This window comes from Burkholderia sp. GW821-FHT14F03, from assembly GCF_058803765.1.
Genome location: NZ_JBXAPG010000010.1, coordinates 1 through 57,671 on the forward strand (window position 1 = coordinate 1; position 57,671 = coordinate 57,671).

Sequence of the window (57,671 nt, forward strand, 5' to 3'; positions counted from 1 at the left end):
CGCTGCTGCTCGCGCCAGTACGACAGCTGCTGTTCCAGCCGCGCGCCGCTGAGCCACTCGCGCTGCCACTGCGCGTAGTCCGCGTACTGCACCGGCAACGCCGGCAGCCCGCTGTCGCGCCCCGCTCGCGCAGCCTCGTAGTGCGCCGCCAGCTCGTCGACCAGCACCGACATCGACCAGCCGTCCGCGATCGCGTGATGCAGCGTCATGATCAGCACCGCGTGGGCATCGTCGCACTGGATCACGCAGGTTCGCCACAACGGTCCCTTCGCAAGATCGAAGCCTCGACCCGACTCCTGTCCGGCCAGCTCCCGCCAGCGCTGCCCGGCAGCCGCTTCGCCGCGCGAACGCCAGTCCTCGAAGGTCCACGGCAGCGGCTGCGCGCCGCGCGCCAGCACGTCCTGCCAGACGCCGGATTCATCCTGTTCGCCGCCGATCAGCACGGTCCGCAGGATCTCGTGCCGGTCCTGCAGCCGCTGCAACCCTTCCCGCAGCGCCCCGCTGTCCAGCTCGCCATGCAGGTGCACCGTCACGCTGATGTTGTAGAACGCGCTGCCCGGCTCCAGCCGGTCCAGGAACCACAACCGCTGCTGACCCCACGACGCCTCCCAGCGGCCCGCCTCCCCGCCCCGCCGGCGCAGCGCAGGCGCATCCGCCCGCCCAGCCGCTCCCGCCACGCACTCGGCCAGCGCGTCCAGCCGCGGATGCTCGAACAGCGTCTTGAGCGCCATCTCCACGCCCAGCCGCTCCCGCAGCCGCGCCAGCACCTGAGTCGCCAGCAGCGAATGACCGCCCAGTTCGAAGAAATCGTCCGTCGCGCCGATCTCCGCCCGGCCCAGCACCTCGCTCCAGATCTGCGCCACCGCATGCTGATGACGCCCGCGCAACGGCCGCCGATCCTCACCGCCCGCCTGCCATGCCTGCCCGCCCAGATCCTGCAACCGCCCCCGATCGACCTTGCCGTTCGCGTTCAGCGGCAGGCGCTCCAGCATCAGGTAACGCGCCGGCACCATGTAGCCCGGCAATCGTTCCGCCAGATGGCGTTGCAGCCGCACGCGCAGCGCCTCCGGCTCAACCGCCGTGCGCGGCGCGCAGCACGCAACCAGCCCCTGCGCGCCTCCCGAACCCGACGCCAGCACCACCGCCGCCGCCTGGAGTTCCGGGTGCGCCGCCAGCACGCTCTCGATCTCACCCAGCTCGATCCGGTGCCCGCGCAACTTGATCTGCCGATCCGCCCGCCCGATGTACTCCAGCTGCCCATCCCAACGGCTGCGCACCAGGTCGCCCGTTCGATACAGCCGCTGCCCCGCCTCGAACGGATCCGGCACGAACCGTTCCGCCGTCAGCCCCGCCTTCCCCAGATATCCTCGCGCCACGCCCCGGCCGCCCAGGTACAGCTCCCCCACCACCCCCTTCGACACCGGCTCCAGCCGCTCGTCCAGCACATGTGCCACCGTGCCCGGCAGCGGCCGGCCGATGCTCGGCTCCCCGGACGTGCCCTGGCCGACCTCGAACTCCGTCGAGAACGTCGTGTCCTCGGACGGACCATACAAATTGAATAGACGTGCGCGCGGCACACGCCCATGCGCCTCGTCGACAACGGCCCGCGTCAGCACCTCGCCCGCGACGTTCACGACGAGCAACGACGCCGGCAAGACATCGTCGCGCGCCAACGCCGCCAGCGCCGACGGCACCACCGTCATCATCGTAAGCCGGTTCCGCTGCGGTACGTTCACGAGGTCGAGCGCGTCCTGTGCGACCAACACCGTACCGCCGCCGGTGAGCGGCGCGAAGATCTCGAATACCGACAGATCGAAGCAGATCGACGTGCTCGCCAGCGCGAACGAGAACGCCTCCCGGCCATACCTGCGGTGCGCCCATTTGAGGAAGACGTCCAGACTACGATGCCGGATCGCCACGCCTTTCGGCCGTCCTGTCGATCCCGACGTGTAAATGACGTAGGCAGCGCCCTCCGGATGCGGCCCGCCGGGCATCCGCGCGGCCTCGCGGGCAAGCTCGTCCGGACAAAACGATGCCGCCTCCTCGTCGCAAGCCCAATACGCGTCGCCCAGGCAGATCGTCTGCGCCTCGACGTCGGGCAGACCAGCGCGCAGGTCTGCACTCGCGATCACGACGCCGACCCGGGTGTCTTCGAGAATGAACCGGGTGCGCTCGGCAGGATAGGCCGGATCGAGAGGGACGTACGCGCCGCCCGCACGCATCACGGCGAGCAGCGCGACGACGAGATCGACGCCGCGGTCGAGACACACGCCGACAAGCTGTTCCTGCCCGACGCCGAGATCGCTCAAGTGACGCGCCAAGCGCACCACGCGCCGCCAGAGCTGTGCATAGCTGAGCGTTTGCGAACCGGCGCACACCGCGATGCGGTCCGGAACGCTCGCAACAACCCGTTCGAACATCGCCATCGCACCTTCGAATGGCGCCTGCTCGACGACGGAATCGGTCACGCGCAACGCAAGGCTCGATGGATCGACGGAAAGAACACGCAGTTCTCCCACGCATGCGCGCGGATGCGCCAGCGCATCGTCGAGCAACGTGATGTATGCGCGCGCCATTTGATCGATGCTCCGGGAATCGAAAAGCCCGGTGTCATACTCGATGGCTCCGTGCAACCGTCCGGACTGCTCGACGAGGCCGAACAGCAGATCGTATTTGGCGCCAGCCATCGTGGCGACGGGCACCGGCTCCACGGTCGCCCGCGGAAAATCCAGCACGCCGTGGGGCGTGTTCTGCAGCGAGAATACAATTTGGAACAACGGCGCATGGCTCAGGCTGCGTTCGGGATTGAGCGCTTGAACGACCTTCGCGAACGGCACCGCCTGATACTCGAGCGCCTGGGTCGACAACCGGGCAACGTGATCCAGCAATGCGGCGAAAGTCATCTCCGGCGTCAATCGGCAACGCATCGTCACCATGTTCACGAAGAAGCCGATCAGCGGCTCGACGGCGCTCGCGCCGCGGTTGGCGACAGGCGTCCCGACGCACAGATCGCGGTCGTGGCTGAAACGGTGCAGCAACGCGAAAAAGGCGGCCAACAGCACCGAGAACGGCGCCGTGGCATGCTCCCGGGCCGTCGCCTGCACGCGTTCGTAGAGCGAAGGAGCGATCTCGAATGGGTGAACCCCGCCGCGCTCGCCTCGCGACGCGCGCCGCGGCCGGTCGGTCGGCAGATTGCATACGGGCGGCGCCCCCTTCAACACCTCCCGCCAATGGTCGAGCGCACGCGATTCGAACGCGCTCCCATCCTGATCCCGCTGCCATTCGGCATAGTCGGCATACTGAATCGCCAGCGGCTGCGGCGCGGGCATCTGCGCACCGCACTCGCGGCCATACTGATCGGTCGCCTCGCGTGCGAACACGCCGATCGACCAGCCGTCGGCCACGATGTGATGAACATTGATGATCAGCACATGTTCGCTGGCCGACTTGCGCAGCACCCGCCCATGCAGCAACGGACCGGTGGACAGGTCGAAGCGTCGCGTACTCTCGGCGCGCAGTGCGTCGTCGAGTGCGTCGTCGGGCCGGTCGAGTTCGCCGAGATCGACAAATTCGGCGGAAAACGAGCCCGCCGACGCGACCTGATACGGTCGCCCGTCGATCGACATGAAATGCGTACGTAGAATCGCATGGCGCGCGACGACGGTCGTGATCGCACGATCCCACGCATGACGATCGAAGTCCCCACAAATACGGACTGCGAAAATCAGGTTGTATTCCCCGCGCTCTTCGAGTTGGCTGAGAAACCAGAGCCGTTCCTGCGCCCACGACAGACGGCGCGGCCGGGTCGTCTCCCCCGCGACGATGCCGGCCTCGATCTGCGCCACGCGCCGGCGACGCAACTCGGCCAGGACCTCCTGACGGGCAGCGTCGCTCATGCCCCGGGCACCTCGTTCAGCGCACGACCGGACGCCGTCGGCAACCCGTCCGCCATGCCGACGGCCGCACCCAGCGCCGTCAAGACCTCCGGTGCCGCGCCGTCGAGCAGCCGGCGCTCGATCATGTTCGCGCAGCCGGCAATGCTGCCGCTTGCGAAAAACTCCGACAGGCTCACGTTGGTGCCGAACGATTCGTAGATCTTGACGATCATGCGCGCGGCTTGCAGCGAGTTGCCGCCCAGATCGAGGAAGTCTTCGTCCATGCCGATCGACTGATGGCCCAGCACCTCGCGCCAGATGCCGAGCAGATCGCGCTCGAATTCCGTGCGCGGTTCATTCACGGCGCTCCGCTCGGATCCATACGTCGCGAGGGCCGCGCGGTCGATCTTGCCATTGGCATCGGTCGGGAGTCGCGCGATGCTCACGATACGGCTCGGCAGCATGTATTCAGGCAAGGTCGCGCGCAACTGCTGCCGGACCGCGGCAAGATCGAGCGGCGCATCGCTCTCGACGAACGCATCGAGGACCGCCTGCCCGGCCCGGCCCGTACGCGCCACCAGCGCGGCGCCGCACACGCCGGGCAGTCGGGAAAGCGCCTGCTCGATCTCGGCGGGATCGATGCGCGCGCCGCCAACCTTGATCTCGCGATTGAGGCGACCGAGCAATTCGATCTCCCCTTCCAGATTGCGCAAGCCTCTGTCTCCGGAGCGGAACCGGCGCCGCCCAGGCCGGCTGCTGTCCGGAACGAAAGCTTGGGCGGTCAAGCCCGGCTGCCCGAGGTAGCCGCGCGCAACCCCCGCCCCGCCAATATAGATTTCCCCGGCCACCCCCGGCGGACACTCGATCGACGCGTCGTCGAGCAGCACCCGCGCCTGAACGCCGTCGAGCGGCTTGCCGACTGTCGCCGGCGCTCCTTCGACCGCCGCCCATGCGCACGCGTCGACCGTGGTCTCCGTCGGCCCATAGTGATTGTGAAGCGCGTAGCCTTTCCGCAGCAGCGTGTCCTGAAGCGCCGGCGGCAACCGGTCGCCGCCTGTGATGACCGTGCGCAGACTGTGCACCCGCGGCGCCTCGGCCAACAGCGACCAGAGCAACTGCGGCGTCGCGTTGAGTAGATTGATGTCGCGCTCGACGAGGAATCCGTGAGCATCGGCCCGGAGGTCCTCGACGTTCGCGAGGTACAGGCAGCCGCCGTGCAGCAGCGTCGCGAACACCTGCTCCACGCTGGGATCAAAACCCAGCTCCGTCAACTGGAGCACGTTCGGATGAAGCGCGGACGGATAGCGGCGATTGAACCAATCGCACAAATTGAGCACCCCTGCGTGCGTGCAGGCCACCCCCTTGGGCTGGCCGGTCGAGCCGGAGGTGTAAGCAACATACGCAAGTGCCTCGCCGCCCGCCGGCTCGCGCCCGAGGTCGGTTCCGGCGTGCTTGCGCGCCAGATAGTCGATGTCCTCGAACAGGATCACGAGTCTCGAACCTCGGGCTGCATCGTCCGACAGGGCGTCGTAACCCACCGTCTCGACCAGCGAGGACGGGGCGATCACCGCCCGGGCGTCGCTGTGCGCGAGAATTTCCTGCAGGCGCTGCGCAGGAATGCGCGCATTCAGGCTCACGTAAGCTCCCCCCGCCTTCAGCACGCCGAGCATCGCGACGATCGACCAGACCTGCTTCTCGCCGCCGATCACGACGCGCCCCTCCGGCCCCAGGCCATTCGCGCGGAGGTAGACGGCCAGGCCGTCGGAGAGGCGGTCGACTTCCGCGTAGCTCAGCCGCTTCGTCTGGTCCACGACGGCCGGCGCATCCGGAGAAAGCGCCGCTTGCTCGCGAAATGCCGCGGCCAAATGACGATGCCGAGGCGCGGGAAAATCGGAACCGGGCACCGCATCCGCGTCCGCGTCGCCGCACGCGATCTCCACCTCGCGCAACGCGGCGCCAGGCGCATCGAGCACCGCCTCGATCGTCGCGCGCCAGAATTCGAGGAATGCCTGTTGATAAGGCTCGGCGTCCGACAGGCACGGCGACGACAGCGTCAGTCGCAACGCATCCCCATGCAGTTCGAGGCCGAACGCGTAGCGGGCGCCCATCGACATGCCGACGACGCCGCCTGTCGTATCGACGGTGAGCGCCGCGTCCATTGCCGCCAGTGAATCCTGCGGATCCGTGACGGCGCGCATGCCCCGGACCAGCTGCCGCCGGGTTTGCGCGAAGAGCTCGCGCAGGCTCGCCGTCCCGACGATGTCCAGCCGCACGGGCAGGCCCCGCAGACCCGCCGAGTCGGCAACGAAGGCGCCCAGCGACAGGTCCGCGCAAACGGCATAGCGCATCAACGCCGTCCCCAGCGTGCAGAGACCCAGCGTCAACCCTGCCGCGCCGGCGTCGCCGGACAGCGCGGCCCGGAATCGTTGCGCGGTCGCGGGGGAACAGGCGAGTCCGACGGTGGACGCGCCTGGCGCATCATGCGTCCGGGCGTCGAAGAGCCGGCTCGGCAGGAGATTGAGCGCCGGCGCCTCGGATGCCTGGCGGGATACCACGTCAGCGTTGGAATGGTCGGTCATTTTCGTCTCCTGCTTTCCGGATCGTTGAATCTGCCATTTAGATCGAGCGGGGCGTACGCGTCGCCATCGCGACGAGGATCCGCCGCATGCCGGAGAACGGCTTCCGGCCGTGAGCGGCAAGCAGGTTGTCGACCAGCATCACATCTCCCTGCCGCCACGCAAAGCGCACTTCGCATTCGCTCATGACGAGGCGCACCGCGTCGAGGAAAGCGTCGGGAATCGGTTCTCCATTCCCGAACAGCGTGTCGTAGGGCAGATTGCTCACCTGCTCCGCATTACCGGCCAGCACCGCGCGAAGCGGCGCGGGCATATTGGAGCTGTGAAAGATGTGCGCCTGGTTGAACCACACCTTCTCGCCCGTCAGCGGATGCCGCTCAACGGCATCGCGACGGCGAGTGGTCACCAGCCGGCCGTCGTCCAGCCACCGGGACTCGATGCCGGCGGAGCGGCAATACTCGTCCACCTCGGCCGGCGTCTGCGCATTGAAGACGGTCCGCCAGTCGAGCAGGTCGCCTCGCGTGTTGAATACGCGCCGGTACAGGAGCCCGAGGGACTCGAACGCATCCCGGACCGGCGACGGCAGTTGCCGATAGATCCGCCGGCTGTCTCCAATCGGCGTCTCGCCGCCCTGCTCCGCCGCCTGGGCGCAGTAGAACCACACGTAATCGGGCCAGCTCGCGCAGTGCGACATCTCGTTATGCAACGCGATCGTCTCGTCCGGCGGGAATTCGGTCGACGTAAAGACGCTGGGAGCGATCTTGCGGCGCGGCGTCGGCGCTTCGTATGCCTCCAGCAGATCGGGCGTCAGGTGCTCCACCGTCTCGCGAAAACGCGCCACGCAATCGACGCCCATGCCGCGCAACAGGATTGCGCCATGCTGGCGCAGCCTGGCGGCCAACCGTTCGCGGTGACGCGCAAGCCAATCGTTCAAGCAGGCGACCGGTTCGTCCGCTTCGAAAACATACGGCGATTCAGCGCCGGGCAGCACGTATTCGCGCATGCCTTGTTCCAAGACATCAGACATCGAGTTCCTCGTCGGTCAACAGTGCAAGATCGCTCAGGCTCATCTGCTCGGCTTCATCCTGAACAGTCACCTGAACCGGAAAGTCGATCGGGCGGCCGCGCGCCGCGTCGACGAGCGAGGCGATGTCGGCAAGACGCGGCGCCTCGAACACGCTGCGCATCGGCAGCGCCACCTCGAACACGACCTTTGCCTTCGCGAGCGCCTGCGCCGCGAGCAGCGAATGGCCGCCCAGATCGAAAAACGAGTCCCACCGGCCGACCCGCTCGATGCCGAGCACCTCGCGCCAGATCGCCGCCAGCCGCTCCTCGGTCGGGCCGCTCGGCGCATCGAAGCGCGTCGCGAGCGGCCCGGCCACCGGCAGCGCGAGCCGGTCGACCTTGCCGTTGGCCGTCATCGGCAAACGGTCGATGAACACGATGTGCGAAGGCATCATGTACATCGGCAGCACCCGCCGCAGACGCTCCTTGAGCGCCGCCGATGCGTCGTTCTCGCGGTCTTCCCCGTCGTTTTCCCAACCCTCTTCCCCACACGCCGGCCCCGAGCCGGCAACGTATGCCACGAGGCGCCGATCGCCCGGCTGATCTTCCCGCACGATCGCCACCACGCGCGCGCCCGGCAATTCGGCCCGGATCGCAACTTCGACTTCGCCCAGCTCGATGCGGAATCCGCGCAGCTTGACCTGGTGGTCGCGCCGGCCGAGGAACTCGATGCCGCCGTCGGCCAGGCGGCGCCCCATGTCCCCGGAGCGGAACATACGCGCCCCGGCGATTCCCGAGAACGGGTCGGGCACGAAGCGCTCGGCGGTATGCGCAGGCCGGTTCAGGTAGGCTCTCGCCACGGCCCGGCCAGCAATGCAGATCTCGCCTTGCGCGCCGACCGGCGCCGGCTGCAGCGCTTCTCCCAGCACGTACAGCCGGGTGTTGTCGATTGCCGGTCCGAGCGGCATGGCGCCGCGCTCGACGTCGGCCTCGGTACAGGCATGCGCGCTGGCGTCGCCGACCTCGGACGACCCGTAGCAGTCGATCAGGTCGACCTGCGGCAAGCGCCTGAGAACCTGTCGCGCCAGGTCGGCCGGCATCGCCTCGCCGCTGCTGATGATCGCCTTCAATGTCTTGAGCCGGTGCGGCGCGTCCTCGGGTCGCAACATTTCTCTCAGCAACGACGGAACCAGAACGATGCCGTCGATCCGCTCGCGCGCCATGAAATCCGCCAACGCGAGCGGATCGACGGCCGTTGCGTCCGGCGCGATGCACAGCGTGGCGCCGCACGACAGCGGGCTCAGCATCTCGGTGATCGAGTCGATGAAGCTGATTACCGTCTTCTGCACGAAGCGCATCTGCTCGAACGCCGGATACGCGCCTGCCATCCATGCCAGCCGGTTCGCGAGATTCTGTTGATCGATCACGACGCCCTTGGGCCGCCCCGTCGATCCCGACGTGTAGACGATCACGGCCGCCTGGACCGGATCCGGCCGGGGCAATTCGCCGACGGCCGGCTGCGCATCGTTCCACGCGGCGCGATCCACATCCCATACCGGGCAACCGAGCGGCGGCAGCCGCGTCAGCAGCCGGTGCGACGCGAGCACCAGCGCGGGCCGCGCCTCGTCGACGATGAACCGCAGGCGCGCATCCGGATGATTCGGGTCCAGCGGCAGATAAGCCGCGCCCGCCTTGAGGATCGCCAGCAGGGACACGACGAGCGGTCCGGCCAGTTCCTGGCACACCGCGACGACACATTCCGCGCCGACACCGCGATCGCGCAACGCGTGTGCGAGCCGGGTCGCCTCGTCGTCCAGCGCGCGGTACGTGTAGCGGCGCCCGTCATGTTCGAGCGCGATGCGATCGGGCGCACGCCGCGCCCACGCTTCGAACAGTGCCTGCGCAGTCCGCGCACCGTGCGCCGCCGCGCGGGTGATCGGCCGGCCTGCTTCGAGCGTCAGCGCGCGCTCGTCGGGCGGAACGAAATCCAGCGAGGCGACGGCGGCCTGCGGTCGGTCGACCATGCTTCGCAGCACGAGCCGGAAGTGCTCGACCATCCGCTCGATCGTCGCCGGATCGAACAAACCCAGGTCGTATTCAAACCAGCCGTCGAGCCGCCCGTCGACTTCCGTCAACTCGAGCGTCAGATCGAATTTCGCTGTGCCGTGCTCGACCATCAGCGGCTTGAAATGCAGCCCCGTGGTCCGCATGGTGCCCATCGGCGCGTGGTGCAGAACGAAAAACACCTGGAAGATCGGTGAATGCGCAAGGCTGCGAACCGGATTGATCTGCTCGACGACCCGCTCGAACGGCACATCCTGATTCGCATAGGCCTCGAATGCGAAATCGCGGACGCGGCGGATCGTGTCGGATGCCGACTCGGCCGGATCGACCTGGGTGCGAATGACGAGGTTGTTGACGAAGAAGCCGATCAGGTCCCGCACCTGGGTCCAGCTGCGATTGGCGACAGGCGTGCCGATGCAGATATCCCGCTGCCCGCTGTAGGCATGAAGAAGCAGATTGAGCGCGCTGATCAGCACGACGAACACCGTGGTGTTCGATTCGCGCCCGATCTGATGCAGCGCGGCGGCGAGCTCCGCATCGATGCTGAAATGCGCCCGTGCGCCGCGATGGGCCTGCACCGGCGGGCGGGGTCGATCCGTCGGCAGCGCGAGCAGCGCCGGCGCGCCCGTGAGCGCGCGCGTCCAGAATTCCAGTTGCGGCCGCACCACGTCATCGCCGAGCCAGCGCTGCTGATGCTCCGCGTAGTCGGCGTATTGGATTGGCAACGGCGGAAGCGAAGGTTCGCGCTCCGCTACGAAATCGGCATAGAGCGCTTCCATTTCCCTCGAGAACACGCCGATCGACCAGCCGTCCGACGCGATGTGATGCATCGTCACGAGCGCGACGTGCAGGCGCGGCGACAGCCGCAACAGACGCGCCCTGAAAAGCGGCCCTTGCGTCAGGTCGAACGGAACGCGGGTTTCGCGTTCGGCCTGCCGGAGGGCTTCGCGCTGAGCGTCGTGGAGCGGCAGATGCGACAGGTCCTGCACCGACATGAGCGACGCCGGCGCAGCCAGCACTTCCTGCGCCGGCTCCCCGTCGATTTCCACGAAGCGCGATCGCAGCGCAGCGTGCCGGGCGACCACGGCGTCGAAGGTTCTGCCCAGCGCATCGACATCGAGTTCGCCCTCGACGCTCAACGCCGCCGGAATGTTGTAAAGCGAGTCGCCCGGGCTGACCTGCTCCAGGAACCACAACCGCAACTGCGAATACGACAACGGACGCGGCCCGGCCGGCACACCTGCGGCGGCGACCGGAATGCCTGCATCGGCGGGGCGAATCTTGCCCATGATCTTCCGCGCGGTCGGCGACGAGAAGATATCCTGGGGCGACAGCTCGAAACCGGTTTGCTCCTTCACATCCGCAGCGATCTCGATACATGAGATCGAGTCGGCGCCACGGTTGAAAATGTTGTCGTCGAACTCGAGCGCCGGGTCATTCAGCGTGGTCCGCAAGATCGCCAGGATCAGGTCGATCGACACGGCATTCGGCGCGCCCGCGCTCGCGTCGGGGGCGGCTTCGTCTGGTGCGGCGACCTCGGCAGGCGCTTGCGGCCTGCCGGATGCCGGCACAGCGTCCAGTTCGGGAGCCCAGTAGCGCTCGCGCTGGAATGCGTAACCCGGGAGGACGACCCGCCGCGCCCCCGCATGCGTAAACAAACGCTCCCATGCCAGCGTGCAACCGCGTACGTACAGCGCGCCAAGCAGCGCATGGAGACCTTCCGCGCCCGCATCGCCGTTCCAGTGGACGCGCTCGCCGCGCCGATCCGGCTCGACCGCCGGCGTACCGAGCTCGACGATCAATTGCGGCGCGTCCTCTCCGTGGCTCGACGATTCCGGTTGTTCCAGGCCGGCTGCTTCGATGTCGCCGGGTTCGAGCAGCCAGCGCGCGCCGACCCACGGCACCTGAGCTGCCGCGAGGCGAACCGATGCGGCCGAGCGCCCCCCCGACGCGAGCATGACCGCGTCGTCGAGCTCGAGGCACCCGCTCGCCGCCGCCGCGGCAAGCTGGCCGCGCCCGGCGCCGGTCACGGCGGCCACCGGGAGCCCCAATTCCCGGAGCAGACAGTAGAGCGCGTATTGGTGGCGCAGGACGTCCAGCCGTTCCCCCGACGCTGCCGCGTCCGCGATGTCTCGCGAACCGTCCGGCGTCGGCGTGGCGTCGAACGCCCTCACGTGCCGTGCGTAGGCATCGATGCCGTTCGCCGCCATCGACGCCGCGGCGCGGCGACAGCCCTCGGAACGCCAGTCGCCGAACGCCAGCACGATGCGCGGCGCAACAGCGCCTGCCCCGCCCTCGCCGACGGCCAGCTTCGCAACCTCCGCCTGCAACTGCGCGACATCCCGGACGACAAACGCGGCACGACGGGCATGATGGACGCGTCCCGTCGCCAGTGTGAAGCAGATCGATTCGAGGTCCAGCGTGGATCCGGCCAACGCCTCGGCAAGCGCGCGCGCGCCCTCGCGCAGGCTGCGCTCGTCCGGCGCGGATACCACGGCGAGATGCGGCGAGGCGCACCGGTCTGGCGCGTCGCCGGCCTCCGGCCCGGCCTCGGGCTCGGCTACGATCACATGGCAGCTGGTTCCCCCGAATCCGAACGAGCTGACCCCTGCCACACGCCGCCGCCCGCCATCCCACGCCGCCGGCGATCGTGCGATCCGCAGCCGGGAGCCGTTCAGGTCGATGCGCGCGTTCAAGTTGGCGAAGTTCGCCTGCGGAGGAATCGAGCGGTGCTCGAGCATGCACAGCACCTTGATGATGCCCGCGATACCGGCGGCCGCCTCCAGATGACCAATCGCGGCCTTCACCGAGCCGATCCAGCAATCCGGCGCCGGCCCCGCCCCGTCCAGCGTAGCCCGCAACGCCTCGACCTCGATCGGATCGCCAAGCGCCGTGCCCGTGCCATGCGCCTCGATATAGGAGACGGCGCCGGGCGACACCCCGGCGTCGCTCAACGCGGCGCGCAGCACGGCCTGCTGGGCGAGCCCGCTCGGGGCGGTCATGCCGTTGGTCCTGCCATCCTGCTGGACCGCCGATCCCAGCAAGACGGCCAGGATGTTGTCCCGGCGCGCACGCGCATCGGACTGCCGTCGAATGACGACGACCCCGCACCCTTCGCCGCGCACGTAGCCGTTGGCGCGGGCATCGAACGTGTGGCAGCGGGCGTCGGTGGACATCATGCCGGCTTCGCTCAGCACTTCGGTCAAATTCGGGTTCAACAGCATGTTGACGCCCGCGACGATCGCGAGGTCGCATTCGCCGTCGCGCAACGAGCGCATCGCGAGATGCAGCGCGACCAGCGACGATGAACACGCGGTGTCGACGGCCAGGCTCGGGCCGCGCAGGTCCAGCAAATAAGACAGCCGATTCGCAATGATGCTGCCCGTCGCGCCCGTCGCGCAGTAGCGATGGCGGGCTTCCCGCGCCATCAGCATCTGGCCGTAGTCGCCCGTCGAAACGCCGACGAATACGCCGGTGCGGCTGCCGCGCAGCGCCTCGGCCGACTGACCGGATCGTTCCAGCGCTTCCCACGCCGTCTCGAGAAAGAGGCGTTGTTGCGGATCCATGTATTGCGCCTCGATCGGACTGATGCCGAAGAATCTCGCATCGAATCGGTCGATCCCGTCGACATAGCCGGCATGCGCGCGTTGTCCCGACGACATCCAGGGACGATGATCAGAGGGCGCCGCGATCGCATCCTCCCCGCTCGCCAGCATCGGCCACAGCCGATCCGTGCTCGACACGCCAGGCAGGCGGCACGCATAGCCGACGATCGCCGCCGGTTCGCGCCAAGCCGACGATCGCGGCGGCGGCGCGCCATGACCCTCCGCCGCCACGATGCCCCGCGCGAGAAAGCGCGCCAATGCGCGAGGCGTCGGATGATTCCACCAGCTGCTTACCGGCACGTCCCGTCCTGCGAACCGCGACAGCGCATCGCTCAGAGAAGCGAGACGCAGCGAATCGATCGCATGCTGCGCGAACGGCTGGTCGGGATCGACCGCTTCGAACGGGAATCCGCTCAACTCGCCGAGCCGCGTCCGAATCCAGCCAAGCAATTCGGCCTCGACCGGCGCCGCGACGGCCGGTCCGCTCGCGGCAGCGCCGTCATGACCGGGCGCCGCCGGGCCGTACACCGGTTCCGACGATGCCGCGGGCATCCGCCAGTGATGAACCGCGCGGAGCGTCGCGGCCTGCAATTGCGACCGGGTCAGCTTGCGCTGCACTTTCCCGCTGGAGGTGCGCGGCAGGGTGCCGCCACGGATGAGCACCACGTGCACCGGGCCGACATCGCACTGCTCGACGACGGCGGAGCAGATGCTCCTCACCACCTGCTCCGGCTCGAAGCCGTCGCGATTCACCTCCGCCACGACGGCCACCTCGTCTGCGCCGTCCCCGCCATCCATCAGGAAGACCGCCGCACCGTCCACCCGAAGCGCGGCATGGGCTTCCGTGACCGCGTTCTCGACGTCCTGGGGAAAGATGTTCCGGCCTCGCACGATCAGCATGTCATCGAGGCGGCCGCTGATGACGAGGTCGCCGTCGACCAGCGCACCCATGTCGCCGGTACGCATCCAGTGCCGGCCGTCTCCGTCGGTCATCGTGGCTTCGAAGCGCTCGCGCGTGGCTGCCGGATTGTTCCAGTATCCGGCGGTGATGCCGGGACCGTGGAGCCACACCTCGCCGACCTGCCGGTCGCCAAGCGCCCGCTTCGCGTCCGGATCGACAATGGCGACCTGCATGGCTTGCACATGGGAGCCGCAGCAAACCAGAGTCTGCTCCGTCCCGTCGACCAGCCGGAAGTCCTGCTCAATCGCGTGCTTGTCGACGTGCAGGAGGCGCGGCCGGGCATCGGGGCGCGACAGCGTCACGACCAGCGTCGCCTCGGCCAGGCCATATCCCGGCGCCATCGTCTCGGGCCGGAAACCGCATACCGCAAAACGCTCGATGAACCGCCGCATCGTCGCAGGACGAATCGGCTCGGCCGCGTTGAGGGCGGTACGCCATCTGCTCAAATCGAGTGAGGCCAGCTCGGCGTCGGAAATGCCGCGGATGCAACGCTCGAACGCGAAGTTCGGCGCGGACGACCAGGTCGCGGAGAACCGGGAGATCGCATCCAGCCAGCGTAGCGGTCGTCGCATGAAGACCGAGGGCGGCATCAGCACGCCGTGGAAGCCGCCATACAGCGGCTGCAGCATGCCAAACAGCAGCCCCATGTCGTGAAACAGCGGCAACCAGGATACCGAGGCGTCGTGGGGTTGCGGCCCCCGCGCCATCGCGGTCGCGAACGCGTTTTGCACCAGGTTGGCATGCGTGACCATCACCCCCTTGGGCTTGCCGGTGGAGCCCGACGTATATTGCAGCAGCGCCAGGTCCGCGCCGCTCACCGTCGACGCGACGTGCGCCTTTGCAGCATGAGCGGCGGCCTCCTCGAGGGCGGGCACGAGAACCACGTCGCGCGCGGCAAGCGCGGCGAGCGCGTCGCGCGCCGCGGCATGCCCGGTATCGAGCGCCTCCACCAGGGCGACGCGCGGCGCGCAATCGTCGAGGATCGCCAGCAAGCGATCCAGCTGGCGCCGGTGGGTCGGCGGAAACAGCGGAACGGCGACGACTCCCGCATAAAGCGCCCCGAAGAACGCCGTCAGATAATCGCGCCCTGTCGGCAGCAGGATCAACGCACGGTCGCCCACCGCGCAATGGCGCCTCAGCGTGTCGGCCATCGCGAGCGCACGGCGATGGAGATCCCGGAACGTCAGCGCATCGCCGATCTCCCCGTCTTCCTGCAGGAACGTGAATGCAGTCGCGTTCGCACGGACGCGCGCGTGACTGTGCAGGACATCGACGATCGTCCGCTCGTCGCCCATCAGGTTGCTCATGGAATCCACCTCAGTAGGTGACCACTTGACGTGGCGCATGCATCGGTTGCGCGTCGCCCGCGGACAGCCCGGCGATCGTCTCGCGCAAGTCATCGAAGTAGCGATCCGCGACAGGCTCGTGAACCAGATTGACGGTCTGCTGGATGGCGGGCGGGTTGGCGACCATGCTCATGTACCAGCCGCGTCGGCGCATGTGTTCGGCGATGGCGAAGATGTCCATCCGCGGCGCCGTCACGGACAAGACGGACAGCTCCGGCTCGCCGAGCACCATCAGCTCCGGCAAGCGATCGAACCCGCTCAGATAGCGATCGCGCAATCGCATCAGCCGCTCGGCCAATGCGCAATAACCGTCCTGTCCGAGAAAATGCATGACGGCCCACGCCGAGGCGATCGGGCCGCCCGAGCGCGTGCCCGCCAGCGTCGGCGTGACGTACTCGCCCTTGGGCCAAGCGGAGAAACGACTGATCTGGAATCGATGGTCGGCCGTATGCCGATACAACATCAGGGAGGCGCCCTTCGACGCGTAGCCGAATTTGTGCAGATCCGCCGATATCGAGCGAACGCCTTCCAGGCGGAAGTCGAACGCCGGTACGTGCCGGCCGATCTCTCGAACGAACGGCGCCAGCAGACCGCCGATGCATGCATCCACGTGCAGCCAGATCCCGCGTTGCAAAGCCAGCTCGCTCAGCGCCGCGATCCGGTCGAACAGGCCGTACGGAAGCGACGGCGCCGATCCGACCATCAGCACGGTATCCGCATTCAATGCGGCCGCCGTCGCCGATACATCGCTGCGGTAGTCCGCCGCGACCGGCACCCGGGTCACGTCGAGGTCAAGCAGTTGCGCGGCCTTGTCGAATGCAGGGTGCGCCGACGAAGGGATCACGATGTTCGGCCGGCGCATCGGACGTTCCGCCCGCGCCTTGTCGCGCGCGGCCTTTACCGCGAGGATGATGCTCTCGGTGCCGCCCGAGGTGACGTTGCCGGCGCCGCCGTCCCCGCCGCCGAACAGCGACAGCCCCATCGACACGATTTCCGCCTCCATCGCATGGCAGCTGGGAAACGCTTGTGGAGCAAGCGCATTGGCGTGAGCGAACATGCGGTACGCGTCGTCGGCCAAGCCATCGACTTCCTCATTGGCGAAATAGCAATGCAGGGGCAGCCTGCCTCCGCGATGATCCCAGTCCAAGCGGCGGAATTCGCCAAGGCGTTGCCGCACGTGCTCGGGATTGGCGCCCGGCAACCATGTCGTAGGCTTATTCATCCATCAATCCGGCGCATCATTTTTCCGCCGCCATTAACAAGGAATAGTCAAAAATGCCGGCGCCCCGCGCCACGCTCACATTTGAATCGCCTGCCCAGCAACGGCGCCCGAGCAAGAAAACGCCGATGCATGGCAGAAGCGCGGATCGACTTGCCTCTCCGGTCGCCAGCGTGGCTTTGCGACAAACTCATTACCGAACGAAGGATTTTTGGATAACTGCCATCGAAATGACACGCACTGAAATCAGTGCCGCCATTCGATCAACCGCCAGAAACGAATTTCGTCGCATTGAACCTCTTGCAGCAAAGCCGCAAGACCTGAAAAATCCAGATACACCGACTAGAGCAAGTGCACTAGAGCGCACATACTTACAGCACCACCTGCATTCGTCAAGAACTTCCACAATCGAGTTTCAAAAAAATATGCGGATACTGGACTTGCCTCATATCTGGTGATTCATCACTTCGGGATGATTTCCACCGATCCGTGGATAATCGCCAGGCAAACGTCATCACTGCACGGCGTCGCTTCAACGACACCGTCGCCTCGCCAATACGCGGATGTGCGACAACAGGCCGGCGCGCCGCGAACGGCCGGACCAGCGCGCCCGTAGACGGCCAACCGGCCTTGCCATGACCAGACCGGAAACGCAGGCCACCACCGCCCTGGAAATCGTGCGCGTCCAGCGGGCATAGGCGGCGGGATGGCAGTCGAGCGGATAAACGGCATCGTCAACGCACGCTCCTCCGCGAGGCGACAACGAATCGCCGCGGGACGCGATTGGCAAATACCGGAATACGGGTAACTGGCCGAGTTGACGCACCCGATCCGCCTCATGCCGAAAATCCTGCCGGGATCGCGTGTGTCAATCTGATTGAGGAAAATACGCCGATTCTTGGTTTTCCATGAGCCGCGCTCAACATTGCGATTGTCACCTCAATATGCAGCCCGCCTTTTCCATACAGCACTGGATGGTTACGCTTCAGCGCAGAAATGTAAAGGAAAGCAGCTTCCTTGAAACCTCGCATCATTAACAGGTTCAGCGCATGAATGGTGACGCAAATCAGCATCCACCCAATGGATGACCAGTTTGACATACACGGCCGCCATATAGAGAGCCATACCCGATACTCGGCATCCGATTAAATAGAACGGTCATGCCGCAAATTGAAATTACCACGGCTTCGATAACAGCGTTGTCGATTTGTGTGTCGGCGAGACCACGATCAAGGAGCACCCCATTCATTATCGCGAGGCACCTCGACTCCCGCAGGCCCAAATAAAGTCGTCACCAGTTTGAAAACCGGAGCGACCACTTCGTCGACCGCCCTCGATCACGACGAGGGAAACTCGTGCAGATTCACCGGGTCGCGCGTCGCGTATCGAAGCCGTTGCCGGCCGCGGCCGCGCGTTGTGCGGATCGTCAGATTGAACGAGCAATCACGAGGCAGCGCGAAGAACGATCGGCTTGCCGATCGTCGGCCGCCCGCAGAATGGAGTGGCTGGGCGACAACGGCCCAGTTTAGATGGATAACGAAACAACCGGCTGCTCAAGCGACACTGGACTGCTGCCGGTGATGACGCAGGTCCATAGTCAGCGGACCAACGGCACCACCGAGCCCTTCGTGAAAACGATGAAGCGCGATTACGTCGCCCTCATGCCGAAGCCGGATGTAACAACGTCCGTGCAGAATCGCGCCGACGCGTCCAGGTATTGCAACGAGACCTCTCCATCTCGCGTGGACATCGTGCCGGCCACGCGAGTTTCGATGCCCCCTGGATTCATCAACGGTCGTGTGAGTTTGTGTCCGGGTCGACGGGGCCGCGCTCGCCGCGCGCTCATCAAGAGCCCCGCATCGGGCTATCCCGTCCAGCAACGATCCGACGTGACGGGAATATCTTCACGTCTTGTCTCGATGCCTGTCTTTTTGTCGCGGACAGTGGTGATCTGTGCCTGCCAGACTTCTCGACGGCTCAAGATTGCCACGGCATTCGCACGCAGAGACGCCGCGCCGTCAGCGCAGCACGGCCGACATCGCGGACAGGCTGTTCAGCATTCTCACCGCATGCTCGACCGTGTCGGCCGCGAAGCGCAGCGTGACGCCGTCGATGCGTTCGAGCGCCGGCCACTGGCAGAACAGGTCGGCCAGCGCCGGCGTCTGCACCCGCAGTTCGCAGCGCACCGCGCGCGGCGCGTGCGGGCCGGCCCGATGGCCCGCGTCGCGGGCGGTCGCGACGGCCTCGCGCGCGGCCGCGACGAGCGCCGCGCACGCGGCGGACGGCGTGAACGACGCGCCGCTCGCAAACCCGCCCGCCTGCTTGACCTCCACGCAGCGCGCGGCCGGGAAGCACGGCCCGGTTTCCGCGACGAAGACGTCGTCGCCGGACAGAAGCGCCACCCGCGCGCCGTACTCCTGCGCGAGCGCGCCGTACAGGCCCGCCTCGCCGACCTCCTCGCCGTCGAGCCGCACCTGCGCGAACGCGAAGCTGTTGATCGTATGGGCGAGAATCCCGCGCGCCTGCGATTTCGCGTGATAGCCGACCATGAACACCAGATCGGGGCGCGCCTCCAGCCCGGCCATCATGCCGAGCATGCGCGGTTTGCCGAGCACGACGCGCACGCGGTCGTCGAGGCCGTCGGGCAGCAGGTTGCGGAACCCGCCGTGCGAATCGTTGACCCACACTTCGCTCGCGCCGCCCGCGTAGGCGCCTTCGATCGCCGCGTTCGCCTCGGCGGTCATCCAGCGGCGCGCGCGCTCGTATTCGGGATTGCCGGCGCGGACCTGCTCGGAATGAAAGACCCCCGCCACGCCTTCGATATCGGTCGAGATCAGAATTTTCATCGGGATGGGGCGCGCGCGGCGCGCAGCAGTTCGTTGAAATCGGGCGCGACGTCGCGCAGCGCGCGTCGCGTGTGGCCGTCGCGGCCGGTGACAGTATGCGCCTGCCACAGCGCGTCGACGATCGCCTGCTCGACGCTCTCCGCCGCCGCCGCGAACAGCGGATCGAGCGTCGCGTCGGCGAGCAGCGCGGGCAGCGCGACGCGCTGCGCATCGTGCCCGACCGTGTAGGCCGTCGAGAACGCGAGCGCGATGTCCCCGCTGCCGTGGCCGTAAACCGACCCGGTGCGCGCGAGCCCGGCCGCCGCGCGCAGCGCGACGCGCTTCAGCTGCCGCGACGACAGCGGCGCGTCGGTGGCGATCAGCATGATGATCGAGCCCTGCTCGGGCCGCGCCTCGGCCGCCGCCTGCGCGCGGCGCGCGAGCAGCCGGCCGAGCGGCGCGCCGTCGATCGTGAGCATCGGCAGCCGGCCGAAGTTCGCGAGCACGAGCGCGCCGACGGTCCAGTCCGCCTGCGCCGCGCGCGCAAGGCGCGACGCGCTGCCGATGCCGCCCTTGAGATCGAACGACGCCATGCCGCGCCCCGCGCCCACCGCGCCGCGCGCGAAGGCGGGCCCGGCGGCCGCGAGCGCCTGCGCGTAATGCGCGGGCGTCACCGCGAGCGCGCGGATGTCGTTCAGATAGCCGTCGTTGCATTCGAACACGAGCGGATTCACGGTCGGCCAGCCGCGCCCGATCTCCGGATTCGCCGCGCAGGCCGCGCGGATCTGCGCCTCGGCCAGCGCCGCGACGCCGAACGTGTTGGTCAGCGCGAGCGGCGTCTCGAGCACGCCAAGCTCCTCGACCTGCACGAGCCCGATGCTCTTGCCGAAGCCGTTGATCACCGCCGCGCCGGCCGGCGCCTTGTCGCGGTACGGGTCGCCCGCGTGCGGACGCACCACCGTCACGCCGGTCTGCTGCGGCCCGGCGGCGAGCGTGACGTGCCCGACCGTCACGCCGGCCACGTCCGCGAGGCTGTCGAGCGGCCCCGACGGCAGCACGCCGACGCGCGGCGCGGCACCTTGCGCGGCGGCGTCCATCAGCGGCGCTCCAGCTTCGGATCGAGCGCGTCGCGCAGCCCGTCGCCGAGCAGGTTGAACGCGAGCACGGTCAGGAAGATCGCGAGGCTCGGGAACAGCGCGACGTGCGGCGCGGTGACCATGTCGGCGCGCGCCTCGTTGAGCATCGCGCCCCACTCCGGGGTCGGCGGCTGCGCGCCGAGCCCGAGGAACGACAGGCTCGCCGCCGTGATGATCGAGGTGCCGATCCGCATCGTGAAGTACACCACCACCGACGACACGGTGCCGGGCAGGATGTGGCGCATCAGGATCGTCCAGTCGGACGCGCCGATGCTGCGCGCGGCCTCGACGTAGGTCATCTGCTTGAGCATCAGCGTGTTGCCGCGCACAAGCCGCGCGAACGCCGGAATGCTGAAGATCGCCACCGCGCAGATCACGTTGACCATGCCGTTGCCGAGGATCGCGACCACGCCGATCGCGAGCAGGATCCCGGGAAAGGCGAACAGCACGTCGGCGACGCGCATCGTCACGCGATCCCACCAGCCTTCGTAATAGCCCGCGAGCAAGCCGAAGAAGGTGCCGATCACCGCGCCGAGCGCGACCGAGAAGAAGCCGGCCGCGAGCGAGATGCGGGTGCCCGCGACGATCCGGCTGAAGATGTCGCGGCCGAGCGAATCGACGCCGAACCAGTGCGCGGCCGACGGCGCGGCGTTGAGCGCATCGTAGTCGAAGAAGTTTTCCGGATCGTAGGGCACCAGGTGCGGCCCGGCGATGGCCACCACCACGAGCAGCAGCACGAACACGCCGGCCGCGAGCGCGACATGCTGCTTGCGGAACTTGCGCCAGAATTCGCGCCACGGCGTGCGGATCGTGTGCGCGCCGGCGGCGTTGGCGGCCGGCGGGGTTTGGACAGTCGCGTTCATGCGCGCCTCACTTGAAACGGATGGTCGGGTTGATGACCGCGTACAGCAGGTCGACGGTCAGGTTGATCAGGATGAATTCGAGCGAGAACAGCAGCACGATCGCCTGGATCACCGGGTAGTCGCGCATCGTCACCGCGTCGACCAGCAGCCGGCCGAGCCCCGGCCAGTTGAACACCGCCTCGACGACGATCGAGCCGCCGAGCAGAAAGCCGAACTGCAGGCCCATCATCGTGACGACCGGGATCATCGCGTTGCGCAGGCAGTGCTTGAGCACCACCACCGGCTCGCGCACGCCCTTCGCGCGCGCGGTGCGCACGAAATCCTCGTTGAGCACCTCGACGAACGAGGCGCGCGTGAAGCGCGCCATCACGGCGGCCACCGCTGCGCCGAGCGTCAGCGACGGCAGCACGTAGCTCTTCCAGGTGCCGTCGGGCACCACCGGCAGCCAGCCGAGCTTGACCGAGAAGATCTCCATCAGCAGCATGCCGAGCGCGAACGCGGGAAACGAGATGCCCGACACCGCGAGCGTCATGCCGAGCCGGTCCGGCCAGCGATTGCGCCAGACCGCCGAGACGATGCCGATCCCCATCCCGAACAGCGTGGCCCACAGCATGCTGATCACGGTCAGCGACAGGGTCGGCATGAAGCGCTCGCCGATCTCGGTCGTCACGGGCCGCTTGCTGCGGGTCGACAGGCCGAAATCGCCATGCGCGATCCGCGCGAAGAAATTGACGAACTGGGTGGGCATCGGCTGGTCGAGGCCGAGATCGGCGCGCACCAGCGCGACCGTCGCATCGTCCGCTTCCGGCCCGGCCGCGAGCCGCGCGGGATCGCCCGGCAGCAGGTGCACGAACAGGAACACCAGCACCGCGACGATCACGAGCGTCGGCAGCAGCCCCAGCAGTCGTTTGACAAGAAAATTCAGCATAGGCGAAAGCCCAGGTTACGCGCGGCGGCCGGGCCGCCGCGCGTCGACGGCGCGAGCCGTCCTTACTTGATCGAGATCTCGTCGAAATTGAACGAGCCGTCCGGCAGCACATACGCGCCCTGCAGGCGCTTGCTGCGCGCGTAGACGATCTTTTCCTGGACCAGCGAGATCCACGGCGCGTCGGCCCAGATGCGCTTCTGCGCGTCGGCGTACAGCTCGGCCTTCTTCTCGCGGTCGGTGGTCTGCAGCGCCTGCGAGAGATCGGTGTCGACCGCGTCGTTCCTGTAGTACGCGGTGTTCACGAGCTTCGGCGGGAACGATGCGGACGCCAGCAGCGGCGTGATCGCCCAATCCGACTCGCCGGTCGACGACGACCAGCCGATGTAGTACATGCGCACGCCCGCCTTGGCCGGATCCTGCACGCTCTCGACCTTCGCGACCCGTTCGCCGGCTTCGAGCGCCTGCACCTGCGCCTTCACGCCGACCTGCGCGAGCTGCTGCTGGACGAACTGGATCGCCTTTTGCGACGTCGAGTTGTTATAGCCGGACCACAGGACCGTCTCGAAGCCGTTCGGATAGCCGGCCTCCTTGAGCAGCGCGCGCGCCTTCGCCGGATCGTACGGCCAGGGGCCGAGCTTCACCGCGTAGTCGACGCCCTGCGGCACGATCCCGGTCGACGGCGTCGCATAGCCCGCGAACGCGACCTTCGCGAGCGCTTCCTTGTTCACCGCGTAGTTGAGCGCCTCGCGCACCTTCGGGTTGTCGAACGGCTTCTGCTGCACGTTCAGGCTCACGTAGCGCTGCACGATCGAGGCGCGCTCGACCACGTCCACCTTCGGATTGCCCTTGAGGTCGCCCGCCTGCTCGAACGGAATGCGGAACGCGAAATCGGCCTCGCCCGTCTTCATCAGCGCGGCGCGCGTGTTGTTGTCGACCACCGGCTTCCAGTCGATCGCGTCGATCTTCGGATAACCCTTCTTCCAGTAGCCCGCGAACTTCTTCACCTTGAGATCGTCGGTCTGCTTCCACTCGACCAGCTCGAACGGACCCGTGCCGACCGGATGCAGCGCGATGTCGCGGCCCCACTTCTTCAGCGCGGTCGGCGAGATCATCACCGCCGACGGATGCGCGAGCACGTTGATGAATGCCGAGAACGGCTCCTTGAGCGTGACGCGCACCGTGTACGGATCGACCACCTCGGTCTTCTCGATGCGGCGGAACATGTTGTAGCGCTTGAGCTTGTTGGCCGGATCGGTCACGCGGTCGAACACCACCTTCACCGCATTCGCGTTGAAATCGGTGCCGTCCTGGAACTTCACGCCCTGGCGCAGCTTGAAGGTGTACACCTTCGCATCCGGGCTCGCCTCGTAGCTCGTGGCCAGCACGTTGACGAGCTTCATGTCCTTGTCGAAACCGAACAGGCCCTGGTAGAACGACTTCGTCACCGCCTGCGACAGCGTGTCGTTCGAATCGTACGGGTCGAGCGTCGTGAAGGTCGAATCGACGGCCATCACCGCGGTCTGCTGGGCGGCCGCGGGCAGCGCGGCCATCAGCGCGAACGCGCCGGCGGCCGCCAGCGCGCGAAGACGGAAGGACGGGAATTGGGACGGTTGGTTCATCGGGCGAGTCTCCTGCGGTGCGGTCTGGAAATGGACATGCCGTCGTGCGGCAACGGGTTGTTGTAGGGCGTACGGGGCGGGCACGCTCAGTACGCGCCGCCGATGCGGTGCTCGGCCACGTAGTGATCCGGGCCGACCGCGACGAGCGGCGCGACCACCGGCTCGTCGCCGAGCGCGCGGATCGGGCTCGGGATCTCGTCGGCGGCCAGCACGCGCGGCGCATGGCGGCGCGCGGGGTCGGCCACCGGCACCGCGCTCATCAGCTTCTTCGTATAGGGATGGCGCGGCGCCTCGAACACCGCGCTGCGCGGGCCGATCTCGACGATCTGGCCGAGATACATGACCGCGACCCGATGGCTGACGCGCTCGACCACCGCCATGTCGTGCGAGATGAACAGATAGGCGACGCCCAGCTCGCGCTGCAGGTCGAGCATCAGGTTGACGATCTGCGCCTGCACCGACACGTCGAGCGCCGACACCGACTCGTCCGCGATCACGACCTTCGGATTCAACGCGAGCGCGCGCGCGATCGCGATCCGCTGGCGCTGGCCGCCGGAGAATTCGTGCGGATAGCGGCGCGCCGCGTCGGCGGGCAGGCCCACGCGTTCGAGCAGCCAGTCGACCCGCTGCTGGGCGGCCCGGCCGCTCGCGACGCCGTGCACGAGCAGCGGCTCCATGATCGAGAAGCCGACCGTCATGCGCGGATTCAGCGACGCGAACGGATCCTGGAAAATGAACTGGATATTGCGGCGCAGCGCCTGCAGCTCCGCGCCCTTCATCGCGCTGATCTCGCGGCCGTCGAATTCGATCGAGCCGCTCTGGCTCTCGACGAGCCGCAGCAGCGAGCGCCCGGTGGTCGACTTGCCGCAGCCGGACTCGCCCACCAGCGCGAGCGTCTCGCCCGCGCGCAGCTCGAAGCTGACCCGCTCGACCGCGTGCACGTATTGCGACACGCGCCCGAGCAGGCCGCTCTTGACCGGAAAGCGCGTGACGAGATCGCGCACGCGCAGGATCGGCGGCGCGTCGCGGTCGACGGCCGGCTGCGCCGCGCCCGCCTCGGCCGGCGCCGCGCCGGCCGCTTCGGCGCGCAGCAGCGGAAACTTGGCGGGCGACTCGGTGCCGCGCATCGCGCCGAGCCGCGGCACCGCGGCGAGCAGCGCGCGGGTGTAGGTGTGCGCGGGCGCGGCGAACAACGCGTCGGCCGGCCCCTCCTCGACCTTCTCGCCGCGATACATGACGAGCACGCGATCCGCGACCTCGGCCACCACGCCCATGTCGTGCGTGATGAAGATCACGCCCATGTCCATCTCGTCCTGCAGCCCGCGGATCAGTTGCAGGATCTGCGCCTGGATCGTCACGTCGAGCGCGGTGGTGGGCTCATCCGCGATCAACAGCGCGGGCTTGCAGGACAGCGCCATCGCGATCATCACGCGCTGCCGCATGCCGCCCGACAGTTGGTGCGGATAGCGGGCGAACACGCGGCGCGCCTCGGGGATCCGCACCAGATCGAGCAGGCGCAGCGTCTCGGCGCGCGACTCGGCGGCGGACTTGCCCTGGTGCAGCGCGATCGCCTCGCTGATCTGGTCGCCGACCGTGAACACCGGGTTCAGCGAGGTCATCGGCTCCTGGAAGATCATCGCGACGTCCGCGCCCCGCACCGTGCGCATCGTCGCCGACGACGCCCGCGCGAGATCGAGCAGCGCGCCGCCGCGCCGGCGCAGATGCATCGCGCCGCCCGTGATCGCGCCGCCGCCGTGCTCGACGAGCCGCATCAGCGCGAGCGACGTGACCGACTTGCCCGAACCCGATTCGCCGACGATCGCGAGCGTCTCGCCGCGATCGACGTGGAACGACAGGTGGCGCACCGCGTCGAACGCGACGCCCTCGCGGCGAAACCGCACCGACAGATCGTCGACCGCGATCACGCGGGCGTCGGGCAGGTTCGGGGCGGCGGTTCGGTTGTTGTTCATGTCTGGGTCTCCTCCTGTTCGGCCTGCCGGTCAGGCCGCCTCGTCGCGATAGATCGCGGTGACGGGCGCCTCGCCCACCCGCGCGTAACCGCGGTACATCCCCTCCGTGTTGAACGGCATCGCCACCCGGCCGAGCCGGTCGATCGCGATCACGCCGCCGCGCCCGTCGATGCGCGGCAGCTTGTTCATCACCATGTCGTGCGCGGCGTCGTGCAGCGACGCGCCGCGATAGTCCATCTGCGCCGCGATGTCGTAGGCGGCGGCGAGGCGGATGAACATCTCGCCCGTGCCGGTCGCCGACACCGCGCAGGTCGCGTCGCTCGCATAGCAGCCCGCGCCGATGATCGGCGTGTCGCCGACGCGCCCCGGCTGCTTGTTGGTGATGCCGCCCGTCGAGGTCGCGGCGGCCAGGTGGCCGTGACGATCGAGCGCGACCGCGCCGACCGTGCCGTGCTTGCGATCCGGATCGAGCGGCTCCGGCGCGCGCCGGCCCTGCGTGAACGCGAGCGTGGACGCATCGTGGTCGAGCAGCGCGGTGCTCGCGTCGCGCGCCTTGAGCCACTGCTCGCGGCGGAACTCGGTCGCGAAATAGTCCGGCTCCACCAGGTCCAGGCCTTGCGCGGCGGCGAACGCCTCCGCGCCCGCGCCCGAGAACATCACGTGCTCGCTCGCCTCCATCACGCGCCGCGCGGCGAGCACCGGGTTGCGCAGCCGCGTCACGCAGCACACCGCGCCGGCCGCGAGCGTCGCGCCGTCCATGACCGCCGCGTCGAGTTCGTGCCGGCCCTCCGACGTGTAGACCGAGCCGTGCCCGGCATTGAAGAGCGGGCAGTCCTCGAGCAGGCGCACCGCGACGCTGACCGCGTCGAGCGCGCTGCCGCCGTCGGCCAGCACGGCCTGCGCGGCGGCCAGGATCGCATTCAGCTCGGCGCGATAGCGCGCCTCGGTCTCGGTGTTCATCGCCTGGCGCAGGATCGTGCCTGCGCCGCCGTGGATCGCTACGACAGCGGTCGGATTCATGTTTTTTTCGAACGGGAGGGATTGCGGGGTGAAGGAGCGGCTGCCGGTTGCGGCGCAACGAGCCACGGCAGCACGAATTCGGTCATGTCGGCGGCGGCCTGCGCCGAACGGCGCGCGCGATGCGCGACCGCATCGACGAGCGCCTCGATCAGCGTCAGCACGGCGGCCTCGGAGGTGGCGGCGAGCCGGCGCTCGGCCGTCACGTACAGCGACAGCGAGGCGAACGGCGCGAGCGGCGACGCGGGGCCGTCGGTCAGCGCGAGCACCGTCGCGCCCTGCGCGGCGGCGCGGCGGGCGAATTCGACCGTGTCGCGCACATAGCGCGGGAAGGCGATCGCGATCACCAGGTCGCCGGGCCCGGCGCTGAACAGCCGGCGCGCCGCGTTGGTCGGGCCGCCCACCATCGCGAGCGATTGCACGTGGTCATGGCACACCGACAGCGCGTGCTCCATCAGGCCGGCGAGAAAGCCGCTCGCGCCCGCGCCCAGGATGAAGATGCGGCGCGCGGCGAGGATCGCATCGACCGCGGCCTCGACGTGCGCGCGTTCGAGCTGGGCGCGGGTGCGTTCGAGGTTGGCGACGGCTTGCGTGAACGCGGCGTCGATCAGTTCGCCGCCGCGCATCGCGGCCTCCTGCTCCTGCGCGGAACGCAGGCGCTCGACCGGCGCGAGCGTGGCCTCGAAGCCGCGCACGAGCGCCGCGCGCAGCGCGGGATAACCGTCGAAGCCGAGCGCGCGCGCGAACCGGTTCGCGGTCGCGACCGACGCGCCGACCGCGTTCGCCAGCTCGTCGATGTGCATGGTCGCGGCGCGGAACGGATTGGCCAGCACGTATTCGCCCATGCGCCGATGAATCGGCGTGAGCGACGACAGCACGGCGGCGATCCGGACTGAGATCGCAGACTCGATGTCAGCTGACCCGGGCGGAGGGAGATGAGGCATGGGAGCGGCGCGGCGAAATCTGAATGAAAGTTAATTTACACAAATTCCGAAAAGAAAAAAATAAATTTTCATCGCGGAGTGGGTCGGGGAAAGTACGGATGGCTGGGGGCGGGTCTGGTGGGGGGCTGCGGCCGGGGAATGAACGTGGAAGAGGGTCGAACCGGGCGGGGAACGGCCAGCCGACATTCAAGCCGCGATGCGCGAGACCGGCGATTTCGTGCGCGCAACACGCTGCGACGGACGTGAAAAACTCGCCTGAGCAGGTTCGAGTCGAGCTTCACGCCGACTGATGGTGAGGCGAGGTCGAACGACGGCCCACCGAGAGACACGTGTTCACGCGTCGCGTCAGGATTGGCGGTTCTTCCGGGACCGGAGCATGGACGAAAGACCGCATCGAGGTACGACTGTTCCTTCAGACCGCCTCTTCCATGCGCGCCGCCGATGCACGAAGAGCCGATTTGCGACCCGGACGAGCAGCGCGGCGACGGCGAGCGATGCCGCGATGATGACGAGCAAGCCGCTTGCTTCGATGGCGTCGGCATGGGCAATCGTGTCGATGCCGAGCGCGCTCATGGCCGCCGTGATTGTCGCGGGCAGCGGCGGGAATTCGTACGGCAACCGGTCGATCCAGCGCGAAAGCGCATAGCCGATCGCGAGTGTTGCGAAGACGTTAAGGGCGAACCGCGCGATTTTCATGACCGCACCTCGATGATGGCATCGGCCTTCATCGCGGCGCCAGGAACCGGAATCGCTGCGCCCCGCGCGCGCAGCCTCGCGGCGAGCTTGTTGACGGCCGTGCACCCTTCGCCACGTCCTGTCGGCCCGGCTGGACGGAGACGAAAAGCGCCGCGACGAACGCCCGCGATGCCCAGGCATTCCAGGGTGCTCAGTGACGCACCGTTCAGCGTGAACGTGCGGGTAAGCGGCATGGCCGGTCCTCTCGGATGGTGTGGCCGTACCCTGTCAAAGACTTCGTGTGCGCCATGCCCGCATTCCACACGGACAACCGGCATCTCGCATCGGGTATGCCTGATCATGAGCAAAAAGGCTTGAGAACCATCAACGCTTGCGTGTTTCAGGCATGACGCGCGAAGGAGCCCGCCGTACGCGAAGCGCGACTTGGAGATAACGCTATCGCAATCACGGACGCGTGTTCACTCGTTGACGTCGGACGCACACACATCGAGACAAATATCAAAATATTCAGCGACGCTTATATACAAGAAAACTAAAAATTAAACCGAAATTGCTTGCCAATTATGCTAATCGACGATCAGAAACCCATACCGTCGCCTGAATACCGCGAGGCGCTGCTGCGGCACCGGGATCGCGACAGGTCCCGGGGCCTCGTGTCGCGTTGATGCCGCCTCACATGCTCGCCGCAATCTCTGGTGAAGCCGTCGCGCCCATTGGCGCATCCCTCTGCGCTCGTACGAAACGTCGCGACGCGCGATGCGGCGCGCTGAATCGCGCTGCTTCCGATCCGAGTTGATCTCGCGCTGCCCATCGCCCGACGCACGGTACATCTGGCATGTCCTTATCACCATATCGGACAGCAATGCGCGGCTTGATTGTCAACCAATCTCAACAAAAAAATAATTGCGATCCAACTTCAGGTCCGATTCACATCGGTCAGGTGCCCTCGAAAAAAATTTCATTCAAATCATTTTCGTTCAACCATTAAGAATTGCTAAAGGACGCCGTTACCCCAATTCATGGTCCTCGCAAAGCAGCGCCGAATTCGACGGGGACATGGGAAAGATCCATGCCGCGTGTCGGACTGCGAACGAATACGAGGACGCTTCCGGCCTGCCGGTGCCATCGGATCTCGACCGCCTTGACCGTGGGATAGCGGTTTCGAACCATCAGTCCGAGAGGCAACATGAGCGTCAAAAGTTTCAACCTCCCCCCCGCACGGCCCAGCCGGACGCGCGTGCTCGCAGGCATCCTTTCCGCTTCTGTACTCATTCCCCTCGCCGGTTGCGGCGGCGGCGGCGGCGGCGGTGACGGCGCGCCGCCGCCCTCGCCGTCCTCGCCGGCTACCCCGCCCCCCGCCCCCACCGCGCCGGCGCCCAGCACTTCGGTTCCGTCGAGTTCGAACGCATCCTGCGCGGCAAAAACCACGTCGTCCCCCTCATCAGGCACGACGCCCGGTTCCGTCACGCAGGACGCGCCGGTCGACCACATGATCGTCAAGCTGCAGCCGACCACCGCGTCGTCGGCTTCCGGGGCCCGCATCATGGCGGCGAGCGCCGGCGATCCGGCCCGCGTCGGCGCCGTGATCCAGCGCGTGATGACCAACTGGAACGCGCCGAGCGCGCAGAACAGCCAGGCGCGCAATTACGCGGCCAGCGCCGCGCAGCCGGCCGCCGTGCAGATGGCGCGCACGCTGTCGGACGGCGCCGCGCTGCTGTCGCTCGGCCGCGCGATGGCGGCCACCGATGCCGCGGCGCTCGCGCAAGCCTTCGCGGCCGACCCCGACGTCGCCTACGCGGAACCGGACCGCCGTGTGTTCGCACGAACCATCTCGACCGATCCGATGTTCCCGCAACAATGGAACCTGACATCGCCCGCGGTCGGCATCGACCTGCCGCTCGCCTGGAACCTGACCACGGGCGCGCCCGGCCTCGTGACCGCCGTGCTCGACACCGGCTACCGCCCGCATCCCGACATCACGCCGAACCTGCTGCCCGGCTACAGCTTCATCACGAGCGTCGCGACCAGCAACAACGGCAAGACGCGCGGCCCGGACGCCACCGATCCGGGCGACTGGGTCACGCAGGCCGAAATCAACGATCCGACCGGCCCGTTTCGCTACTGCAAGGAGCCGCCGCACAACAGCAAATGGCACGGCACCAAGGTGGCCGGCATCATCGGCGCATCGGCCAACAACGGCATCGGCATCGCGGGCGTGAACTGGAACAGCCAGATCCTGCCGGTGCGCGTGCTCGGCAAGTGCGGCGGCGTCGACAGCGACATCACGGACGCCATGCGCTGGGCCGCCGGGATCCCGGTCGCCGGCGTGCCGAACAACACGCATCCGGCCAAGGTCATCAACCTGAGCCTCGGCGGCACCGGCCCGTGCGGCAGCACGTTCCAGCAGGCGATCAACGACGTCAATGCGGTCGGCGTGAGCGTGGTGGTCGCGGCCGGCAACGACGGGCTGTTGACCTCGCAGGATCGTCCCGCGAACTGCAAGGGCGTGATCGCCGTCGCCGCGACCGACAACACCGGCCGTCGCGCGTATTACAGCAACTTCGGCCCGTTGATCACCCTGAGCGCGCCGGGCACCGCCATCCTGTCGACCTCGAACGCGGGCACCACCTCGCCGGCGGCGGACACCTACGCGACCGATCAAGGCACGAGCCTCGCCGCGCCGCAGGTGGCGGGCGTGATCTCGCTGATGCTGTCGATGAACCCGACGCTGACGCCCGCGCAGATCGCGCGGAAGCTCGCGGCCACGGCCCGTCCGTCGCCCGTCGCCGCCACCGCGACATGCAGCGCCTTGCCGCCGGGCGCGGGGATCCTCGATGCAAAGGCCGCGGTGAGCGCCGCGACGTCGAACTGAGCGGCATGCGCACTGCGGCCATCCCGCCTCACCGACGGGATGGCCGCAGTTGCGTTGTTGCGTTGTGCGGAGAAATATCCGGCTGCGGAGTCGATAGCTTACAATTCGTCAGCTGACCTACCCTCCTGCATTGCCCCCTTGCAGCCGTTCCACCGGGTAACATCACACGAGCCCGCCGCATTCGGGCTTGCCGGCGCACCCCGCCGGCGCAGCGGTGCCTCGCCCAGTGATGCCCTTTCCCTGGATGCCAACGCCATGTCCCAAACCCCTCCCGCACCACGCACGACCTTCAAGGCGGCCGTCGTGATTCCATCACTCGCCGTGATCGGCGCGCTGCTTGTCGTGTGCACGCTGCGCCCCGACGAGGCCGGCGCGCTGTTCAGCACCGGCCAGCAATGGGTGATCGGCCATTTCGACTGGTTCTACGTGCTCGCCGTCACGACCTTCCTGATCTTCCTCGTGCTGATCGCCGCGAGCCGCTTCGGCGACATCAAGCTCGGTCCCGACGACGCCGAGCCCGAATTCAGCTTCATGTCGTGGACCGCGATGCTGTTCGCGGCCGGCATGGGCATCGGCCTCATGTACTTCGGCGTCGGCGAACCGATGCAGCATTTCCTGAAGCCGCCGACCGTCGAGGGCGGCACGCCCGCGGCGGCGCGCGAGGCGATGCTGATGACCTTCTTCCACTGGGGCTTCCACGCGTGGGCGATCTACGGCGTGATGGGCCTCGTGCTCGCCTATTTCGGCTTCCGCTACAACCTGCCGCTGACGCTGCGCTCGGGCCTCTATCCTGTGCTGCGCGAACGCGTGAACGGCTGGATCGGCCACGCGGTCGACGCGTTCGCGCTGGTCGGCACGGTGGCCGGGATCGCGGCCACGCTCGGCTACGGCGTGCTGCAGATCAGCGCGGGACTGCATACGGTGGCCGGCTGGGATACCTCGGGCAACCTGTTCCGCGTCGGCCTGATCGCGCTCGTCGTGCTGCTCGCCGGCCTGTCCGCCGCGAGCGGGCTCGACAAGGGCGTGCGGCGGCTGTCCGAGCTGAACCTGATGATCGCGTTCCTGCTGCTCGCGTTCGTCGTGGTGGCCGGCCCGACCGCGTTCCTGCTCGGCGCGTTCGCCGACAACGTCGGCCAGTACCTGTCGAACCTCGTCGAGCTGTCGTTCCGCACCTACGCCTACGCGCCGCCGCGCGAGGCTGGCTGGTTCGGCGGCTGGACCATCCTGTACTGGGCATGGTGGGTGTCGTGGTCGCCGTTCGTGGGCATGTTCATCGCGCGCATCTCGCGCGGCCGCACCATTCGTCAGTTCGTGGTCGGCGTGCTGCTCGTGCCCACCGCGTTCAATCTCGTCTGGATGACCGTGTTCGGCAACAGCGCGATCTGGCTCGACACGCACGTGGCCGCCGGCGCGCTCGCGCAGACGGCCGGCTCGGTCGACGCGCTGCTGTTCCGTTTCTTCGAGTACCTGCCCTTGTCGCAGTGGCTGTCGATCGTCGCGATCCTGCTGATCGCGGTGTTTTTCGTGACCTCGGCCGATTCCGGCGCGTTCGTGATCGACGCGATCGCCACGCGCGGCGCCACGCATTCGCCCGTCTGGCAGCGGCTGTTCTGGGCCGCGCTGCTCGGCGTCACGGCGGCGGTGCTGCTGGTCGCGGGCGGGTTGAAGGCGTTGCAGGCGATGACGCTGATCGCCGCGCTGCCGGTCGCGCTGATCATGCTGGCGCTCTGCTATGGGCTGTGGCGCGGCCTGATGGCCGACCATGCGCACTATTCGCAGGACATGGCGCCCGCCACGAACTTCTGGACCGGCCAGCACTGGCGTCACCGGCTGTCGCACATCCTGCGGCAGACCACCGAGACGGAAGCGCGGCAGTTCATCGCCGAGATCGTGCTGCCGGCCCTGCGCAAGGTGGCGGACGAACTGCGCGCGCGCGGCGTCGATGCGAGCGTGCAGCGCGACGACGACAACACGGTGCGCCTCACCGTGCCGACGCCCGACCAGCGCGACTTCGTGTACGGCGCGCGGGTCGCGCACAAGTCCGCGCCCGCGTTCCTGGTGCGCGAGGCGGCCGAGCCGGAAGCGCGGCGCGCGCACATCCACGAGGTCGTCACGTTCTTCGAAGACGGCCGGCTCGGCTACGACATCGAGTACCTGCACGGCGACGAGGTGATCGCCGACGTGCTGCGCCAGTACGAGCGCTACGTGTCGCTCGCCGCCGACCGGCGCACCCATCTGCTGAACCGCGCGCCCGGCCACGCCGGCGCGGACGGCCAGCCTTGACATGGCCGGGCGCGGCCGCATCGCCGGCCGCGCCCGCCTGTCATGCGTCGGCGCGTCGGCGCGTCAATCCCCGCGATACACCGCATCGCGCACTTCGAGCGTCAACGGTCCCGACATTCCTTCATAAGCGGTATTGGTCAGCAGCACCACGGTCAGCTCTTGCGCGGGATCGATGAACCAGCTGTGGCCATACACCCCGCCCCATTGCACCGTGCCCGCGCTCTGCGGCGAATCGGCGAGCGCCGGATCGGACAGCACCGCCCCTGCATAGCCGAAGCCCCAGCCGGGCCCGCGCGTGTCCGCGCCGGGCGCGTGATCGGTGCGCGCCGCCTCGATCAGCGTGGCGGGCAGGAAGCCGTCGCCGCCCGTGCGCAACGCGTCGAGCAGACCCAGCACGGCATCGGCCGTGCCATACATGCCCGCGCCGCCCGACGGAAACGCGGACGGCTCGAACACGCGCGACGGCGCGAAGCGCACCGCGACGCCATGCCCTTCCGGCAGCGGCACGTCCTGGTTCTCGGTCATCGCGACCGGCTCCGGCTCGGCGTTCGCGTAGGCGGCCGCGAAACGCGGCGCGAAGTCGGCCGGCGCGACGAAGCCGATATCGGCCAGGCCGAGCGGCGCGCCGACCAGCCGCTCGATCGCCTGCGGCAACGCGACGCCCGTCGCGCGTTCGAGCACCGCGCCCAGCACGTCGAGCGCCAGCGAATAGCACCAGCCCTCTCCGGGCGCGAACGCGAGCGGCGCGGCGGCGAGCCGGCGCAGGTTCTCGGCGAGATCGACGTCCGCGAGATCGAGCCCGTCGGACACGCCGAGCCGATGGTACGGCCCGTCATGCGCTTCGAGCAGGCCATAGCTGAGACCGGCCGTGTGCGTGAGCAGCTGGTGCACCGTCAGCGTCGGCGCGCGACCGTCGGGCAAAGTCGGCGCGAAGCCGGGCAGCCAGCGCGTCACGGGATCGTCGAGCGTCAGCACCCGTTCGGCGGCGAGCCGCAGCACCGCGGCCACCACGAAGGGCTTGGTGACCGAGGCGAGACGGAACAGCGTGTCCTCGCGCATCGGCCGCCCGGTCTCGCGTTCCGCGTGCCCATGCGCACGGCGATACACCACCTCGCCTTGTCGCGCGACGATCGCGACCGCGCCCACGATGCGACGCTCGCGCAGCGCAGTCTCGAATACACGGTCCAGACGGCCGGCCAATGCGGCCGGATCAAACTCGGTTGCCATCGTGATGCCCTCGGGGTCGGAAACCGATGATTCTAGACAGGTCCGCGCGATCGCGTACAACCCTGCGTGACGTGGGGCCATCTTGGGATGGTGGTCCGCACGCGGCATGTCGCCGGTATTGCGTCGGAATCGCTGTGATACTGTCGTGACGTGTTCCGTTTCCTCGCTTCGCCATGACCTCCGCCCTCGCCTCAACCACCCAATCCGCCACCGACCTGATCGCGCTCGGCGCCCTCGCGCTGCTGTACCTGTTCGGGCTCGGCTGCGCGCTGTACCAGGCCTGCGCGCGTCCGCGCGGACGGCTCTACTGGCTCGCCTGCATCGCGCTGATCGTCGCGGGCAGCGGCCTGATGGCGTTCGCCCCGCCGGCGTCGCCGGATTCGGGCGAGATGCCGCCCGGCTTCGGGCTCGGCGTGCTGATCGTGTTCGCCGGCATCGCGGCCACGAGCGCCGGCTGCGCGTGGCGGGCGATCAGCCGGCTGCGCCGCCCGCGCGGCTGACGCGCGACCGCGCGCTGTACAGGTTTTACGCGCGCCGCTGTGCATGGGATCGGCGGCGCGCGCGCCCTACCATGAGCGGGTCGTCTTCTTTCCGATTCCCCGCGAACCTGCCATGAGCCTGCATCGATCCCCGTCCCGCCTGACCATTCCCGCCATCGCCGCGCTCAAGGGCGCCCGCAAGATCGTGTCGCTGACCGCCTATTCGAAGCCCGTCGCGGAACTGATCGATCCGTTCGTCGACGTGATCCTCGTCGGCGATTCGACCGCGATGGTCGCGTACGGCCGCCCGACCACGCTCGACATCACGCTCGCGCAGATGAGCGCGCATGCGCGCGCGGTGGTCGACGCCACCCGGCAGGCCTGCGTGGTGGTCGACCTGCCGTTCGCCACCTACCAGGAATCGCCGCAGCAGGCGTACCGCCACGCCGCGCAGTTGATCGCCGGCTCGGGCGCCGCGGCCGTCAAGCTCGAAGGCGGCAGCGCGCTCGCGCCCACCGTGCGCTTCCTCGTCGAGCGCGGCATCCCGGTGATGTCCCATCTCGGCCTGATGCCGCAGTATCTGCACGCGCTGGGCGGCTTCAAGGCGCAGGGCTTCGGCGACGCGGCCGCGGAACGGCTCCGCGCCGATGCGCGCGCGCACGACGACGCCGGCGCGTTCGCGCTGGTGCTGGAAGGCGTCGCGGAGCCGGTCGCGCGCGCGATCACGCTCGAATCGCGCGCACCGACGATCGGCATCGGCGCGTCGCCCGCGTGCGACGGCCAGGTGCTGGTCACGGAAGACATCCTGCGCCTGAGCGGCGACGCGCCGCCGCGCTTCGCGAAACAGTACGCGGACGTGGCGGCGCTGATCCGCGATGCCGCGGCCGCGTTCGCCGATGAGGTGCGAGGCGGCGCGTTCCCCGAGTTGCGTCACTGCTTCGGCGTGCGCCCCACGACGGAATGACGCTCAGCGCGCCGCGCGCGCCTGCGTGCGCACGGCCGAGGCCAACGCGCGGATCGCCCCGCCGATGTCGCTCGACCAATCGACGGTGTAGGACAGCCGCAGGCAATGGCGAAACGCGCCGTCCGTGCCGAACACCTCGCCCGGGGCGATCACGATCCGTTGCGCGAGCAACGTGTCGCAGACCCGCCCCATGTCGATGCCGGCATCGCGCGCGGGCAGCCAGAACGCCGCGCCGCCGCGCGGCGGCGTGATCTCGAACAGGTCCGCCGCCTCGGCGCGCAGCAGCGCGTGCATGCGCGTCATCCGGTCGGCGAGCGCATGACGCAGCCGGCCCGCGTGATGCGCGAGCTTGCCCGTCTCGATGAGCCGCGCGAGCGCGCGCTCGCGCAGCGGCGCGCTGCGGAACGCGCGCGCGAGCCACGCGCCGTCGAGCCTGCGCGCGGTGTCGCCCCGGCTCAGCAAATACCCATGCGGGGCCTCGCCGCCGACCAGCTTGTCGAATCCGGAATACACGATCAGGCGCTCCGGGTCCGCATGGTCGCGATAGCGCGACGGCGCCGCGCCGAAATAAAGATCGCCGTAGCGGTCGTTCTCGAACAGCCAGACGCCGCGGCGCGCCAGCAGCGCGGCCAGCGCCGCCTGTTCGTCCGCGCCCGGCGCGGTGCCGCCCGGCACGCCGACGCCCGACGACAGCAACGCGCAACGGATCGGCTCGCGCGCGAGCAACGCGGCCGCCGCGTCGACATCGAGCGCGCCGCGCCCACGCACCGGCAACGGCACGATGCGCATCCCGCGCGCCTGCAATACGCGCACGAGCGCCCACGAACACGGCATCTCGACCAGCGCGGCACAACCGCCCAGGCCGAGCACATCGAGCGCCGTATCGAGCGCACCGCGCCAGTCGGGTGCGATATGCACGTCGGCCGCGCGCCAGCCGGCCGGCGCATCCGCATGACGCCGCGCGAGCGCCTCACGCAGCGCCTGCGCGCCGAACGGCTCGGGAAACGGCGGCTGCCGGCGCGCATCCTCGCGCGCGAGGATGCGCTCGGCCGCCCGCAGCGGATGATCGAGCGACAGCAGCAGCGCAGGGGCGTCGCTCGACAGCGCGAGCATGCCCGGCCGCCGCGCGTTCACGTAGATGGCGTCGAGGCGATTCTCGCCGCGCCACGCCGGTTGCAGCCGCCCGGCGGCCGGAAAGTAGCCCGAGCGCGGCACGGCCACCACCTTGCCCTCGCGTTCGAGCAGTGCGTACGCATACTGGATCGTCGGCACGGAGACCTGCAATTCGTCGGCAAGCCGGCGCAGCGACGGCAGCCGCCGCCGTGCATCGGCATCCGCGTCGAGCAGCGCGTGCAGGTGGCGGTATGCGGCCTGATAGGCGAATTGCGGCGGCGGGTCGGTGCGTGCGGTCATTCGGCCGGCCACTTCATCTCGCCCTTCACCACCTTCGCGCCCAGTTCCAGCGCCTCGACGTCGCCGAGGTTCGGATAGCGTCGCCGCATCGCCTCGATCAACTCCGCCGCGCTCCGCGTGCGCGCGGCTTCCTGGTCGAACGCGCGCACGTAGTCGCGGGTAAAGGCGACGGCGGCGAGCGTGTGCGGCTCGCTGCCGTCGGGATTCGGCAGGAAATGCCCGGGCACCACCAGCGTCGGCCTCAGCGCGGCGATCCGCGCCAGTTGCCGGAGCCACGCGCGGCGCGCCTGCGGCGTCGGCGTGTCGGCCATCCACACGTGCAGGTTCGCGGCGATCGGCACGCCGCCCACCACCGCGCGCAAGGCGGGAATCCACAGCACCGTGCGCCCGGCGCTCGGGCCGCGCAGCCCGATGATCTTCAGCCTGCGGCCTTCGAGCGTCAGCGTGTCGCCGTGGAGCGGCGCGGGCACGACGAGCGTGCGCGGCGCGTTGTCCTTCAGGATCGGCCCCCAGTACGCGAGCTTGCCGTCCTTGTGCGCGCGGATGCCGGCCACCGTCTGCGGCGTCGCGACGACTATCGCGTCCGGAAACGCGGCGGTCACGGTATCGAGGCCGAAGTAGTAGTCGGGATCCTGATGGCTGATGTAGATCGTCTTGAGCGTCTTGCCGCTCGCCTTCAAGCGATCGACGAGCGCCTCCGCGTCGTTGCGCTGGAACTGCGCGTCGATCAGCAGCACCTCGCGGCGGCCTTCGACGATCGATGCGGACACCGGAAACGCGCTTTTCGCGCCCGGGTTGTAGACCGCGATCCTGAACGGCGCGGCGTCCGCCGCGCGCGCGGGCACGCCCGCGGCCAGCGCCGCCGCCGCGAGGCAGGCCGCGGCCAGTGAGCGGATGGACATCGTCGGTCTCCTGCATGCGTTGGATTTGACGCCAAGCCTAGCGGTTTGCGGTCGGGTTGGAAAGCGCGGCGCGAGCGCGCTACACTCCCGCATCCCCATGCCTCCATCGCCTCCCGGGCCGCGCCATGACCATCCAAGCCGTGCTGTTCGATTTCGACCTGACGCTCGCGGATTCCTCCACCGCGGTAACCGAATGCACCCGCCATGCGCTCACGCAGCTGGGCATCCACGATGTCAGCGACGCGCGCATCTTCGCCGCGATCGGGCTGCCGCTGCCCGACACCTACCGGATGCTGGCCGCCGACGACGATCCCGAGCGCGCGCAGTTGTTCGCGCGGCGCTTCGTCGAACGCGCCGACGAGGTGATGGTGGCGATGACGCGCTTCTATCCCGACGTGCCCGCGCTGTTTGCCCGCCTGCGCGCGCTCGGCGTCGAGATCGGGATCGTTTCCAGCAAGTTCCGTCACCGCATCGAGGCGATTCTGGACGCCGCCGGGCTGCGCGATTCGGTGGGGCTGATCATCGGCCACGAAGACGTATCGCGCCACAAGCCGAATCCCGACGCCCTGCTGCTCGCGCTCGCGCGTCTCGCGGTGCCCGCGCCAAACGCCGTATACGTCGGCGATCACGAGGTCGACGCCCGCGCCGCGCACGCCGCCGGCATGCGTTTCATCGGCGCGGTGACCGGCACCACGTCGCAGGCCGAATGGCGCGCGCGCGGCCATCAGGCGGTCGGCAGCGACATCGGGGAAGTGGCCGCGCTCATCGCGGGCTGACCCGGCTTTCTCCCTCCGGGCGCCCACGCGGCCCGGTCGCGCCCAAAAAACCGGCAGGCGCGCCGGCGCGACCCGTTATCATGTGCGCAATGCAGATTCCGCCCGACTCCGGGCGACCGGTTGGAGAACACATGGCCTTACCCCAGGAAAGCGTCAACATGGCGCTGTTTTGCGACTTCGAGAACATCGCGCTCGGCGTGCGCGACACGAAGTTCGAGAAATTCGACATCAAGCCCGTGCTGGAGCGGCTGCTGCTCAAGGGCAGCATCGTCGTGAAGAAGGCCTATTGCGACTGGGATCGCTACAAGACCTTCAAGGCCTCGATGCATGAAGCGAGCTTCGAGCTGATCGAGATCCCGCACGTGCGCCAGTCCGGCAAGAACTCGGCCGACATCCGCCTCGTCGTCGACGCGCTCGACCTGTGCTACACGAAGTCGCACGTCGATACCTTCGTCATCATCAGCGGCGACTCCGATTTCTCGCCGCTCGTCTCGAAGCTGCGCGAGAACGCCAAGCGCGTGATCGGCGTGGGCGTGAAGAATTCGACCTCGGACCTGCTCGTCGCGAACTGCGACGAATTCATTTTCTACGACGACCTCGCGCGCGAGCAGCAGCGCGCGAACGCCAAGCAGGAAGCGCGCACGACCGCCAAGCGCACCAACGACGACGACAAGCAGCGCAAGCACGACGGCGATGCGCGCAAGGCGGAGGCGATCTCGATCGCGGTCGAGACCTTCGAGGCGCTCGCGTCGGAGCGCGGCGAGAGCGGCAAGATCTGGGCGTCGGTGCTCAAGAGCGCGATCAAGCGCCGCAAGCCCGGCTTCAACGAGAGCTATTACGGCTTCCGGGCGTTCGGCAACCTGCTCGAGGAAGCGCAGGCGCGCGGCCTGCTGGAGATCGGCCGCGACGACAAGTCGGGCACCTTCGTGTTCCGCTCGCTGCAAACCGCCGCGGCCCCGGCCGACGCCTCGAAGCCGGCCGAGGGCGCCGCGCCGGCGCAGCCGGCCGGCGGCTCGGGCAGGAAGGGCCACCGCAAGGGCCAGGGCAAGCACAAGCCCGCTCCCGAGCAGAGCGCGCCGCTCGTGACCGAGGCGCCCGCCGCGCCCGTCGAGATCGAGACGCGCCGCGTGGAAGCCGGCGACGCACAAGCGGACGCGCCGCTCGCCGTCGATGCGCCGGCCCCCGCCAAGAAAGCCCCGCGGACGCGCAAGACCGCCGCGAAGAAGACCAAGGCCGCCGCGCCCCGCGCGACCGACGCCGAGGCGAGCGCCGAACCCGCGCCGCCCGCCGCCCCCACGGCCCAGCCCGCGCCGGAAGGCGCGCCCGCCAAGGCCCCGCGCAAGACCGCGCCGCGCGCGCGGCGACCGCGCAAGGCCGCGGAGACCCCGGCCGGCGACGCCTGACTCCGCGGGCGCGCGCGGAGCCATCCGCGCGCGCCCGGGATTTCCCTACGGGGCGGCTTCATATTTCTTACATCGGTCATGCGTATTTTTACGTCTTTCCAACAGGAACGACCATGCATCGACCTACCCCACGAAGCGCCGCCGCCTTCCTCGTCGCCCTTTCGGGCGCGATCCTGCTGTACGCGTGTACGAGCGACATCGACACGCCGCCCCCCGACGCGGCGAGCGCCGCCACCCATGTCCAGGCCGCCTGGGTCGAGATCGGCGACGGCAACCAGGCGATCGCGCGCGCCGTCACGTCCTATCGCCCGACCGACGCCTCGGCCCCGATCTGCCCGCAGCTGACGCGCGACGGCCAGGTCTCGCGCATGAGCCTGCGGGTCGGCGCGGGCACCGTGCCGCTGCGCACGACCGCGAGCGACCCCGCCGATTCGAAGCCGTCGGCGTTCCCGGTCGCGGTCTGCGAGGCGACGCTGCCCGCGGGCGCGCAACAGGTGAGCGTGGCCGGCCGCACGCTGCCGCTGCCGAAGGCGCAGCCGCAGCGGATCGCGATCATCGCGGACACCGGCTGCCGGATGAAGAAGGCCGACAACGCGTTCCAGGCCTGCAACGACAGCGGCGTCTGGCCGCTCGCGACGATCGCGGCGAGCGTCGCGAATCTCGCCCCCGATCTCGTCATGCACATCGGCGACTATCACTACCGCGAGAACGCCTGCCCGTCCGACATCGCCGGCTGCAAGGACAGCCCGTGGGGCTACGGCTGGGATGCCTGGCAGGCCGACCTGTTCAAGCCGGCCGCGCCGCTGCTCGCGAAAGCGCCGTGGGTCGTGGTGCGCGGCAACCACGAGGAATGCGCGCGCGCGGGCCAGGGCTGGTTCCGCTTCCTCGATCCGCGCCCCTATGCCGCCGCGCGCTCGTGCGACGATCCCGCCAACGACGCCGGCGCGAACTACTCCGACCCGTACGCGGTGCAGTTGGGCGGCGGTTCGCAGGTGATCGTGTTCGACACCGCGAAGGTGGGCCGCGCCGCGCTGAAGACGAGCGATCCGCAATTCCAGATCTACCAGAAGCAGTTCCAGGCCGTCGCCAGGCTCGCGGGCCAGGCCGGCATGACCACGACGATCTTCACGAACCACCATCCGATCCTCGCGTTCGCGCCGATCGCGGGCAGCACGCCCGCGCCGGGCAACCTCGCCCTGCAGTCGGTGATGTCGAGCCTCAACGCGCAGGCCTACTACCCGCCCGGCGTGCAGGTCGCGCTGCATGGCCACGTGCATGATTTCCAGGCGATCAACTTCTCGTCCGGGCATCCGGCGACGATCGTGTCCGGCAACGGCGGCGACAACCTCGACGTCGCGCTGCCCGATCCGTTCCCGGCCAATCTCACGCCCGCGCCGGGCGCGGTGATCGAGCGGCTGTCGCACAACAACAGCTTCGGGTTCCTGATGATGGAGCGGCGCGCCGCGCCGGCCAACGGCTGGACCTTCAAGGCCTACACGGCGGCGGGCAAGCTGCTCGCGACCTGCGACCAGTCCGGCACGACGCTCGCGTGCGACAAGACCGGCTTCGTCGCGCCATGAGCGCGCGTCTCGCCCCGGCAGCGCGCACGCTCGTCGCGCTCGCGCTGCTGGCGGCGGGCGCGGCCGCGCTCGCCGCCAAGGACGCGACCACGGTGCTGCTGCCGGGCGCGCCCCCGCAGCGCGTGCTCGACGTGATCGGGCACGGCACGCCGCAAGTGCCGGCGAAGATCGACGCGACCGCCGCCGTGTTCCGTCCCGATCCCGCACTGGTCGCGCTCGGCCGGCGGGTGTTCTTCGATCCGCGCCTGTCGGAGCCGCGCGGCATGTCGTGCGCGGGCTGCCACGACCCGGCCCGCGCGTTCGCGCCGACGCTGTCGGCGGCCGCGCTGGCGGGCCCCGGCGTGCCCGAAGGCAGCCGCCCCGGCCGCTTCAGCGCGCGCAACGCGCCGTCGCTGCTGTACGTGCGCTACGTGCCGCGCCGCCATTTCTACCAGGACGACGACGCCCCCGCGCCCGCGCCGTTCGGCGGCCTGTTCAGCGACGGCCGCGCGGATACGCTCGCCGAGCAGGCGCGCGGCCCGCTTTTCGATCCGAACGAGATGAACAACGCATCGCCCGCCGCGCTGCTGCGCAAGGTCGAGGCCACCGAATTGGCGCCCGCGCTGGCGGCGCGCTTCGGCCCGGCCGTGCGTCGCGATCCGGAACGCATGACGCGCGCGCTCGGCGAGGCCTTGCAGGCCTACCTGCAGAGCGACGAGATGGCGCCCTTCACGTCGCGCTTCGACGCCTACCTGACGCGGCGCGCGCCGCTGTCGGCGGCCGAGCTGCGCGGGCTCGCGTTGTTCAAGAATCCGGACAAGGGCAATTGCATGAGCTGTCATGCGCTGTCGGACACGTCGAGCCGGCCGGCGCGCTCGCTGTTCACCGACTTCGGCTACGACGCGATCGCCGTGCCGCGCAACCGCGCGCTGCCGGCGAACCGCGACCCGCGCCATTTCGACAACGGGCTGTGCGACACGGCCGCGCGCCTGCGCTGGCCCGACCCGACACAATGGTGCGGCTACCTGCGCACGCCGGGCCTGCGCAACGTCGCGGTGCGGCAGACCTTCATGCACAACGGCGTGTTCGACACGCTGCGCGACGCGGTCGCGTTCTACAACACGCGCTCGACCGACCCCGCCCGCTGGTATCACGGCAAGCCAGGCTTCGACGACGTCCCCGCGGCCTATCGCGGCAACATCAACGTCAACTCGACGCCGATGAACCGCCGGCCCGGCACGCCGCCCGCGTTGACGGAGACGGATGTCGACGACCTCGTCGCGTTCCTGCGCACGCTGACGGATGCACGCTATGTCGACCTGATGCCGAAGGCCGGCGCCGCGAAATAGGCGCGGCGCGCTACACGACGTCGGCGACCGGCGCCGCCGTGACGAACGGCGGCGCCGGCGCGGCGGCCGCATTCAGATACGCGAGCAAGGCGCGCTGCAAGTGCTGCGTCAGCGCCGCGTAATCGATCGCATCGCCGGCGCCCGCGCCCGCGAATTGGCGGACATGCGCGTGGGCGATCATGCCGTAGGCGATGGTCTGGCAGGTGCGCGCCACCTCCATCGACGCGCCGCCGCGCAGGTCGGCCGCCGCGTCGAGCAGTTGCGCCCACTCCCGCACGAAACGGTCATACATGCTTGCGTAGGCGCGCGCGTCGGACAGCCTGCGTTCGAGAAAGTAATGCGCGGCCCACTGCGCGGGCTGGTCCCGGTGCGCATCGAGCAAGCCGGCCACGACGGCCGGAACCACGGCGTCGAGCGGCAGGCCGGCCAACGGCATCCGGAGCGCATGCAAGGTCGTCAGCACGCGCTTGGATCGCAGGTGCAGGCAGACGCGCGCCAGATCCTCCTTGCTCGCGAAGTACTCGTAGAAACTGCCGAGCCCCGTGCCGGCCAGCCCGACGATCTCGCGAATCGTGATCGCGTCGTATTCGCGTTCGGTCAAAAGCCGAACAAAGGCCTCCTGCAAGGCCAGCGAGGTCTGCCGCGCGCGCGATTGCCGCGGCCGCCTGCGCGAGCTGTCGCGCGTTTCGGGAATCTGTCGCTGCATGATCGGAAATCCGGACACGTTGTGAATACACCCGTCCTAGAATCTATTTTGGCGATTCTCGGCCGTGGCCACGCACGAAACGCCTAACTAAAACATTCAAAGGAGAGACACGTGAGCGACATCCAGGTATTGGCGCGACAAATCTTCGCGAGCCAGCCTTTCAGTCAGCACATCGGCGCTCAGCTGACCGATGCGACCAGCGACAGCGCGGAACTGACCGTCACCATCGAAGACCATCTCAAGCAGCAGCACGGCTTCGTGCATGGCGGCGTGCTCAGCTATCTCGCGGACAACGCGATCACCTTCGCGGGCGGCATCGCGCTGAACGGCGACGCGCTGACCGCCGAATTCAAGATCAACTACCTGCGCCCGGCGGTCGGCACCCACCTGATCGCGCGTGCCAAGGCGCGCAGCATCGGCAAGCGGCAAGCGGTCTGCCAATGCGAAGTATATGCGGTGAAGGACGGCGAGGAAAAACTGTGCGCGCTTGCACAGGGCACGGTGGTGCCGTCGGCCTGAGGGGCGGACGGGGGCGGCCGACCCGCGAACGCGGGCGGTGACAGAGACATGGAGTGAGACATGCAACACGAAGTGCAGGTCGAGACCCTGCGGACGCTGCAGGCGCTGCATGAGCGGCAGCGCGACCAGGACATGCTCGGCAAGGTGGTTCAGGTTCCGGTCGGCAAGTACACCGATCCGGAGATCCTCGCGAAGGAAATGCGCACGGTGTTCCGCGCGTATCCGCTGGTGGCGGGCCACGCATCCCGCGTGCGGAACCCCGGCGACTATCTGGTCAGCGACTGGGCGCGCTTTCCGTTCGTGGTGGTGCGCAACAAGAACGGCGAACTGCGCGCGTTCCTCAACACCTGCCGGCACCGCGGCGCGCGCCTCGTGGCCGGCACCGAGCCGTGCCTGAAAGCGTTCGTCTGCCCGTTCCACGGCTGGACCTACGATCTCGACGGCCGCTTGAAGGGCGTGACGAAATCCTACAACTTCCCCGACCTCGACCACGACGCGTTCAACCTCAAGGCGCTGCCCGTGGTCGAACGCGGCGGCCTCGTGTGGATCCATCCGACGCCGGGCGCGACGCTCGACCTCGACGCCTATCTCGGACCGATCGGCGAGGATCTCGACCACTTCGGCCTCGGCGACCTGGTGTCGTTCCGCAAGACCCAGGTCGTCAAGCATGCGAACTGGAAGCTGCTGATCAAGACCTATCTCGAGGGCTACCACGTGCCCTACCTGCACCGGACCACGCTCGCGCAATCGTTCCGCAAGGGCGTGATCGCGCACTACGAGCATGGCCCGCACATCCGGCTCGCGGCGGCGCGCACCAACTTCCTCGACCTGCTGGACACCGATCCGCACGAACGCCGGATCCTCGACTTCGCCTCCGTGTACTACACGCTGTTCCCGAACACGTTCTTCATCCTGCATCCGGACTACGTGTCGATCAACGCGTTCTACCCCGAGGCGCCGGACCGCACCATCTGGACCCACGAGATGCTCTATCGCCCGTCGCAGTTCGAGGGCGAGGAAGGCCAGCGGGCGCTCGCGAAGCGCTTCACGTATACGAACGACGCGGTGTTCGACCTGGAGGACTTCGCGGTCGCCGAGGACGTGCAGCTCGGGCTCGCCAACGGCGCCAACGAGTACCATACGCTTGGCCTCGAGGAAGGCTTGCTGGCGATGTTCCAGCACAGCATCGACGCGGCGCTCGACGACCCGGCGGCGAGCTAGCCCGTGCCGCCTGCGGGGCCGCGACACGCGCGCCCCGCACCTTCGCCCCCGGTCTCCAGGAATTTCCGTGATGAACTACAACCTGAGCGACTTGCTGGCCCATCGCGCGTATCTCGCGCCGACGCACGAGGGCTTCGTCGGGCCGGACTACCGGTACAGCTATGCGGAGGTCGACCGCCGCTGCACGCGCTTCGCCGCGTGGCTGCGCGCGGCGGGCCTCGCGCCCGGCGACCGCATCGCCGTCTACGGCAAGAACTCGGCGGCGCTCGCGACCGCGATCTTCGGCGCATCGCGCGCCGATGCGATCGTGGTCGTCATGAACTGGCGCCTGCAGGTCGACGAACTCGCTTACATGCTCGACCACAGCGGCGCGCGGGCGCTGTTCTACGACGCCGCGTTCGCGCCGGCCGTCGAGGCGCTGCGCGCGCGCTGCGGCGGGCTCGACCTGCTGGTCTGCCATGGCGACGCGGCGCGCGACCCGCGCTTCGACGACCTCGTCGACGCCGCCGCGCCCGCGCTGCCGCCCTGCCCGCCCGCCACGCGGCGCGGCGACGACGCCGCGGTCATCATGTACACCTCGGGCACGACCGGCCGCCCCAAGGGGGCGATGCTCACCCACGACAATTTCCTCGCGGCGGCGCACGGCACCTCCAGCACGCTCGACTGGTTCGACAGCCACCGCTTCCTGCTCGTCGCGCCGATGTTCCACATCGGCGGGCTGATGCCGCTCACGACCAGCGTGCAGAAAGGCACGATGGTGTACTTCCTGCCCGATTTCGACCCGGCGGCCATCTGGCGCGTGATCGGCCGGGAGCGGATCACCACGATGATGCTGGTGCCCGCGATGCTGAGCGCGCTGCTCGCGGCGGCATCCCAGGTCGACGCCGATCCGTCGAGCCTCGTGCATATCGTGTGCGGCGCGTCGACCGTGCCGCGCGCGCTGATCGACGCGTGGGCCGCGCTCGGCGTCGGCATCCAGCAGGTGTACGGCCTGACCGAGGTGACGGGCGCGCTGACGTTCTGGAAAGCCGCGATGGACCCCGCCAAGGCCGATTCGCACGGCAAGGCGGCGTTCCTGAACCGCCTGCGCATCGTCGATCCGCACACCGGCGCGCCGCTGCCGGCCGGCGTATGCGGCGAGATCCAGTGCGCGGGCGCGGTGGTGTTCGCGGGCTACTGGAACGACCCCGGCGCGACCCGCGCCGCGCTGCGCGACGGCTGGCTCGCGACGGGCGACCTCGGCTATCTCGACGAGGCGGGCTTCCTGTATGTGATCGACCGCCTGAAGGACCTGATCATCAGCGGCGGCGAGAACATCTATCCGTCCGAGGTCGAGCGGGTGCTGCTCGCCGAGGACGGCGTCGCCGAGGCCGCGGTGGTCGGCGTCCCGGACGAAAAATGGGGCGAATCGCCGATCGCGTTCGTGGTGCGCCGGCCCGGCGCGACCGTCACGGGCGACGCGCTGCTCGACGCCTGCCGCGCGCGGCTCGCCCGCTTCAAATGCCCGAAGGCGGTGCGTTTCGTCGACGCGCTGCCCCGCAGCGGCGTGGGCAAGGTCGTCAAGACGACGCTGCGCGAACGGGCCCGCTCGGGGGCCGGCGACGACGATTGACGCACCTGTTGCACACCGCCCGAATACTGGATATATTAACAGTACTGTATTGATATCCAGTGGGGTGTGCGATGGAACACCTGGTCCGTATCGTCAATGAAACCGACCGTCAAATCCTCGTCTGGCTGCGCAGCCAGGTCGGCGACGAGCGCGTGCAGCGCGCCGCGGTGCAAATGGGGCGCGTTCGCAAGCCCTATCTGTCGGCGGTCTGCCGCTATCTCGGGGTATGGCCGCCGCAGGCGGTGCGCCGCCCCATGCCGCGCTCGCAGGTCGACCACACGGTGGGCGACCGCTACCTGTCGCTGATCCGGCAGCATCTCGCCGCCCAGACCGCCGGTCGCTGATCGGCGCGGCCGCGCCGGTCAGGCGGCTTCCCGCACCAGCCCGCCCAGCGTGTGAAACGCCGCGTCCAGCCGCGCATCGAACGGATACGGGCAACTCACGCGCATGCAGGCGTCGAAGCGGTCCGAATTCGAGAAGATCGCCCCCGGCGCGATCCGGATGCCGCGCGCGAGCGCCGCGTCGAACAACGCTTCGGAACGCACGTGCTCCGGCAGCGCCAGCCACAGCAGCAAGCCGCCCGGCGGCGCATTGAGCCGCGTGCCGTCCGGGAAATGCCGCGCGATCGCGTCGACCGTCTGCTCGCGCTGCGCGCGCAAGCGCTCGCGCAGCTGGCGCAGATGCCGGTCGAACGCCCCCGAGCCGATGAATTCGGCCACCACCGCCTGAGACAGCGCCTCGTTGTGGCGGCTTTGCGTGAAGTTCAGCATCCGTACGCGCGCGTGCCAGCGGCCCGCGGCCATCCAGCCGAGCCGCATGCCGGGCGCCAGCACCTTGTTGAACGACGGGCAGTAGATCACCCCGCCGTCGCGATCCCAGGCCTTGACGGGTCTTGCCCGGTCCGCGTCGTCGGCGAGTTCGCGATACGGGTCGTCCTCGATGATCGCCACGCCGTAGCGGGCGCCCAGCGCCACCAGTTCGGCCTTGCGCTCGTCGGGCATGATGCAGCCGAGCGGGTTCTGCAGGATCGGCACGACCACAATCGCCTTGATCGAATCGTAGGCGGCGAGCGCCACGTCGAGCGCTTCGAGCGAGATCCCGGTGGTCGGGCTGGTCGGAATCTCCAGCGCGCGCAGCCCATGGCTTTCAAGGATCTGCAACAGCCCGAAGAAAGCCGGCGATTCGATCACGACCATGTCGCCCGGTTTCGCGACCGCGCGCAGTGCGAGATTCACCGCATCGACGCTGCCGCTCGTCGCCAGCACCTCGTCGGGCGACACCGTCACGCCATACGACAGCGCGCGACGCGCGACCGCCTGCCGATATTCCGGCGCGCCGGCGTCCTGCCCCGGCTCCGTCAACAGCGTCGGCCGCTGTCGCAGCGCGCGGATCGCGAGCGACTGGAGCCGCTCGGCCGGATACAGCGCAGCGCCGGCCGTCGCGCCGCCGAGGTTCAGCGCGTCGGGCTGCTGGCGCGCCCGCTCGACCACGCGCGACACGCGTGCGTGCAGGCCGACGTAGTCCGCCGCGAGCGGCAGCGACGGCAGATCGGGTTCGTGCAGCGCCGCCAGCTTCGCGGCCGGCCGGCGCACGAAGTAGCCGGAGCGCGGCCGGGCGGTCAGCCAGCCGCTGTCCTCGAGCCGCCGGAACACTTGCAGCGCGGTGGACAGGCTCACCTCGTGCTGGTCCATCAACGCGCGCACCGAGGGCATGCGGTCGCCGGGCGCGAGCGTGCCGGCTGCGATGATCCGGCGATAGTGCTCGGCCAGGCGTTCGTACAGGGGTTCGTCGGCGAGCGGCAGATACGCGCGGCGCGCGTCGTGATTCGGTTTCATCGGGGGATCGTGCCCATTTGGCTGACTGGGCGCCAGATACAGATCAACGGAATTCGGACGGTAACAGATACGCGCGGGCCGCGTCTGCTGCGCAACAGATTCACGACGGCTGGATCTGTTGTCCATGGGCGCGCTTTCTTAAGCTATCCGACAACGGCCAAACCCGGCCGCGAAGCGCGGCACATCCATGCCGCGCGCGAAACGATCTGGGATAGCGACATGTCCACCGAAGAACTCAGCTGTTGTTCCGGCGCGCGCCACGCGCGCCAACTCAAGCGCGGCAGCGTGCTGGTCGCGTTGCACGGCCGGCTGCGCGTCACCTGCCGCGATGCCGCGCTGCATTGGCTGTCGGGCGCCGCGCCCGCGCTCACGATCGTGCTCGACGAAGGCGAGGCCCATACGCTCACGGACGACGCCTATGTCGAATGGACCGCGGATAGCGGGCGGGCGGTGAGCGGCCTGGTCGACGCGCCGCCGCCGTGGTGGAGAAGCGCGCTCGCGGGCTGGATCGGCAAGCTTGGCCTGCCGCGCGCGCTGGGGACGGTTCCCGCCCGAGGCGCGCGCGACTCGTCGGGGTGAGGTAGCGCGCGCGCCTGGGCTCGCCCGGGTCGGGTCAGGCCGCACGAGACGGCCGCCGCCCGTACCCGGCCTGGATGAGGGCGATGCGCCCACTGCCGCCCACGCGAATGCGGCGCGCGCCGGAGCGCTCAACCCGGCCCCGAGCGCAAGGTATGTATCGCCGGCCTCGGCGAGGCCGCCGCACCATCATCGATGCGCGCGCAACTAAACCTCGCCATGCACGCTGCGCGACATCTCCGACCGGATTCGCCTCCACGCTCCCGCTCAATCCAGCTTCTTGACCATATGCGCTTCATCGTAAAAGCGCCCCGCGACCCGCATCGAGCGCGCCTCGATCCCGAACGTCACGAAGCCGAGCGATTCATACAGCGTCTTCGCCGCGACGTTTTCGGTATTCACGCACAGCTTGATCTGAACCACGCCCCAGTTGGCAGCCGCATGTTCGATCGCCGCGTCGACCAGACGACGCGCAAATCCCTGGCCGCGGCGCGCGGCATCGACGAACACGCCCCAGATCAGCGCCTGGTGGCTAACCTGCACGAACGGCTCGCGCCGAACTCCGGTGATGCCGGCCAGGACGCCGTCGATCCACACGCCGACCACCGCCTGATTCGGGGTGGTTCGAATCCGCGCCGCGCACGCGTCGAGCGACGCGGCCGCTTCCTCCTCGCGAGTCGGCCATACGGCGGTCGGCGCGTTATCGATGGCCGCGAGGCGCAAGGTCTTGAACGCGGCGGCATCGGCCAGGTCCAGCAGGCGGAATTCGATCATGAGGCGGCATATCGAGCGTGGAGGAAAGGTCGATCCTAGCGGAACGCCGCGCATGACGTTGTTTCGTTTCGTCATGGTTGCCCGCCCGCTCGCCAACAAAAATTCCTCGCGGAATTCAGTGGCAGTCGTCTACCAACCCAGGGAGGCATCTCGCCCCACCCGATAGCGGCTATTCGAATGATCCGCGCGTTTAGCGGATTCAAAGACGCACCGCAACCGAGTTCCGACCGCGCCATGCCTGCCCCCGCGGCGGCCATCATTCTGCCGGCACGTCGACGTCGCCCTTGGCTGGCGGCCGTGGGCGCTCATCCTCCAGTACGCTCGCTTACTTCGAGCACGCCGCGTCAGGCGCCCATGCCGCTTTCACCTCGATGCGTCGACCATTGATCTGAATGTCTCGCCGTCGAGGCTCGACGAGCTGAAACGTTCCCTTCGCCAAGGCGGCGCGCATCGCGACGCAATCCGGCGCGATCGAAAATTGTCCGACAAGTTGCCAATCCCCATTGCCGGCCTGACCAAACACGTATCCGACGCTTCCGTTGTTCGGCACGAGCACAACGTCGGGTTGGCGCTCCCCGGTCAGGTCGACGAAATAAGCGTCGCACTTCTCTATGCGAAAGCGCAGGCAGGCCGGAAGCGTTTCGTATTGCGTGCTCCGCGCCCAGTCCGTCGAGAGAAACGCCCCCGGAACCGATTGCCCGGGCGTACGCGACTCGATATTGCGAGCGAGCGCCGCGGCGTCCGGGCGGGTCGCGTTCCAACGACTTGAACCGGGTTGATTCGCAGCCCGCGCGCTCAGTTCGCGAATCGTTTCGGCATTCGATCCGCGCGTCTCCCCCCGCAGTCGCGCGAGCGCCTGCAGGCCATATCTTGCGGCGTCGTACCGAAGGAAGTCGTAGTCGAAATCCTCGGCGACGACCTTCCCGGCCAGAAGACGGTCCACCTGACTGGCCACCGACAGACGTGCGGGGTCGGCCAACGGCGTGAATACGGCCACGAGAACCGCCAGCGACACCCAGGCCGTGACCACGTTGACAGACCCGATCTTCGCCAGGTTGCCGGTGCGGGTGAGCGCGACCCATGCGTAGCCGATGGCGTAGAAGTAAGCGACGAATGCGCCCGAGCAGGCCAAAACGCGATGCGGCGTGAATCCATACTGCCTGATCCGCAACGCGAGGGCGTAGGTTGCGAGTATCACCAGGACGGGCAGCATCAGGCATGCAATTCTCATGCAGACCCGCAGAACGCGCGATATCTGGTCGGACTCCAGGCCGCTCTTCAAGGCGGCGTTGATGAACACGACCTGTAGCGCCGCCACGCCGAGCAGAATCCACGCACCGGACTTCGTGGCCCACAATAATCCAAGCCCCGTGAACGGCAGTGACGCGAGGAATCCGCCGACGAGGACGACGAGGACCAGGAGCAACCACGAGAGCAGCGACAGGATGAGCGTGCGCGAGCCCCGGATAATGTCCGGCCGCACATCGGTGACATGGAGGGCCGAGGCAAACGCCATCGCGATCACGGGAACGTTGAACCATGCTTCATGCAGGAGTTGCTGGAGGAAATCCAGTTTCAGCAAGAGGAAGAGCGCCGAGCCCAGCCAGAGCACGAGAAACAGCGCGCCTACGAACATCCCGGACAGCAACACCTGCAACACGAGTTTCCAACTGCACTCGAAGTACGACTCGTACGGAGCAAACCACGACCTTGCAGACTCCCCGGCGAGGACGAGGCAGTACGCAATAAACACCATCGCGCCGCTGTAGAAGGTCACGGCCATCGACGGCAGCGGAACCTCGGCGCGGCCCGATGGTTGTATCCCGGCAGCGTCGATGCCGACCGATCGCCACGCGTCGTGACAGCCAAGGATCGCCACGACCGCAGCAAGCAGGACCGTCCACATCGCGAGCCGAGCCCATCTCATCCGTTGCAGGCCCACGATCCATACCGGCGGGATGAATAGGCCGACGAGCAGCAGCGGAAAGAACAGAAGCGGAACGGTCGCGATGCCGCTGCGATGCGCTGCCGCGTTCAGAAGCAGATACAGCATTAATCCCTGGAAGAGGCCGATCAGGAGCCGCGGGACGAAAAGATCTTTTCCCGAAGGGGCCTGCAGTGTCCCCGGCTGATGATTTTGCATATTCTCTCGTACTCCCGATAATGTTTTCGCTTGCGTTCACACCGACCCGACGGTCGCAACCGGTGGGATTGTAGCGTCAACGCAAGCCTGCCACGAGGCGGCGCCGTTCCCGATACCCCGCGCGCGAACGCGATGGAGGAATTCGACGGCGCTGTCGGGGACCGTCGATCGATGCCCAAGCGTCCCGCCATCGATCGGCGCCGACGTCGTCGAAGGCATCCCTCCATCAAGGTCGTCAGGCATCGGGCCCGCGCGTATCGCGACGAGGAATACGCCTTCCTCACGATCCACGCCGCGTTCCCCTGCGTTCCGCGACGACGAAGCATGAAAAAGCGCGGGCTCCGCAAGGAGCCCGCGCCGTCCACCCCAACCCGCCGGGCCTGCCCGCGTCTACCCGCGCCGCGCCGCCAGACGCCGCACGACATCCACCAGCGCATCGACCTCATCGCAGGTGTTGTAGAACGCAAGCGACGGCCGCACCGTCGTCTCCAGCCCGAAACGGCGCAGGATCGGCTGGGCGCAGTGATGGCCGGAACGCACCGCGATGCCCTCCTCGTTCAGCGCCTGCCCGACCTCCTCGGTCGTATAGCCCTTCAAGACGAACGACAACACGCTCGCCTTGTCGCGCGCCGTCCCGACGAGCCGCACGCCCGGCACCGGCGCGAGCGCATGCGTCGCGTAGGCGAGCAGGTCGTGCTCGTAGCGGGCGATGTTCTCGATGCCGATCCGGCTCACGTAGTCGAGCGCTGCGCCGAGACCCACGGCATCCGCGATGTTGCCGGTGCCCGCCTCGAAACGGTTCGGCGGCGGCTGGAACACCGTGCGCTCGAACGTCACGTCCGCGATCATGTTGCCGCCGCCCTGCCAGGGCGGCATGTCGTCGAGGATCGCGCGCTTGCCGTACACCACGCCGATGCCGGTCGGGCCGTAGATCTTGTGCCCCGAGAACACGAAGAAGTCGGCATCGAGCGCCTGCACGTCGATGCGCATGTGCGAGATCGACTGCGCCCCGTCGACGAGCGCCTTCGCGCCCGCGCGATGCGCCAGCTCGACGATCTCCTTCACCGGCACGACCGTGCCGAGCGCATTCGACACCTGCGTGACCGACACGATCCGGGTGCGGTCGTTCAGCAGCTTCCGGTATTCGTCGAGCAGCACCTGCCCCGAATCGTCGACCGGAATCACGCGCAGCGTCGCGCCCTTCTCCGCGGCGAGTTGCTGCCACGGCACGATGTTCGCGTGATGCTCGAGATGCGACACGATGATCTCGTCGCCCGCGCCGACATGCTGCGCGCCCCAGCTCTTCGCAATCAGGTTGATCGCCTCGGTCGTGCCGCGCACGAACACGATCTCGTCCGACGACGCCGCGCCGATGAAACGCCGCGCCGTGTCGCGCGCCTGCTCGTAGGCATCCGTTGCGCGGCCCGCCAGCGCATGCGCGGCGCGGTGGATGTTCGAGTTCTCGTGCGCATAGAAATACGCGAGACGATCGATCACGGCCTGCGGCTTGTGCGTGGTGGCCGCGTTGTCGAACCAGACGAGCGGCCGGCCGTTCACGCGCTCCTGCAGGATCGGGAAGTCGCGACGCACCGCCTGCACGTCGAACGGCGGATGCGCGCCGCCCACCGCGCCGCGCGACCAGGGCGCGGCAGCTGCATCGTCGATGAAATAGCGCGACGCGCCATCGGTCGACGGCGCCCCGCCCGGCGCGCCCTTCGACAGCAACGCACGCAGCGCGTCGTCACCGGGCAGGCCGAACGTCTCCGGCGACACGGCGTCGTGCGACGGCACGACGAGATCCGGCGCTTCGCGCGGCCAGCCGTGCCGCGACGCGTCGACGAAGTAGTACGGCGACGCGGCCGCGGCCGGCTCCGGACGCGCGTCGCGCCCCGCGAGCCCGTCCGCCTGTGGCACGCCGAGCGCCGCGCCGCCGAGGCGCGGCTCCAGCGCGGGCGCGATCGACACGACGGTGTCGGGCAAGCCGTTCGCGGCGGCCGCATGCGGTGCGAGCGCCGGCGCGCGATTGCCGAGCGACAGCACGTGGGTGGGCGCGGCGGGGGCGAGATTCGCGCCCGCCACCTTGCCCTGCGGCAACGACAGCCCCGGCACGCCGGTCCCGGCGCCGCCCGGCCCGGCAAGCGGCGAGCCCGGCGGCACGGGATTGGACAGCGAGGCCAGCGCGGGCGCGGCGGCCGGCAGCGCGGACGGCACGCCGCCCACGGCGCCACTGCCCGTCGCGATGTCGGGGGCGGCAGGCTGGCCGGGCAGCGCGGCGAGGAACTCCGTCGCCAGCCGCGCGAGCGTGGCCGGGTCGGGCAAGCCGGGCGGCACGGGCGGCGCCGGCAGGTCCGGCAGCGCCGACCCGGCGCGATCAGCGATAGGTGTCCGGATAGTCATGGTACTTGCCGATCTCCACGTCATCGAGGACCGCGAGCGCATCCGGTGAATGGACGGCCAGCGAGCAGTACAGCGAAATCAGATACGACGCGATCGCCTGGTTGTTGATCCCCATGAAGCGCACCGACAGGCCCGGGCCCTGCTCGCCCGCGACGCCGGGCTGGTACAGACCGACCACGCCCTGACGCTTGTCGCCGACGCGCAGCAGCAGGATCTTGGTCTTGCCGTCCGCGACCGGCACCTTGTCGGACGGGATCAGCGGAATGCCGCGCCAGGTCAGGAACTGCGAACCGAACAGGCTGACGGTCGGCGGCGGCACGCCGCGCCGCGTGCATTCGCGGCCGAATGCGGCGATCGCGAGCGGATGCGTGAGGAAGAACGCCGGCTCCTTCCAGACCCGGCTCAGCAGTTCGTCGAGATCGTCGGGCGTCGGCGCGCCCGTCAGCGGGAACACGCGCTGCTCGTCCGTGACGTTCGCGAGCAGGCCGTAGTCGGGGTTGTTGATCAGTTGGCTTTCCTGCAGTTCCTTGATCGTCTCGATCGTGAGGCGCAGTTGCTCCTTGATCTGGTCGTGCGGGCTGCTGTAGAGATCGGAGATCCGCGTATGCACGTCGAGCACGGTGCTCACGGCGTTCAGGAAGTATTCGCGCGGCTGCTCCTCGTACGGCACGAAGGTGCGCGGCAGCACGCCCTCGTCCTCGCGCGCGGTGCACGCGGCCCGCACCGCCTCCGGATTCCGGACCTGGTTCAGCCGATAGATGCCCGCCTCGACCGGCACCCATTGCAACAGATGCGTGAGCCAGCGCGGCGTGATCGTGGAAAGCTGCGGGATGGTCTTGGTGGCATTGGCAAGTTGCCGTGCTGCGTTATCGCCGAGCGCTGTCTGGCCGCTCACTATCGTCGACATAGGTGGCTCCGGGGTCTATAGAAGAAAAACGGCAAAGCTTATGATGAAGTGGAATTATGAAGAGGATTGAATAAGACGCTCAACATGCTATAGCCATCAAATTAAACCGATTGATGGTCAAACATCGGCATTATTCAGATTTGATGACCCGGGGCCGCGTTCTTGCAGGCGCATCGCCGATCGATGACCCAGGCACCCTCGGGAATCGAGCATGCGAAGCCGCAGCCAGGGCGGAAATGCGCGGCAGGCCATGCCCGGCGGCATGGTGCGTTGGAAAATCCAGGAAGTTTTTCGGGGAGACGAAAGGCATCGCCAACTCAACAGCGGAATCATCAATCCAGCATCTCATTTCTTAAAATATTGCCAACAAACCATTCAATACGATTGATTGATAATAATCAGGCGCTCTCGATTGAATTCGATATTGATCAAATAATCGAAGCCGCTTGGACGAGCGCCATGACCGATCTCCGCCGTCTCTCCCTTTCGTGCCGCGCCCGTCCATCCGCCCTGCCCGCGACGATCGGCGCGGCCGTCAGCGCGCCGCCACGACCGAAGGCTCCTCCGGCTCGCCCACCGGCAACAGCCGCGCGAGCGGCACGCCGAACGCGCGCGCGAGCTTGTCCGCGGTCACGATCGAGGCGATCGCGGTGCCGCGCTCCAGCTCGCCGATATACGAGCGGTTGAGCCCGGCATGCTCGGCGAGCCGCTCCTGCGACCAGGCAAGCGCCTCGCGCTGCGCGCGAACCGCGCTGCCGAACCGGCGCACCAGCGCACTCATGACAGCGCCCCCTCCGTGCGGGCCGGTACAGATGCCGCGCCGTCGCGCGCCGCGTCGCTGCGCGACACGGCCTGCGTGACGTGGCTGCCGGGCGGCACGTCCTGCGTGATCCAGACGTTGCCGCCGATCACCGCGCCGCGTCCGATCGTCACGCGACCCAGGATCGTCGCGCCCGCGTAAATCACCACGTCGTCCTCGACGATCGGATGCCGCGCGAGCCCTTTCTCGAGATGGCCCGCCGCATCGCGCGGAAAACGCTTCGCGCCGAGCGTGACCGCCTGATAGACGCGCACCCGCTCGCCGATGATCGCGGTCTCGCCGATC

General features: G+C 68.4%; 41 protein-coding genes and 1 pseudogene (1 of these 42 running past the window's edge). 15 read left to right on the forward strand and 27 right to left on the reverse strand.

Going from position 1 to position 57,671, the window contains the following annotated elements:
* The 5 genes from AC1RQF_RS08725 to AC1RQF_RS08745 all read right to left on the reverse strand — a co-directional run.
* Positions 1-3,896, reverse strand: a 3,896-nt coding sequence (locus tag AC1RQF_RS08725) for an amino acid adenylation domain-containing protein (protein ID WP_492871807.1), incomplete at its 3' end; no start/stop codon positions are given.
* On the reverse strand, positions 3,893-6,454 hold the full coding sequence (locus AC1RQF_RS08730; protein ID WP_492871808.1) for a non-ribosomal peptide synthetase: 2,562 nt from the start codon (positions 6,452-6,454) through the stop codon (positions 3,893-3,895). The genes AC1RQF_RS08730 and AC1RQF_RS08725, both read right to left, overlap by 4 nt.
* Positions 6,455-6,491: 37 nt before the next feature.
* Positions 6,492-7,454 carry a TauD/TfdA family dioxygenase gene (locus AC1RQF_RS08735; RefSeq protein ID WP_273996210.1) on the reverse strand — a complete coding sequence of 321 codons (963 nt, stop codon included), beginning with the start codon at positions 7,452-7,454 and terminating at the stop codon, positions 6,492-6,494.
* Positions 7,455-7,470: 16 nt separating this feature from the next.
* Positions 7,471-15,393, reverse strand: a complete 7,923-nt coding sequence (locus AC1RQF_RS08740) for an amino acid adenylation domain-containing protein (RefSeq protein WP_492871809.1) — start codon at positions 15,391-15,393, stop codon at positions 7,471-7,473.
* 10 nt (positions 15,394-15,403) lie between these two features.
* The gene (locus tag AC1RQF_RS08745; RefSeq protein ID WP_273996212.1) at positions 15,404-16,654 is read right to left on the reverse strand and encodes a pyridoxal phosphate-dependent decarboxylase family protein; all 1,251 of its coding nucleotides are present in this window, start codon (positions 16,652-16,654) and stop codon (positions 15,404-15,406) included.
* A gap of 53 nt (positions 16,655-16,707) precedes the next feature.
* On the opposite strand from AC1RQF_RS08745, the gene AC1RQF_RS08750 reads away from it, so the two are divergent.
* The gene (locus AC1RQF_RS08750) at positions 16,708-17,109 is read left to right on the forward strand and encodes a hypothetical protein (protein ID WP_492871810.1); all 402 of its coding nucleotides are present in this window, start codon (positions 16,708-16,710) and stop codon (positions 17,107-17,109) included.
* A gap of 378 nt (positions 17,110-17,487) precedes the next feature.
* Here AC1RQF_RS08750 and AC1RQF_RS08755 read toward each other — a convergent pair whose 3' ends face one another.
* The 11 genes from AC1RQF_RS08755 to AC1RQF_RS08805 form a co-directional block, all read right to left on the reverse strand.
* Complete coding sequence (locus AC1RQF_RS08755) at positions 17,488-17,751, reverse strand: hypothetical protein (RefSeq protein WP_492871811.1); 264 nt, start codon at positions 17,749-17,751, stop codon at positions 17,488-17,490.
* A gap of 918 nt (positions 17,752-18,669) precedes the next feature.
* Complete coding sequence (locus AC1RQF_RS08760; protein WP_492871812.1) at positions 18,670-19,497, reverse strand: M55 family metallopeptidase; 828 nt, start codon at positions 19,495-19,497, stop codon at positions 18,670-18,672.
* A complete protein-coding gene (locus AC1RQF_RS08765; protein WP_492871813.1) occupies positions 19,494-20,573 on the reverse strand; it encodes a DmpA family aminopeptidase in 1,080 nt (359 codons plus the stop codon). Before AC1RQF_RS08765 ends, AC1RQF_RS08760 begins: the two co-directional genes overlap by 4 nt.
* On the reverse strand, positions 20,573-21,475 hold the full coding sequence (gene gsiD / locus AC1RQF_RS08770; protein ID WP_273996216.1) for a glutathione ABC transporter permease GsiD: 903 nt from the start codon (positions 21,473-21,475) through the stop codon (positions 20,573-20,575). The genes AC1RQF_RS08765 and gsiD overlap by 1 nt, the downstream gene beginning before the upstream one ends.
* Before the next feature lie 7 nt (positions 21,476-21,482).
* The gene (gene gsiC, locus AC1RQF_RS08775; RefSeq protein WP_273996217.1) at positions 21,483-22,403 is read right to left on the reverse strand and encodes a glutathione ABC transporter permease GsiC; all 921 of its coding nucleotides are present in this window, start codon (positions 22,401-22,403) and stop codon (positions 21,483-21,485) included.
* Positions 22,404-22,465: 62 nt separating this feature from the next.
* A complete protein-coding gene (gene gsiB / locus AC1RQF_RS08780; RefSeq protein WP_273996218.1) occupies positions 22,466-24,022 on the reverse strand; it encodes a glutathione ABC transporter substrate-binding protein GsiB in 1,557 nt (518 codons plus the stop codon).
* A gap of 86 nt (positions 24,023-24,108) precedes the next feature.
* On the reverse strand, positions 24,109-25,992 hold the full coding sequence (locus AC1RQF_RS08785; RefSeq protein WP_492871814.1) for a dipeptide ABC transporter ATP-binding protein: 1,884 nt from the start codon (positions 25,990-25,992) through the stop codon (positions 24,109-24,111).
* 30 nt (positions 25,993-26,022) lie between these two features.
* Complete coding sequence (locus AC1RQF_RS08790; protein WP_492871815.1) at positions 26,023-27,012, reverse strand: isoaspartyl peptidase/L-asparaginase family protein; 990 nt, start codon at positions 27,010-27,012, stop codon at positions 26,023-26,025.
* A complete protein-coding gene (locus AC1RQF_RS08795; RefSeq protein WP_273996221.1) occupies positions 27,009-27,953 on the reverse strand; it encodes a MurR/RpiR family transcriptional regulator in 945 nt (314 codons plus the stop codon). Before AC1RQF_RS08795 ends, AC1RQF_RS08790 begins: the two co-directional genes overlap by 4 nt.
* Positions 27,954-28,298: 345 nt before the next feature.
* Positions 28,299-28,649, reverse strand: coding sequence for a hypothetical protein (locus tag AC1RQF_RS08800; RefSeq protein ID WP_273996222.1), 351 nt, complete (start codon positions 28,647-28,649; stop codon positions 28,299-28,301).
* The gene (locus tag AC1RQF_RS08805) at positions 28,646-28,882 is read right to left on the reverse strand and encodes a hypothetical protein (protein ID WP_273996223.1); all 237 of its coding nucleotides are present in this window, start codon (positions 28,880-28,882) and stop codon (positions 28,646-28,648) included. The genes AC1RQF_RS08800 and AC1RQF_RS08805 overlap by 4 nt, the downstream gene beginning before the upstream one ends.
* 953 nt (positions 28,883-29,835) lie before the next feature.
* Here AC1RQF_RS08805 and AC1RQF_RS08810 point away from each other — a divergent pair.
* Positions 29,836-31,521, forward strand: a complete 1,686-nt coding sequence (locus tag AC1RQF_RS08810; protein WP_492871816.1) for a S8 family peptidase — start codon at positions 29,836-29,838, stop codon at positions 31,519-31,521.
* Between the two features lie 255 nt (positions 31,522-31,776).
* Complete coding sequence (locus AC1RQF_RS08815; protein ID WP_273996224.1) at positions 31,777-33,804, forward strand: BCCT family transporter; 2,028 nt, start codon at positions 31,777-31,779, stop codon at positions 33,802-33,804.
* Between the two features lie 63 nt (positions 33,805-33,867).
* On the opposite strand, the gene AC1RQF_RS08820 is transcribed toward AC1RQF_RS08815, so the two are convergent.
* Positions 33,868-35,031, reverse strand: a complete 1,164-nt coding sequence (locus AC1RQF_RS08820; RefSeq protein ID WP_492871817.1) for a serine hydrolase domain-containing protein — start codon at positions 35,029-35,031, stop codon at positions 33,868-33,870.
* A gap of 173 nt (positions 35,032-35,204) precedes the next feature.
* Here AC1RQF_RS08820 and AC1RQF_RS08825 point away from each other — a divergent pair, with 173 nt between their 5' ends.
* On the forward strand, positions 35,205-35,531 hold the full coding sequence (locus tag AC1RQF_RS08825; RefSeq protein ID WP_273996226.1) for a hypothetical protein: 327 nt from the start codon (positions 35,205-35,207) through the stop codon (positions 35,529-35,531).
* Positions 35,532-35,643: 112 nt separating this feature from the next.
* On the forward strand, positions 35,644-36,474 hold the full coding sequence (gene panB / locus AC1RQF_RS08830) for a 3-methyl-2-oxobutanoate hydroxymethyltransferase (protein WP_492871818.1): 831 nt from the start codon (positions 35,644-35,646) through the stop codon (positions 36,472-36,474).
* Between the two features lie 3 nt (positions 36,475-36,477).
* Here the strand turns inward: panB and AC1RQF_RS08835 are convergent, their stop codons facing one another.
* On the reverse strand, positions 36,478-37,887 hold the full coding sequence (locus AC1RQF_RS08835) for an aminotransferase class I/II-fold pyridoxal phosphate-dependent enzyme (protein WP_273996228.1): 1,410 nt from the start codon (positions 37,885-37,887) through the stop codon (positions 36,478-36,480).
* A gap of 5 nt (positions 37,888-37,892) precedes the next feature.
* Positions 37,893-38,789 (reverse strand): annotated as a pseudogene (locus AC1RQF_RS08840) (MBL fold metallo-hydrolase); the annotation flags it as partial.
* Positions 38,790-38,914: 125 nt separating this feature from the next.
* On the opposite strand from AC1RQF_RS08840, the gene AC1RQF_RS08845 reads away from it, so the two are divergent.
* From AC1RQF_RS08845 to AC1RQF_RS08860, 4 genes are all read left to right on the forward strand, one after another.
* Entirely contained in the window at positions 38,915-39,565 is a 651-nt protein-coding gene (locus tag AC1RQF_RS08845; protein WP_492871819.1) for an HAD family hydrolase, read from the forward strand.
* A 158-nt stretch (positions 39,566-39,723) separates the two neighbouring features.
* Positions 39,724-40,968: an NYN domain-containing protein gene (locus tag AC1RQF_RS08850; protein ID WP_273998368.1), complete on the forward strand. Its 1,245-nt coding sequence runs from the start codon at positions 39,724-39,726 to the stop codon at positions 40,966-40,968.
* 113 nt (positions 40,969-41,081) lie between these two features.
* A complete protein-coding gene (locus AC1RQF_RS08855) occupies positions 41,082-42,548 on the forward strand; it encodes a metallophosphoesterase family protein (protein ID WP_492871820.1) in 1,467 nt (488 codons plus the stop codon).
* Entirely contained in the window at positions 42,545-43,876 is a 1,332-nt protein-coding gene (locus tag AC1RQF_RS08860) for a cytochrome-c peroxidase (RefSeq protein WP_492871821.1), read from the forward strand. Before AC1RQF_RS08855 ends, AC1RQF_RS08860 begins: the two co-directional genes overlap by 4 nt.
* A gap of 10 nt (positions 43,877-43,886) precedes the next feature.
* Here AC1RQF_RS08860 and AC1RQF_RS08865 read toward each other — a convergent pair whose 3' ends face one another.
* Positions 43,887-44,582, reverse strand: a complete 696-nt coding sequence (locus AC1RQF_RS08865) for a TetR/AcrR family transcriptional regulator (protein ID WP_273996233.1) — start codon at positions 44,580-44,582, stop codon at positions 43,887-43,889.
* Positions 44,583-44,693: 111 nt separating this feature from the next.
* Here AC1RQF_RS08865 and AC1RQF_RS08870 point away from each other — a divergent pair, with 111 nt between their 5' ends.
* From AC1RQF_RS08870 to AC1RQF_RS08885, 4 genes are all read left to right on the forward strand, one after another.
* Positions 44,694-45,101, forward strand: coding sequence for a PaaI family thioesterase (locus AC1RQF_RS08870; protein WP_273996234.1), 408 nt, complete (start codon positions 44,694-44,696; stop codon positions 45,099-45,101).
* Between the two features lie 60 nt (positions 45,102-45,161).
* Complete coding sequence (locus AC1RQF_RS08875; protein WP_273996235.1) at positions 45,162-46,322, forward strand: aromatic ring-hydroxylating oxygenase subunit alpha; 1,161 nt, start codon at positions 45,162-45,164, stop codon at positions 46,320-46,322.
* Positions 46,323-46,392: 70 nt separating this feature from the next.
* Positions 46,393-47,934, forward strand: a complete 1,542-nt coding sequence (locus AC1RQF_RS08880; protein WP_273996236.1) for a class I adenylate-forming enzyme family protein — start codon at positions 46,393-46,395, stop codon at positions 47,932-47,934.
* 71 nt (positions 47,935-48,005) lie between these two features.
* Positions 48,006-48,278, forward strand: a complete 273-nt coding sequence (locus tag AC1RQF_RS08885; RefSeq protein WP_273996237.1) for a CppA family protein — start codon at positions 48,006-48,008, stop codon at positions 48,276-48,278.
* 18 nt (positions 48,279-48,296) lie between these two features.
* Here the strand turns inward: AC1RQF_RS08885 and AC1RQF_RS08890 are convergent, their stop codons facing one another.
* On the reverse strand, positions 48,297-49,769 hold the full coding sequence (locus AC1RQF_RS08890) for an aminotransferase-like domain-containing protein (RefSeq protein WP_273996238.1): 1,473 nt from the start codon (positions 49,767-49,769) through the stop codon (positions 48,297-48,299).
* 219 nt (positions 49,770-49,988) lie between these two features.
* Here AC1RQF_RS08890 and AC1RQF_RS08895 point away from each other — a divergent pair, with 219 nt between their 5' ends.
* The gene (locus AC1RQF_RS08895) at positions 49,989-50,348 is read left to right on the forward strand and encodes a hypothetical protein (RefSeq protein ID WP_273996239.1); all 360 of its coding nucleotides are present in this window, start codon (positions 49,989-49,991) and stop codon (positions 50,346-50,348) included.
* 264 nt (positions 50,349-50,612) lie between these two features.
* Here AC1RQF_RS08895 and AC1RQF_RS08900 read toward each other — a convergent pair whose 3' ends face one another.
* From AC1RQF_RS08900 to AC1RQF_RS08915, 4 genes are all read right to left on the reverse strand, one after another.
* The gene (locus AC1RQF_RS08900; protein ID WP_492871872.1) at positions 50,613-51,119 is read right to left on the reverse strand and encodes a GNAT family N-acetyltransferase; all 507 of its coding nucleotides are present in this window, start codon (positions 51,117-51,119) and stop codon (positions 50,613-50,615) included.
* Positions 51,120-51,444: 325 nt separating this feature from the next.
* Positions 51,445-53,262 (reverse strand): DUF4153 domain-containing protein, encoded by a 1,818-nt coding sequence (locus AC1RQF_RS08905; RefSeq protein WP_492871822.1) that lies wholly within the window; start codon positions 53,260-53,262, stop codon positions 51,445-51,447.
* 390 nt (positions 53,263-53,652) lie between these two features.
* Complete coding sequence (locus AC1RQF_RS08910) at positions 53,653-55,659, reverse strand: family 2A encapsulin nanocompartment cargo protein cysteine desulfurase (protein ID WP_492871823.1); 2,007 nt, start codon at positions 55,657-55,659, stop codon at positions 53,653-53,655.
* Positions 55,634-56,566 (reverse strand): family 2A encapsulin nanocompartment shell protein, encoded by a 933-nt coding sequence (locus tag AC1RQF_RS08915; RefSeq protein WP_273996243.1) that lies wholly within the window; start codon positions 56,564-56,566, stop codon positions 55,634-55,636. Before AC1RQF_RS08915 ends, AC1RQF_RS08910 begins: the two co-directional genes overlap by 26 nt.
* A gap of 211 nt (positions 56,567-56,777) precedes the next feature.
* Here AC1RQF_RS08915 and AC1RQF_RS08920 point away from each other — a divergent pair, with 211 nt between their 5' ends.
* Entirely contained in the window at positions 56,778-56,954 is a 177-nt protein-coding gene (locus tag AC1RQF_RS08920; RefSeq protein WP_273996244.1) for a hypothetical protein, read from the forward strand.
* A 147-nt stretch (positions 56,955-57,101) separates the two neighbouring features.
* On the opposite strand, the gene AC1RQF_RS08925 is transcribed toward AC1RQF_RS08920, so the two are convergent.
* Both AC1RQF_RS08925 and epsC read right to left on the reverse strand, forming a co-directional pair.
* Complete coding sequence (locus AC1RQF_RS08925) at positions 57,102-57,347, reverse strand: helix-turn-helix domain-containing protein (RefSeq protein ID WP_273996245.1); 246 nt, start codon at positions 57,345-57,347, stop codon at positions 57,102-57,104.
* A protein-coding gene (gene epsC, locus AC1RQF_RS08930) for a serine O-acetyltransferase EpsC (RefSeq protein WP_492871824.1) crosses the window boundary here: on the reverse strand, positions 57,344-57,671 show its final stretch. 629 nt of this gene lie beyond the right edge of the window; only the last 328 of its 957 coding nucleotides appear in the window; its start codon lies off the right edge, out of view — the gene reads right to left on this strand; its stop codon occupies positions 57,344-57,346. Before epsC ends, AC1RQF_RS08925 begins: the two co-directional genes overlap by 4 nt.

Coding starts and splice junctions, on each gene's coding strand:
- AC1RQF_RS08745 (WP_273996212.1), bottom strand. CDS start 16,654: ATGAATAAGCCTACGACATGGTTGCCGGGCGCCAATCCCGAGCACGTG.
- AC1RQF_RS08730 (WP_492871808.1), bottom strand. CDS start 6,454: ATGACCGACCATTCCAACGCTGACGTGGTATCCCGCCAGGCATCCGAG.
- AC1RQF_RS08785 (WP_492871814.1), bottom strand. CDS start 25,992: ATGAACAACAACCGAACCGCCGCCCCGAACCTGCCCGACGCCCGCGTG.
- AC1RQF_RS08895 (WP_273996239.1), top strand. CDS start 49,989: ATGTCCACCGAAGAACTCAGCTGTTGTTCCGGCGCGCGCCACGCGCGC.
- AC1RQF_RS08760 (WP_492871812.1), bottom strand. CDS start 19,497: ATGAAAATTCTGATCTCGACCGATATCGAAGGCGTGGCGGGGGTCTTT.
- AC1RQF_RS08925 (WP_273996245.1), bottom strand. CDS start 57,347: ATGAGTGCGCTGGTGCGCCGGTTCGGCAGCGCGGTTCGCGCGCAGCGC.
- AC1RQF_RS08900 (WP_492871872.1), bottom strand. CDS start 51,119: ATGATCGAATTCCGCCTGCTGGACCTGGCCGATGCCGCCGCGTTCAAG.
- AC1RQF_RS08810 (WP_492871816.1), top strand. CDS start 29,836: ATGAGCGTCAAAAGTTTCAACCTCCCCCCCGCACGGCCCAGCCGGACG.
- AC1RQF_RS08805 (WP_273996223.1), bottom strand. CDS start 28,882: ATGCCGCTTACCCGCACGTTCACGCTGAACGGTGCGTCACTGAGCACC.
- AC1RQF_RS08855 (WP_492871820.1), top strand. CDS start 41,082: ATGCATCGACCTACCCCACGAAGCGCCGCCGCCTTCCTCGTCGCCCTT.
- AC1RQF_RS08750 (WP_492871810.1), top strand. CDS start 16,708: ATGCCGGCGCCCCGCGCCACGCTCACATTTGAATCGCCTGCCCAGCAA.
- AC1RQF_RS08865 (WP_273996233.1), bottom strand. CDS start 44,582: ATGCAGCGACAGATTCCCGAAACGCGCGACAGCTCGCGCAGGCGGCCG.
- AC1RQF_RS08815 (WP_273996224.1), top strand. CDS start 31,777: ATGTCCCAAACCCCTCCCGCACCACGCACGACCTTCAAGGCGGCCGTC.
- AC1RQF_RS08845 (WP_492871819.1), top strand. CDS start 38,915: ATGACCATCCAAGCCGTGCTGTTCGATTTCGACCTGACGCTCGCGGAT.
- gsiB (WP_273996218.1), bottom strand. CDS start 24,022: ATGAACCAACCGTCCCAATTCCCGTCCTTCCGTCTTCGCGCGCTGGCG.
- gsiC (WP_273996217.1), bottom strand. CDS start 22,403: ATGCTGAATTTTCTTGTCAAACGACTGCTGGGGCTGCTGCCGACGCTC.
- AC1RQF_RS08825 (WP_273996226.1), top strand. CDS start 35,205: ATGACCTCCGCCCTCGCCTCAACCACCCAATCCGCCACCGACCTGATC.
- AC1RQF_RS08875 (WP_273996235.1), top strand. CDS start 45,162: ATGCAACACGAAGTGCAGGTCGAGACCCTGCGGACGCTGCAGGCGCTG.
- panB (WP_492871818.1), top strand. CDS start 35,644: ATGAGCCTGCATCGATCCCCGTCCCGCCTGACCATTCCCGCCATCGCC.
- gsiD (WP_273996216.1), bottom strand. CDS start 21,475: ATGAACGCGACTGTCCAAACCCCGCCGGCCGCCAACGCCGCCGGCGCG.
- AC1RQF_RS08820 (WP_492871817.1), bottom strand. CDS start 35,031: ATGGCAACCGAGTTTGATCCGGCCGCATTGGCCGGCCGTCTGGACCGT.
- AC1RQF_RS08850 (WP_273998368.1), top strand. CDS start 39,724: ATGGCGCTGTTTTGCGACTTCGAGAACATCGCGCTCGGCGTGCGCGAC.
- AC1RQF_RS08795 (WP_273996221.1), bottom strand. CDS start 27,953: ATGCCTCATCTCCCTCCGCCCGGGTCAGCTGACATCGAGTCTGCGATC.
- AC1RQF_RS08790 (WP_492871815.1), bottom strand. CDS start 27,012: ATGAATCCGACCGCTGTCGTAGCGATCCACGGCGGCGCAGGCACGATC.
- AC1RQF_RS08890 (WP_273996238.1), bottom strand. CDS start 49,769: ATGAAACCGAATCACGACGCGCGCCGCGCGTATCTGCCGCTCGCCGAC.
- AC1RQF_RS08885 (WP_273996237.1), top strand. CDS start 48,006: ATGGAACACCTGGTCCGTATCGTCAATGAAACCGACCGTCAAATCCTC.
- AC1RQF_RS08910 (WP_492871823.1), bottom strand. CDS start 55,659: ATGACTATCCGGACACCTATCGCTGATCGCGCCGGGTCGGCGCTGCCG.
- AC1RQF_RS08740 (WP_492871809.1), bottom strand. CDS start 15,393: ATGAGCAACCTGATGGGCGACGAGCGGACGATCGTCGATGTCCTGCAC.
- AC1RQF_RS08755 (WP_492871811.1), bottom strand. CDS start 17,751: ATGTCAAACTGGTCATCCATTGGGTGGATGCTGATTTGCGTCACCATT.
- AC1RQF_RS08880 (WP_273996236.1), top strand. CDS start 46,393: ATGAACTACAACCTGAGCGACTTGCTGGCCCATCGCGCGTATCTCGCG.
- AC1RQF_RS08905 (WP_492871822.1), bottom strand. CDS start 53,262: ATGCAAAATCATCAGCCGGGGACACTGCAGGCCCCTTCGGGAAAAGAT.
- AC1RQF_RS08915 (WP_273996243.1), bottom strand. CDS start 56,566: ATGTCGACGATAGTGAGCGGCCAGACAGCGCTCGGCGATAACGCAGCA.
- AC1RQF_RS08860 (WP_492871821.1), top strand. CDS start 42,545: ATGAGCGCGCGTCTCGCCCCGGCAGCGCGCACGCTCGTCGCGCTCGCG.
- AC1RQF_RS08735 (WP_273996210.1), bottom strand. CDS start 7,454: ATGCGCGAATACGTGCTGCCCGGCGCTGAATCGCCGTATGTTTTCGAA.
- AC1RQF_RS08835 (WP_273996228.1), bottom strand. CDS start 37,887: ATGACCGCACGCACCGACCCGCCGCCGCAATTCGCCTATCAGGCCGCA.
- AC1RQF_RS08800 (WP_273996222.1), bottom strand. CDS start 28,649: ATGAAAATCGCGCGGTTCGCCCTTAACGTCTTCGCAACACTCGCGATC.
- AC1RQF_RS08765 (WP_492871813.1), bottom strand. CDS start 20,573: ATGGACGCCGCCGCGCAAGGTGCCGCGCCGCGCGTCGGCGTGCTGCCG.
- AC1RQF_RS08920 (WP_273996244.1), top strand. CDS start 56,778: ATGCGAAGCCGCAGCCAGGGCGGAAATGCGCGGCAGGCCATGCCCGGC.